Below are 56,579 nucleotides of genomic sequence, written 5' to 3'. Positions count from 1 at the left end.
CGCATCCCATCGCCTCCAGCTCCTCGGCCAGGTGGTGCCAGTGGAAACAAATATCATGATCGATATTCTCGATCCCCACCTCCAGTAGCAAGGAAAGGCTGGCATGCAACGCATGGATACCCAGCATGTTGTGGCTACCGGGTTCGAAGCGACGTGCCGAGGGGGCGGGGGTCAACTCCGGATTCGAGAAATCACCGGCATGCGCCAGCATGTTCCACCCGTACTCCAGTAGCCGGAGCTGATCGCGAATCTCGGGATTGACGTAGAAGATCCCGATTCCCTCCGGTGCCAACATCCACTTGTGGCCATCCGCCATCACAAAATCCGCATGACAACCCGGGGCGTCGAAGGGCAACGCCCCCAGGTGCTGGATCGCGTCGACGCAAAACAGGATGCCCCGGGCACGCAGCTCTGCCCCGAGCGCCTGGATATCCACGCGAATGCCCGAGTCATAACGCACCGCGCTGGTCGCGACCATCCGCGTCTGGCGGTCGCAGGCGGCCAGCAGGTCGCGTTCGGGCTCATCGCTCACCTCGACCTCGCGCACCTCAATACCGAACCGCTCACCCGCCGCGTGCCAGACGACGCGATTGGAGGGGAATTCTCCGGCCGGGAATACCACGTTGTCACCCGCCGACCAGGGGAGTCCGAACGCCACCATGGAAAGGGCTTCCGAGGTGTTCTTGACGAAGGCGATATCCGCGGCGTCGCGGGCCCCGATCACGGCGCGTGCCAGCTCGCGCGTCGCATCCACACGCTCGAGCCACCGTCCATAGTCCTTCGAGCCCTGGCGCACGTTCTCGCGAGCGAACTGGCAAACCGCCTCCTCGGTACGCCTCGGCCAGGCGCCAACCGCCGCGTGGTTGAGATGGATGATGTCCTGATGCGGGAATTCGGGGTGCATGCGATCCTCCTGGCCGGTAGCAAAGAGTACCTCAGAAGGGCGGGCAGGCTGAATCCCGAGGCGCTCGCGGGATGCCTTGTCCGGTCAGGGGCCCCCTGCTACTTTCCGCGCATTGCAAACTTCGCCCCTCTGGCGCCTTTCAAGCGCAAAGGGGCCACAGCGCCCGAGAGTCCACCACATGGATAACGAACAACTCAAACGCCGGGACCTGCGTGCCCTCTGGCACCCCTGTACCCAGATGAAGGATTACGGAGAGGAGGGGACCCTGCCGTTGCTCCCGATCCAGCGCGGGGAAGGCGTCTGGTTGTACGACTTCGACGGCAATCGATACCTCGATGCCATCAGCTCCTGGTGGGTCAACCTGTTCGGCCATGCCAACCCGCGAATCAACGCCGCCGTTCGCGACCAGCTGGACCAGCTCGAGCACGTGATCCTGGCGGGCTGTACGCATGAACCTGTCGTGGAGCTGTGCGAACGGCTGATCGACCTTACCCCCGAAGGGCTCGACCGGGTCTTCCTGGCGGACAATGGCAGTGCCGGGGTGGAGGTGGCGCTCAAGATGAGCTTCCACTACTGGCTCAACACCGGCCGGGGCGAGAAGACTCGATTCATCCGCCTGTCCAACAGCTACCACGGCGAGACCCTGGGGGCACTCTCGGTCAGCGATGTGCCACTCTACAGCGCCACCTACAAGCCCCTGATGCTGGATGTGATCACTGTCCCCGCACCGGACTGCTACGAGCGCGAAGCAGGGGAGAGCTGTGCCGACGTGGCACGGCGACAGTTCGCCCACATGGAGGCCGCACTCGCCGAACACGCGGATGAGGTCTGTGCCGTAATCGTGGAGCCCCTGGTCCAGTGTGCGGGCCACATGCGCATGTATGACCCTGAATACCTGCGCTTGCTTCGGGACGCCTGTGACCGCCATGGCGTGCACCTGATCGCCGACGAGATCGCGGTGGGATTCGGACGCACCGGGACCATGTTCGCCTGTGAGCAGGGACCGATCGTCCCGGATTTTATGTGCCTTTCAAAGGGCCTGACCGGCGGCTATCTGCCGATGGCCGCCGTTGTGACATCAGAAGAGATCTACAACGCCTTTTACGACGATTATGAGAAACTCAATATGTTTCTCCACTCACATTCCTACACAGGTAATCCTTTGGCCTGTCGTGCGGCACTGGCCACGCTTGATATTTTTTCATCCGACCCCGTACTGGAACGGAACAAGGCGCTGTCCGAACATATGGCCAGGCGACTCGCCCCACTGGCCGACCACCCCCACGTCGCCGACGTCCGCCAGCACGGCATGATCGCCGCCATCGAGCTGATTCAGGACAAACAAACCCGAAAACCCTACCCATGGCAGGAACGCCGGGGTCTGACAATTTACCGACATGGCCTTAGCCGAGGTGCGCTTTTACGGCCACTGGGCAATGTCTCCTATCTGATGCCCCCTTATGTGATTACGCCGGAGCAGATCGATTTTCTCGTTGACGTCATGGGCGAGGGGATCGATCGAGCAACGGACGGCATCTAACTCAAATATGTGCGCCCGCGCACGCATTTCGGATTCTTCGTACCTGTCGCATTACTTTCATCCATCCGTGCTTGACTGGCCGCTAGTCAGGGCCTATATACTTTCCATTAATCATGCACACCAGATCAGTATTACGCCCATCGTAAGGGCATCTGGGGTAAGTCTGGAAAATCTAGTCCGTTGACTCAGGCGTGCCTCGTCTTTCCAATAGTAACTGCGAAAACACGGAGAGCAGGTGACGTTATGAGTGATCTAAACGATGATTTGGGAGAAGTACTGATCGTGACGCCAGCGTCACCGCAGTCGGCGTTGTTCATCGAATATGTGTCCGAAAAAACCGGGTGCGCCGTAACAGGGCTAGAGCCCGGATCTCCAAGGGTCTCGCAAACACTCAGGGACTACAGCCTCGCTCTTTTTGATGCCAGTTCACTGGACGAACGTGATATTGGTCACGTCCAGCAAGCCGTTGCCGATGGTGCCAAAACCGTCTTCGCAGGGTTCAACATTCCCAGTGAAGACGAAGCACTGCGCCTGCTCGACGTGTTGTATCTGCAGGGGATTTTCTACAAGACCGATCAGCTTGACCTCTTGTGCAAGGGCGTTGTCTGCCTCCTGAACGGAGACTTCTGGATGTCCCGCCACCTGATGACCCGACTGGTGAGGTTGTACCGCCAACAGCGCACGAACACCTACCGCCCGGCCTGTGGGCTGACTCAACGCGAACTGGAAATCCTGGCGATGCTGGGCTCGGGCGAGACCAACATGAATATCGCGAAGCAGCTGTTCATCAGTGAGCATACGGTCAAGTCTCACCTGTACAACATCTTCAGGAAGATCGAGGTCAAGAATCGCACCCAGGCGATCAATTGGGCCAAGGACCACCTGGGAGCACCCCCTCCGCAGGTTATGTGGCGACGACGCCGGGCGGAGGCTCGCGCCGTCTAGACGCTCGGCCTGGTGTAGGGGTCGGCCGTTCCCTGAAGCTACCTTGTGGTATGCGCGCCCCGTGTTTGGCATGGGTGCGCGCTTCGGCCGTGTGTAACGCCGTAACGAAGCAGGATCAGTGCTATACCACCAAGCGCCTGCGACGGAGACACGTACAACGTATTGCCGAGTGCCGTCATACACCATCGCTACACAATCAGTCGGCTAATACTTGTCACGTGATAACGACCGACAAACCTCTCCCGAAAAACCACCCGTTATTCTGATGTCCACCCAGGGTTCCGCCGCCATACTGCACTCTGGATCCAGCCGCTACGCATCATCGCGCGTCGGACTCTCAGGACTATCGAGCCTGGCAGGCGAGGCCGGTCGGTACTCTTTCGCGGATGCACCGGTTCAAGGATCCCCGTGACTCCCTGTGGCTCCCCATAGCGAGACACGTTCATGGCGATCCTGGTCGGATTGCCCTTGGCCTGAGGTACTCATGCGATGTCGACATCATCGCCCAAGGAATCGCGTATTACTCTGCAAGCCTCCGGGCCCGAGGGCACCGCATACTCGATTACGTGCACAGTCACCAGGACGCACGAGGTCGAGGAAGTGGAGTTCGAGGGAGTCGTGCCACTGGAAGTGGAGTTCGAAGGTATCGGGGTGGACTGCCGGGTCGTACAGCTTAGCGGTCCCGGGTATCTGGACCTGGTCCTGACCAAGAACGGGCATGCCACGCGTTCACGTAGCCACGGCCTGAACAGCGCGATGAATCTCAGGATCCGATAGCGATCGGACTTCTAGGCCCACCCATACATGACGCATAATACATATTATGTTAAGTCATGGAACAAGGGGTTGCGTGCTCGGCCAGGCGCCCGGCCTCTCCCCCGTAATAATGGTCAAGAGAGCGTCTCGATCACGTGTATGAGCACGTCCTTCACCCGTGCCATGCCCTCATCCAGATTGCGCCCGATCTCGTCCATGGTGATCTCGCCTTCGGTACGTCCCGCCGCCCAATTCGCGATGACGGCACAGCAGGCGTAGTTGAGGTCCAGCTCGCGGGCAAGCGCCGTCTCGGGCATCCCCGTCATGCCGACCAGATCGCAGCCATCCCTTGCCATACGATCGATTTCGGCCGCCGTCTCCAGGCGCGGGCCCTGGGTCGCGCCATACGTTCCCCGGTCCGCGGCCTCGATGCGGAGATCGTCAATCGCATTCAGCAGTGTCTCCCGGACACCCTGGTTGTAAGGCCAGGTCATGTCGATATGGGTGACGGCATCGAGATCGCCCCCCTCGAAAAAGGTATTGGCGCGCGACCAGGTGTAGTCAATGATCTGATCGGGGATGGCAATCATGCCCGGCTTCATGCCTTCCGTGATCCCGCCTACCGCGGCCACGGCGATTACGTTGTCGACCCCGGCATTCTTCAGCGCCCAGATGTTAGCCCGGTAATTCACCTGATGCGGCGGAATCGTGTGGCGGGCCCCGTGACGTGGCAAAAAGACAATTTCCGTATCATTCAGACGGCCGAACACCAATGGCCCAGAAGGCTCTCCATAGGGAGTGTGCATCACCTGCCTGCGGGTGATTTCCAGGGATTTCAGCTGGGTCAGGCCGGTGCCGCCGATCACGGCAAGACGGGGTGTCGACATAAATCTTTGTGTCCCTAGTGGTTTGCGACGGCAAATATGCCGGGTGCGTTTCGAAGGTAGTCCTGGTAATCCATCCCGTAGCCGAACACATAGCGATTCGGCACCTCCAGGGCGGCAAAATCGACCGTGATCGCGGGATCGCGTTCGGGGTTGGCCTTGTCCACAAGGACCACCGAATACACCTTCTCGGCGCCCTGCTCTTCGCAGAACGCCTGGATCCCCTCAAGGGTGATACCGCCGTCCAGGATGTCATCCACGATTACGACGGTACGCCCACGAATCGGTGTCTGCGGCCGCGCCAGCCAGTGCAACTGCTCCCCTCCCCGGGTGCCACCGCGATAACGCGTGGCATGCAGATAGTCCACCTGCATGGGAAACGACCAGCGAGTTAGAAGCCCCCCCATCAGCACCACACCACCGTTCATCACGCCCAGGACCAGGGGGTTGCGGTCCTTCAGCACCTGCGCGGTTCGTTCGGCCAAGCGATCGATCGCGGTTTCAACCGCGTCACGGCTATAGAGGCAATCGGCATCTCGGAGCGTCGCGCGGGCCTGTTCCGGGCTCATCAAAGGTCCTGATGTGGTCTTGAGAGGAAGGATGTTGGCCGAGTGGCTGGCCGACGGCAAGGCCTGACTCCGGGGTGTATGGAGGACTCAGGCCGTGCAAACGCAACCGGCCGGCGCAAGGGCCGGCCGGTTGGCAAAGCAACGGATGTGTGAACCCTTAGTAGGTAAAGGTCACGGTGTCGTCATCCATGGCTTCGGAAATCACGTAGGCGCCGCCCACGGTTTCCTCGATTTCCGGAATCAGGTCATTGCCCCACAGATCCAGGGTCGGCGTGCAGACCTTCATCACGACGCCGGCTTCGTGGGCATCCTTGATGAAGTCGTACACGCTCTTGCTGGAGCCTTCCTGGACATACAGGTTTTCGGCAACGCCCTTCTTGGCCAGTTCGCCGGCACGGCCGGTCATGACGACCTCGACGTCATATTCCATCGCGGCGGCCACAGTGGCCTGGAAAAACGGGGCGCCCAGCTCGGAGGGGCTGCTCGGATCGGTGTTAACCATGACGATCAGGAGCTTGTCGGCCATTTTTGATCTCCAACTTCAGTGGTGAGTGTGAATATTAACAGCTGCTCAAGCGCAAACCGGTGGCGCATTATAGGCGTGCCAGCGCCTGGGCGCCAATGCACCGCCCACCATCATTCTCGTCCCGGAGGAACACGGTCCTCAGGCAGTCGCTGCCTGTTGCGCTTCGAGCCATTGATGCAGTTGAGCCCGAAGCGCCTGTATCCGCCTCGGTGGCTGTTCCACCGTCCGGGCGCGCAAGGCCTCGATACGCCGCAACGCCTGGGCATCGAGGGGTTTCTCTTGCTGGGCTTCAAGGATCGAATCGGCCTGAGCCGGCTCATTGCAGATCAACACCATGTCGCAACCCGCCGCGCGGGCGGCCTTCGCACGCTCGGCGGGACTGCCGATGGCTTCTGCGCCCGCCATAGCCAGGTCATCGCTCAGAATGGCCCCACGAAAACGGAGCTCCCGGCGCAGGATGTCCTGTAGCCAGATGCGCGAAAAACCGGCGGGCTGGTCGTCCACCTGGGGGTACAGCACGTGCGCGGGCATCACGGCATCCAGATCACCCAGGACGGGGCGAAAAGCGGCGATGTCGTCCGCTTCGATCTCGGCCAGAGGACGATCATCGACCGGCAGAGCAACATGGGAGTCCGCCTTTACGGCCCCGTGCCCCGGAAAATGCTTCCCTACGCTGGCCATTCCGCCTGCCGCAAGGCCGCGAATGAGCTCGTCGGCCAGGCGTGCGATGACGTCCGGGTCATGATGAAAAGCCCGATCCCCAATGACCTCGCTCACGCCAATGTCGCGGTCCAGGACGGGGGCAAAACTGAAATCGATCCCAGCTTCGCGCAACTCCAGTGCCAGCAGTTCCCCAGTGGCATGGGCCAGCTCGCAGGCCTTGTTGCGGTCGTAGTCATCGACCTGCCCCAGATCCCGCATGGGCGGAAGCCTGGTGAAGCCATCCCGCAGACGCTGGACACGCCCGCCCTCCTGATCCACGGCAATGAGAATGCCGGGTCGCTCGGCGCGTATCGCATCGGTGAGCGCCCTCACCTGCTCCGGCGTGCCGGCATTGCGGGCGAACAGGATGACGCCGCCCGTGGCCGGATGCCGCAGGCGTTCACGATCTTCCGGGGTCAGTTCCAGACCGGTCACATCGAGCATGACAGGCCCCAGGGGCAGGGATACGGGAGAAGCCATTGAATCGGTACTCAACTGGCGCTCGTGACCCGAGCAATCCTTTTAGGATAGCGAGGCTTCGGGACGGAATGCGAGTGTTTTGAGCTTCTCGATGCGATCGCGGATCCGTGCGGCCTCTTCGAACTCCAGGTCGCGGGCCTTCTGGAACATCTCCTGCTCGAGCTTCTCGATCTCCCTGGCGGCGTTCTCCGGGGCGTCGATGTAGTCCGGTGCGTCCTCTGCGACCTTCTTCTGGCCGCGACGGCGCCCGGAACCCGGCGTGGCGTTGCGCGCCTCGAGGATGTCCGCAACGTTCTTCCGAATCCCCTGCGGAGTGATGCCATGCGCCTCGTTGTGGGCGATCTGCCGGTCCCGGCGGCGCTCGGTCTCGTCCATGGCCCGCTGCATCGATCCGGTGACCTTGTCCGCGTACAGGATCGCCTTGCCGTTCACGTTGCGCGCCGCGCGCCCGATGGTCTGGATCAGGGAGCGGTCGGAGCGCAGGAAGCCCTCCTTGTCGGCGTCGAAGATCGCCACCAACGAGACCTCGGGCATATCCAGCCCCTCGCGCAGGAGGTTGATTCCCACGAGGACATCGAACTCGCCCAGTCGCAGGTCGCGGATGATCTCCATGCGCTCGACGGTATCGATATCCGAATGCAGATAGCGCACCCGCACACCGTGCTCCGAGAGATAGTCGGTCAGGTCCTCGGCCATGCGCTTGGTCAGAGTGGTGATCAGTACGCGCTCGTCACGCTCCACCCGCTCGCGCACCTCGGACAGGCAGTCATCGACCTGGCTGCCGGCCGGGCGTACCTCGAGAATCGGATCCAGAAGCCCGGTGGGCCGGACGACCTGATCGATAATCGCCCCGGCATGTTCGCGCTCGTACGGCCCCGGCGTGGCGGAGACGTAGATGGTCTGCGGCTGCAGGGCCTCGAATTCCTCGAAGCGCAGCGGGCGGTTGTCCAGCGCCGATGGCAGGCGAAAGCCGTATTCCACCAGCGTCTCCTTGCGCGAGCGGTCGCCCTTGTACATCCCCCCCACCTGCGGCACCGACACATGCGACTCGTCGATCACCAGCAGCGCGTCCTTGGGCAAGTAGTCGAAAAACGTGGGGGGAGGCTCGCCGGGTGCCCGGCCGGAGAGATAGCGCGAGTAGTTCTCGATACCGTTGCAGTAGCCGATCTCGAGGATCATCTCCAGGTCGAACAGCGTGCGCTGCTCCAGTCGCTGTGCCTCGACCAGCCGATCCTCCTTGCGCAGGAAGTCGAGGCGTTCCTTGAGCTCGTCGCGGATCTGGTCCACCGCACCCAGAAGCGTCTCGCGCGGGGTCACGTAGTGTGTCTTCGGGTAGATGGTCAGGCGCGGAACCGTGCGCAGCTGCTCGCCAGTCAGCGGATCAAAGTACGACAGGCGCTCGATCTCGTCGTCGAACAACTCGATGCGTACGGCCTCGATCTCGGATTCGGCGGGGTGGATGTCGATGACCTCCCCGCGTACCCGGTAGGTGGCGCGACGCAGTTCGGTATCGTTGCGGGTGTACTGCAGCTCGGCCAGACGGCGCAGCAGGTCACGCTGGTCGATACGGTCCCCGCGCTGCAGATGTAGCACCATCGACAGATACTTTCGCGGGTCGCCCAGGCCGTATATGGCGGACACCGAGGCCACGATGATCGCGTCGCGGCGCTCCAGCAGGGCACGCGTCGCGGACAGGCGCATCTGCTCGATGTGGTCATTGATCGAGGCGTCCTTTTCGATATAGGTATCCGAAGACGGGACGTAAGCCTCCGGCTGGTAGTAATCGTAGTACGAGACGAAGTACTCCACCGCGTTGTTCGGGAAGAACTCCTTGAACTCGCCATACAGCTGTGCGGCCAGGGTCTTGTTCGGCGCCAGTACGATGGTCGGGCGCTGCAGGTTCTGGATCACATTGGCGATGGTGAACGTCTTGCCGGACCCGGTTACGCCCAGCAGCACCTGGTGGGCCAGCCCTGCCGCGATGCCATCGGTCAGCTCGCGGATTGCCGTCGGCTGATCACCGGCGGGCTGATACTGCGATACCACCTTGAATTGTTCGGCCTCTTCTGGCTGCACGCCTTATCCTCCGCGCCTGATTTCAGTATTATTTCGCCACTCTGCGGCCGGTTATGCATTCGCGTCTGGCCGTCCACCCAGCCCAACCCGCATGAGGCCCGCCTTGGATATCGAGCTCTCCGATCGCGTTCAGCGCATCCAGCCCTCCCCTACCCTGGCCGTCAGCGCGCTGGCCGCACAACTGCGGGCCGAGGGTCGCGATATCGTCGGGCTGGGGGCCGGCGAGCCGGATTTCGATACCCCGGAGCATATCAAGCAGGCGGCGATCGACGCCCTTGCCCGCGGGGAGACCAAGTACACTCCGGTGGACGGTACCGCGGGGCTGAAAGACGCCATTATCCGCAAGTTTGATCGCGACAACGGGCTTTCGTTCGAGCGCGACCAGATCCTGGTCTCCTCCGGCGGCAAACAGAGTATCTTCAACCTCTGTCAGGCCCTGCTGAACCCGGGCGACGAGGTGGTGATCCCGGCGCCCTACTGGGTCTCCTACCCCGACATCGCACTTCTGGCCGGCGCGCGGCCCGTCGTGGTCAGCGCCACCCAGGAGGCGGGATTCCGGATCACGGGCGAGCAACTCGCGGCGGCGATCACGCCAAATACCCGTCTGGTGTTTATCAACAGCCCGTCCAATCCCACCGGTGCTGCTTACACGGCCGATGAACTGAAGGCACTGGCCGAGGTATTGCGCGAGCACCCCCGGGTGGTCATTGCGACCGACGACATGTACGAACACATCCTCTTCGGCTCCACGCCATTTGTGAACATCGTGAATGTTGCTCCCGACCTGCTCGAGCGCACTGTCGTGCTCAATGGCGTGTCCAAGGCCTACGCAATGACCGGCTGGCGGATCGGCTACGCGGGGGGCCCAAAGAATCTGATTGCGGCGATGAAAAAGATTCAGTCGCAGAGCACCTCCAATCCCACCTCGATTGCCCAGGCTGGCGCACAGGCCGCGCTGGACGGCGACCAGGGCTGCGTGATCGCGATGTGCTCCGCATTCGCCGAACGTGCCCGGCACGTGGTGGACGGGCTGAACGCGATCGACGGCATCGACTGCCTGATGCCCGACGGTACGTTCTACTGCTTCCCGCAGGTAACGGGGCTGATGCAGGCTGCCGATATCGATACCGACGTGGCACTGAGCAAGCAATTGCTGGACGAGGTTGGCGTCGCGCTGGTGCCCGGAAGCGCATTCGGGGCACCCGGTCATGTGCGCGTCTCGTTCGCCACCAGTGTCGAAACGCTGAACAAGGCGCTGGAGCGGCTGCGGAAGTTTGCCGCAACCCACCGCTGAGCGGCATTGAAGCTTGACGGGGTCGACGCCCCCCATTACGATCTGCGGCCTATTCCCCGGTAGCTCAGTCGGTAGAGCGGGTGACTGTTAATCACTAGGTCGGCGGTTCGAGCCCGTCCCGGGGAGCCAGACAAAGATCAAGGGCCAGGTCTGCAATGCAGCCTGGCCCTTTTTCATGCGTGTCATTCGCGCTCAGTCCGGTTCGTGTTCGATGGGCTCCAGAGACTGCAGATAGGCCGCGATTGCTCGCCGATCGTCACTGGTCAGATAGGACGTTCCGTGTTCGATTACGTCGGCCATGCTGCTACCGGCGAAGTCCCCGTCACGGGTAATCCCCATTTCCAGGTAGCGAGCAATATGGCGTGCCCCCCAGCGGCCGATACCGGTCTCACGATCCGGCGTGATATTGGGTGCCACGTCTCCATCCGGCATTCGTGCCCCGGCACCCAGGCGCTCAAGATCAAGCCCGCCCGTCCGCGTCCTCGGGGTGTGACACTCCATGCAATGGCCCAAGGCCTGAATCAGATAGGCGCCGCGGTTCCATTCCTCGGATTCGTCGGGATTGGCCTCGAACTCTCCTGGCTCGAAATGCAACCATTTCCACACGCTGAGCGACGGCCGAAAGCGTACAAACCAGTCCAGATCGTGAGGGGTGTTTTCCCTGGCCACAGGCTCGACTTCGGACTGCAGATAGGCCCATAGCGCCTCCACATCCTTGTCCTTCATCCTGGTGTATGCAGTGTACGGAAACGCAGGGTAGTAGTGAGTCCCATTCGGGCTTCGCCCTTCTCTCAGCGCCTTTTTGAAGTCGTCCTCCGACCAGCCACCGATGCCGTACTCCTCGTCCGGAGTGATATTGGGGCCGTAAAACACCCCGAACGGACTTTCGATGGGGCGCCCACCGGCGAGGAAATCGCCCTCCTCTGCGGTGTGACAGGTCACGCAGCCGCCGGCACGCAAGACATACTCACCGTAGGCGATGCGATCCTCCTCGCCCGCCTGCGGATCGGCTTCGCCGATTTCCACATCTGCCTGTACGGCAGGTCCCAATGCGACGACAGCAATGGCCAGGGCCGGCAGCCAGACCGCCGGCCCTGTACGCCTTGTAGTCACCACCACCGCTCAGTCGCGGCGGAAATCGTCGTGGCAGGCCTGACAGGACTGGCCAAGGTTGCGAAAACGAATGGGAAGCTCGTCGTCGTCACCGGCCTCCACGGCTGCGTGCAATTCCTCGGCCGCTTCCTTGGTGTCCTGGGCGAGTTCCTGGAAACGATCCCAGTCGTCCCAGATTTCCTCCCTGGCATCAGTATCCGGGAAGTCACTGCCCTCGGGGAACAACGCGGGAATATCGCCCGTGAGGTCCACCAGATGCTTGGTATGCATCTCCAGGTTTTCACCAAAGTCAGCGCCGTCGACAATCACCGCGGCGATGGAACCCACATTGCCACCGATCGCCCGCATCACGCCCTGACGGTAATCAATGGTTGCCTCGTGTTCGTCAAACGCGTGCACGGAATGTACGGCCCCCAGCCCCAGCGCCAGCGTACCGACAACTGAAGCCACGGTCAGGAATCGAAGCGGTTTTTTCATTGGGTATCCTCCCTGTTCCAGGAACATCGAAAGAGCCGCACACCCGCCGCGGCCCGCCAGGTACAGCCTTCAATATAGATGTCCAGGCGGCGTTCACGCCATCGGCGCCTTCACGCCCCGATCACGCCGACCTCTCGACATTGACCCCATAAAATTGCGGGTGTTCCCCGAGCGATCCTTCGAGCCTGTCGCGATACAATCCGGCTTTCACCCATCCGCCAGGATCCCAATGCCTGCCACCGATGAACTGGCCCTGCGCCAGGCGATTGTCGACACCGCGCTCGAGACCAACCGGCGGGGACTGAATCAGGGCACTTCGGGCAACGTCAGCGCGCGCCTGGGCGATGGCATGCTGATTACCCCGTCCGGCATGCCCTACGAATCCCTGGGCCCCGAGGACCTAGTCGCCGTCGATGCCAGCGGCCACTGGCCCGACCACCAGAAGCCTTCCAGCGAGTGGCATTTTCATCGGGCCATCCTGCAGGCGCGCCCGGAATTGAACGCCGTGGTGCATGTTCACTCGACCTATGCCAGTGTTGTCGCAATTCAGGGGCGTGATATCCCCGCCCTGCACTACATGGTAGCGGCCGCCGGGGGCAACTCGATCCGCTGTGCCCCCTATGCCACGTTCGGAACGGAGCAGTTGTCACGTTACGCAGTGGACGCGTTGCAGGATCGCCTCGCGTGCCTGCTGGCCAATCACGGCATGATCGCGACCGGCCCGGATCTTGCTCGCGCCCTTTGGCTCACCGAGGAAGTCGAGCTGCTTGCGCAGCAGTATGTGCTGAGTTTGCAGATTGGCGGCCCGCAGCTCCTCGGCGACGAGGAGATGGCGCGCGTACTGGAGAAATTCCGGGACTACGGACCGCCCCGGGCCGCGCAAAACAGCTGATCTACAATCCGCCCAGCGGGCTCGCAGACTCCGGGGCGCTCATCGGCGCAAATTCATTCAGGTGGCGCGTTTGCTGGTAGTGCCGCAGGGCCCAGGATACCGACGGAAATGCCAGCTCTTCGGGCAGGTCATTGAAGTCGAACAACGCGACCTCCTCGGACTCGGGTCCCGGCGAGACATCCTCACTGAGCAGTTCGGCGCGATAGATCATCTGCACCTGTCCAATATGCGGCAGGCTGTAGACGGCTAGAAGGCGATCGATACGCAATTTGGCGCGCGCTTCTTCCCAGGCCTCGCGCTCGGCGCCCTGCTCTGTCGACTCGCCAAGCTCCATGTATCCTGCAGGTAGCGTCCAGTGCCCCTTGCGGGGATCAATCGCCCGGCGGCAAAGCAGGACCCGCTCCGCCCATGTGGCGACGACGCCCACCACGATCCGCGGGTTTTCGTAATCCACGAAGCCACAGTGAGAACAGATTTTGCGTTCGCGATCATCATTCTCGGGCACGGCCCGGTGGAATTCGGGGTGAGGGATGCTGGCGTCACGGGACATGGTATACGGTCGCTTTGCGGGTTCATGACCACGCGCCGGAACGTGAGACCCGGGCGATGGTCTTTTCTGACAGACAGTGATTCACGTAACAACCGCCGCCAGGGGGCAGCGATGACACAGGGAACACAGTTCACCGTGGGCGAGCTCGTCCACCATAGCAAGTTCGGCTACCGCGGTGTGATCGTCGAGGTTGATCCGGTCTTTTCCGGCTCGGACGAATGGTATGAAACAGTGGCCAGAAGCCGGCCACCCAAGGATCAGCCCTGGTACCACGTGCTGGTGGACGGCTATTCCCACAGTACGTATGTCGCCGAACGGCACCTGGAGGCGGACACCTCCGGTCAGCAGATCGACCATCCGGCCCTCGGCCGGTATTTCGATCATTTCCTCAACGGGCGCTATTGCCGGGGGAGCAATTCGCGCACCCACTGAGTCCACCCTTCTCCGGCCGAACCACAGGACCAGGACAAACGATGACCCAGGACAACCGCCGCAGCCGCGTCGTCACGGAAGGCCCACGCCGCACCCCCAACCGCGCCATGCTGCGTGCGGTAGGCTTCCGCGACGAAGACTTTCGCCGCCCGATCATCGGCATCGCAAACGCCCACAGCACCATCACGCCCTGCAATATCGGGATCGGGGCCCTCGCCGAGCGTGCGGAAAACGCCGTTCGCAAGGCTGGTGGCATGCCGCAGACCTTCGGCACCATCACCATCTCCGACGGCATTTCGATGGGCACGCCCGGCATGAAGTACTCACTGGTGTCGCGCGAGGTGATTGCCGATGCCATCGAGACGGTCGTCAACGGGCAGAGCCTGGACGGGCTATTGGCCACCGGCGGCTGCGACAAGAACATGCCCGGTGCCATGATGGCCATCGCCCGGCTCAATGTGCCCGCGATCTTCGTCTACGGGGGCACGATCAAGCCAGGCCACTACAAGGGGCAGGACCTTACGATCGTCAGTGCATTCGAGGCGGTGGGCCAACATGGCGCCGGGAAGCTGTCCGATGAGGATCTGGCCGGCGTGGAACGCAATGCCTGTCCGGGCGCAGGCTCCTGTGGCGGCATGTTCACCGCCAACACCATGTCCAGCGCCTTCGAAGCGATGGGCATGAGCCTGCCCGGCTCATCGACGCAGGCCGCGGAGGATCCGGAAAAAGCCGAGTCCGCCGCCCGTTCGGCCGAAGTCCTGCTGGAGGCGATCCACGCCGACCGCAAGCCCCGGCACATCCTGACCCGCGAGGCTTTCGAAAATGCCCTGGCCGTGGTCATGGCCGTGGGCGGTTCGACCAATGCCGTGCTTCATCTGCTGGCCATTGCGCACTGTGCCAACGTGTCGTTGAGCCTGGACGATGTGGAGCGCATTCGCCGCCAAACGCCCGTCCTGTGCGACCTGAAACCGTCCGGCCGCCATGTGACAACCGAATTTCATGCCGTCGGCGGGACCCCCCAGGTCATGAAAATCCTCCTGAACGGCGGTTTGCTGCACGGCGACTGTCTGACCATTACCGGCCAGACCCTGCGCGAGGTTCTGGCGGATACACCCGATGCGCCCCTTCCGGACCAGAGCATTATCCGCACGCTGGATGCGCCCCTTTACCCGCAAGGACACTTGGCGATCCTGAAGGGCAACCTGGCCCCGGAAGGCAGCGTGGCCAAGATCACCGGGCTCAAGTCCACCTCGATCCGGGGACCGGCACGGGTATTCGAATCCGAAGAGGAATGCCTCGACGCAATCCTGTCAGGCAGGATTCAGTCGGGCGACGTGATCGTAGTGCGCCATGAAGGCCCACGCGGGGGCCCCGGAATGCGCGAGATGCTCGCGCCAACGGCGGCAATCATCGGTGCGGGCCTTGGCGACTCGGTTGCGCTGATCACCGACGGTCGCTTCTCCGGAGGAACGTACGGCCTCGTCGTCGGGCATGTAGCGCCCGAGGCGGCGCAAGGTGGGCCCATTGCCCTGGTGCGCGAGGGCGACACCATCGAGGTCGATGCCGGCTGCAATCGCCTGGCGCTCGAAATACCGGAAGACGAACTGGCCCGGCGACGCAGCGCCTGGCAGGCACCCCCACCGCGATTCGATCGAGGTGTCCTCGGGAAATACAGCCGGCAAGTCGGGTCCGCCAGTCGCGGCGCGGTCACCGACGACTTCCGCTAACCCCGGCCCCGATGACGCACCCGGACCCTCGCCACCCCGACTTCAGCATGATGCCGCCGGTGATTGGCTTTTTGCTGATCACCAACGTCGCGCTTTTCCTCGCCTTGCCCTGGCTGGGTGAATGGCTGATGACCCATTTCGCCCTGTGGCCCATCGGCACGCCGTCGATGATCCACCAGGACGGCCAGTGGCTGCGTGTCCCGGATTTCCAGCTCTGGCAGCTCTTGACCTACGGCTTTCTGCACGGTGGCCTGGTCCACCTGTCGGTGAACATGTTCGCCGTCTGGATGCTGGGGGTGCAGATCGAGAACGCCTGGGGATCTCGCACCTTCGCGTTGTACTTCCTGATCTGCGTAATCGGTGCGGGGCTCGTACAGCTCGTGGTCACCGCCTACGGCGATAATGGCATGGTCTACCCCACCGTTGGGGCCTCCGGGGGGGTGTTCGGGGTCTTGCTGGCGTTCGGAATGATGTTTCCCAACCAGCGGCTCTATCTGTTCTTCCTGCCCATCCCGATCAAGGCGAAGTACTTCGTCATTGCCTATGGCGCGCTGGAGCTCTACCTGGGGATATCCGGCACCCTCGCGGGGATCGCACACTTCGCACATCTGGGCGGTATGGCGTTCGGATTTCTCGCCATTCAGTACTGGCGCGGCAGACTCCCGATCCGTCCACGCCAGCGAAGGTTCTGGTGGTGAGCCTTCAGGAGGCGCTGGCGCGGGATTTCAGATAGGCGGCAAAGTCATCCTTGAGCTCCGGATGCATCAGCGCGAACTCCACTGTGGCCTCCAGATAGCCCAGCTTGCTCCCACAGTCGAATCGACGACCGGCGAAATTCAAGGCTGTTACGCGTTCTTCCTGAAGCAATTTCGCGATTGCGTCGGTCAACTGGATCTCGCCACCCGCCCCGGGCTCCTGCTCGGCCAGCAGTTCGAAGATACGCGGCGTCAAGATATAGCGGCCCACGACCGCGACACTGGAAGGCGCGTCGGCCGGCTCGGGCTTCTCCACGATCCCCCGCACATCCCAGGTACGAGGACCCGTTTCCACCGGATCGATGATGCCGTATTGATGGGTACGGTCCGCGGGAACCTCTTCCACGCCCAGCACACTGCAGCCATGCTCGGCAAAGGCATCAACCATCTGTTTGGTGGCGCCACCCTGCTCTTCCTCGATCAGGTCGTCCGCCAGGATCACCGCGAAGGGCTCGTTGCGCACCACCGGGCGTGCACACGCCACCGCATGGCCCAGCCCAAGCGCTTCCGCCTGACGCACGTACACGCAGGTGACATTGGGCGGCACGATGTCGCGCACTTGCTGCAGCATCTCGGTCTTGCCGCGTTCCTCAAGCTCCGTTTCAAGCTCGTAGGCCTTGTCGAAATGGTCGGGAATGGAACGCTTGTTACGCCCGGTCACGAACACCAGCGTCTCGATACCAGCCCGCACGGCCTCCTCCGCTGCATACTGGATCAGCGGCTTGTCCACGATCGGGAGCATCTCTTTGGGGTTGGCCTTGGTGGCCGGCAGAAAGCGGGTGCCCATGCCCGCTACAGGAAAGACGGCGGTACGGATCGGCGGAATATTCGGGTTCATCCTGGCTCCAGGCGGAAAAGGCGACGGGCGTGCTGCCCGCCGCCCGCGATCGGGCTACTCGATCTCGATGCGTTCGAGATTCATCTCCACCGTGCGCTCGCCGATGCCGGACACCTCCGTGAGCGCCTGAACCGAGGCAAACGGACCATGAGCTTCACGATGTTCGACAATCGCCTCGGCCTTGACCTGGCCAATGTTGTCCAGCGTCGCGAGTTCCTCCGCCGTCGCCGAGTTCACATCCACCGGCGCCTGCCCCCCCGAAGCGGTGACCAGCGCCAGCGGCAGCACGCACAGGGCGGCAAAGAACCAGCATTTCACACAGTAGATCGCATTCTTCATAGTAACTGCTCCATGTTGAGTAATGACCGGCGCAACCCTTGCGCCAAGGCCATCCTAACGGGATCAGTGGCTCTCGAAAACCCTCTCCAGGCGATGTGCGAATTCGGTCGCAGCCACGGCCGGATCTGCTGCGCGGGTGATGGGTCGCCCCACTACAATGGCACTGGCCCCGGCCTTGAGGGCACTTTCGGGCGTCATCACCCTGCGCTGGTCGTCCCCTGTGGCATCCGGGAGTCGAATGCCGGGGGTCACCAGCATCGGCCCCGAGCCCAGTTCCTCGCGCAACATACTCGCCTCCTGGGCCGAGCATACGAGCCCCTCGAGCCCGGCCTGGGCGATGGCCAGATTGCCCAGCAGGCGGACCTGCGCCTCCGGGTTTCGCTGTAACCCGGTCTCGCGCAGTGTCTGCGCATCGCTGGAGGTCAGGACGGTAACGGCCAGAACGGCGGTGTGATCATTGACCTCGCGGACTGCCTCGTGGGCGGCCTGCATCATTTGCAAGCCACCGCTGGCGTGCACATTCACCAGCCACACGCCGGTACGGGCCGCCGCGCGGCAAGCCGCGGCAACCGTATTGGGGATGTCGTGAAACTTGAGGTCCAGGAAAACGCGGAAGCCGAGGTCGTGAAGCCTGCCCAGCAGATCGGGGCCGGCCACGACGAACAGCTCGAATCCGACTTTCAGTGCGCACAGCGACGGATCGAGGCGCTGCGCGAGTGCGACGGCGCTGTCGGCATCGGCAAAGTCGAGTGCAACAATCAGGCGAGGCGCTGGCGAGTGATCGACTGTTGGCATGAATGTTCCTGCTTGTGTGGGTATCAGCGTGTCCCTTCCCGGACCAGCGCATCTTCGGCTTCCTCGGTGCTGGCGTCGAGTTCAAAATCCAGCCCCCGCAGGGTATCCCAGCGGCGACAGCTGGGACATTGCCAGACGTGGGCGCGACCCTGATAGCCGCAGTTCGTGCACTGATACAGGTGCTGACTGCCCAGCTGATCGGATAGCGCCTTTTCGAACGCGGCGAACTCTACGTTGTAGTCCTGCACCGCAGGGAGAATCTTCATCCACCGTACGGCCTCGAGCAAGCCCGAAGTCGGCACCGGGCGCTGGGACAGGATCATTCCGAGCTCTGAGAGCGCGGCGTCCAGTCGCCCCGTACGTCGGTACAGGCGCATCAGCGCGATGCGGGCGACCGTGATGCCACGGCTGTTCGCCAGATCCTCCAGTGTCTGCTCCAACTGACCCAGACGGTTTTCGCCCGGCAGAGCCTGGTGCAGCCGTTCGAGCCGCGGCACCACTAGTGGAGCAAGCTGTGGGGTACGTGCGACAGCCTCACGCCCGTAGGCGATCGCATCAGGAATGCGCTCTTCCCGCTCAGCGATCTCGGACTGAATCAGCAGGGCCCGCGACAGACCGCGAACGAGCTCCTCCGCCTGTGCGGCACGCTCGGCCGCAACCGTTCGATCGCCACGTTCCAGCGCAATGGTGGCCAACTCGCAATGATAGTGCGCGATCAGCAGGTGTTCGTTTGGCACATCAAGCGATTTCAGCCGCGTCCCCACCTCGATCGCACGCTCCCATTCCCGCTGGGTCTCATACACGTGTTGCAGGCCCTTCAAAGCCCTTACCGCCTGATGCGGTGAGTCCGCGAGTTCGCGGAAAACGGCTTCGGCCCGATCCAGCACACCGGCAAGCAGGAAATCCTGCCCCAGTTCACACAGCGCCTGCGCACGTTGCTCGTCCTTCAACGAGGGGCGTGCCACCAGATTCTGATGAATCCGTATGGCTCGATCCACTTCACCCCGGCGTCGAAACAATCGGCCGAGAATCACATGCGTTTCAAAGGTTTCGTGATCGACCTCCACCATTTCGATGAACGCCTGCAGCGCATCATCCGTCCGGTCGTCGAGTAGATACCGGACACCTTCCAGGTAGCGATGAAGGGAGGGTTCCTGGTCCTCCTGGTCTTCAGGGTGGATACGGCGCGCCACCCACCAGCCGCTCGCAGCGGCCACGGGCAACAGCAACCAGAACCAATCATTGATCACGGGGTACTCCCAGAGATGCCGACCAACGCAGATGCAGCCTTCCGGCTAGTGCACCAGAAGGCAATGGGGTCGACGAAGCAGGCACGCGCTGAGGGCTATACGATTCGGCCCGACCACCGCAAGGTACCGGGCTCATGTAGCAGGTCCGAAAGACACCCTCCGTGCCTTTTCCGCGCACAGGATGCTCTCCATCGCGGGCCTGCACCTTGCTCAGGGCCCCTTAGTAGAAGTCCCGCATCGGGGCCGTACGCATCTGCTCGACCTCGGTCTTCAGTGCGCGATTCTCTGCACGCAGATCCGCGATCTTCTGGTTCAGTCGACGAATGCGGAGTAGCAGGATCGACGCGGCAACCACCACGCCTACGAGCGCGGATATACCCAGCAGGACTACCAAAGGTGCCTGTACGTCCATCCACGGCAGGCTGAGGGTCACCTGCCCCTCATTGAACACTACAAGAATACCGATCGCCGACGAGATCATGATCAGCAAGGCAAACGCGACTGCGTTCCGGACCTGCTGGCGCCTTCGATCGGACATCCCGACTACTCGTCGACGAGCGCGGGAGTGTTGACCCGTTCTCGCAATTCCTTGCCGGGCTTGAAGTGCGGGACGTGCTTGCCCGGCAATGCGACCCCTTCTCCGGTCTTGGGGTTTCTTCCCAACCGCGGGGGACGGAAATGCAGGGAAAAACTGCCGAAACCACGAATCTCGACTCGCTGGCCGTGCGCCAGGGCCTGACTCATGCGCTCCAGCAACGCCTTCACGCACATCTCTACATCCCGAGCGGGCAGGTGAGGCGATTTCTGGGCGAGGCTTTCGATCAATTCCGATTTGGTCATCTCACGCTCGTCACAGACAGGTAAGGAGGAGCCCGCTACAGGCGGAAAAAAAAACAGTCCACGGCATCCACAGGGATACCGTGGACTTTATTGTGACCGAATTAGTCGTTTTTGCCCATCTGTTCCTTAAGCAGATCACCCAGGGAGGTCGTCGCGCCGCCGCTGTTGGAGTAGTCGGAGACCATCTCCGCCTCTTCGGCGCGGTCCTTCGCCTTGATCGACAGGCTGATCGCACGGGTCTTCTTGTCCACACCCATGAACTTGGCCTCGACCTCTTCGCCAACGTTCAGCACGGTACGCGCATCTTCCACACGGTCCTGGGAGATGTCGGCCGCACGCAGGATGCCGTCGATTCCGTCGGCCAGCTCGATCACGGCGGCCTTGGCGTCCACTTCCTTGACCGTGCCCTTCACGATGCTGCCCTTGGTGTGCTCGGCCACGAAGTTGGAGAACGGATCGCGGTCCAGCTGCTTCAGACCCAGGGAGATACGCTCGCGCTCCGGATCCACCGACAGCACCACGGCCTCGACCTCGTCGCCCTTTTTGAAGTTGCGGATCGCTTCTTCACCGGCCTCGTGCCAGGACAGGTCGGACAGATGGATCAGGCCGTCGATGCCACCGTCCAGGCCGACAAACACACCGAAATCGGTGATCGACTTGATCTGGCCGCGGACCTTCTCGCCACGGTTGTGGTTGGCGGCGAAGTCGTCCCACGGGTTCGACTGGCATTGCTTCATGCCCAGCGAGATGCGGCGGCGCTCTTCGTCCAGGTCCAGGATCATCACCTCGACCTCGTCGCCGATGGCCACGACCTTGCCCGGATTGACGTTCTTGTTGGTCCAGTCCATCTCGGACACGTGCACCAGGCCTTCCACACCGTCTTCGATTTCGACGAAGCAGCCGTAGTCGGTGATGTTGGTGACCTTGCCAAAGATGCGGGTGCCGGTCGGATAACGGCGGGTGATGTTCTCCCACGGGTCCTCGCCCAGCTGCTTGAGGCCCAGCGACACACGCATGCGCTCGCGGTCGAACTTCAGCACCTTGACTTCGACTTCCTGGCCGATCTCGACCACGTCGGACGGATGCTTCACGCGCTTCCAGGCCATGTCGGTGATGTGCAGCAGGCCGTCGATGCCACCCAGATCCAGGAACGCACCGTAGTCGGTCAGGTTCTTCACGATACCCTTCACGACCGCGCCTTCCTGCAGATTCTTCAGCAGCTCTTCGCGCTCGGCGCTGTACTCCTGCTCGACCACGGCGCGACGCGACACAACCACGTTATTGCGACGGCGATCCAGCTTGATGAGCTTGAATTCCAGCTCCTTGCCTTCCAGGTACGCGGTATCGCGCACCGGACGTACATCCACGAGTGAACCGGGCAGGAACGCACGGATGTCTCCCAGCTCGACGGTGTACCCGCCCTTGACCTTGCCGGAGATCTTGCCGGTGACGTACTGCTCTTCTTCCATCGCACCTTCAAGACGATCCCAGGCCTTGGCCCGCTTGGCCTTCTCGCGCGACATGCGCGTCTCGCCGAAACCGTCTTCGGGGGTCTCGAGGGCCACTTCGACGACATCGCCGACCTTGACCTCGAGCTCGCCCTCGTCGTTCATGAACTGCTCGGTGGGGATGACCCCCTCGGACTTCAGGCCGGCATTGACCACGACCACATCCGGGGTGACCTCAATGACGGTGGCACTGAGGATGGCACCCGGCTGCATCTGGGTGTAGGCCATGCTCTCTTCGAGCAGTTGCGCGAAACTTTCACTCATGGATTTAAAAACCTGTGATTAAACAAACTCTTGAAGAAACTTCCTACAAGAGGGTTTGAACGTTAATGTACCCGCTTCGAGGCTATCCCTCGATTCGGGGGCTTTGTTCCGGGAGTACGTCCCGGAGGCGCTCCAGGATCATTTCCACCACGCTGACGATGTCGAGTTCCGTAGTATCCAGCACCCAGGCATCTTCGGCGGGCTTGAGGGGGGCGACGCTACGCTCGCGGTCGCGGCGGTCACGCGCCTCCATCTCATCCTGAAGGGCGGAAAGATTAGCACTAAGTCCTTGTTCCTTCAACTGCATGTAACGCCTGCGCGCCCGCTCCTCCGACGAGGCCGTGAGGAAGATCTTGAGGTCCGCATCCGGGAACACCACGGTGCCCATGTCGCGCCCGTCCGCGACCAGCCCCGGGACCTGCGCAAAACCCCGTTGGCGGTCCAGCAGGGCTTCACGTACCGCGGGCAGCGCGGCGACCTGCGAGGCGTCGGAGCCGGCCTGTTCGGTGCGCAGCAGCACGTCCACCGGCTGGCCTTCCAGCAGGGTTGTCACCCGAGTGGCATCGCGGTCGATGTCGAAGCTGACATCCAGGGACGCGGCCAGGCGTTCCAGGCCGGCAATATCGGTCAGCTCGACCCCGTGCTGGCGCGCCGCGAGACCGAGTAGCCGATACAGCGCGCCGCTATCGAGCAGATGCCATCCCATTGCCGCCGCGACACGCATGCACACGGTCCCCTTGCCGGCGCCTCCGGGACCGTCAATGGCGAGTACCGGAACTGCCGCCGTCATGCGGCCTCCAGCGACAAGCCGGCGGCACGGGCGAGATCCACGAACCCGGGGAACGACGTGGCGACGTTTGCACAGTCGCGGATGCGTATTGGTGCGCGGGCCCGCAGGCCGGCCATTGCGAAGGACATTGCAATGCGATGGTCGCCATGGCTGTCCACCTCCCCGCCCGAGAAGCCGTCGCCGCCATGGATACGAATCCCGTCCGGCTGCACCGTGCATTGCACGCCCAGCGCCTGAAGACCATCGGCCATTACCTGGATCCGGTCGCTCTCCTTGACCCGCAGCTCTTCCGCGCCGGTCAGGACCGTCTCGCCCTCGGCACAGGCGGCCGCCACAAAGATGGCCGGAAACTCGTCGATCGCCAGCGGCACCAGCTCGGTCGGGATGTCGATCCCCTTGAGGCGCGTGGCGTACACCTCGATATCAGCCACCGGCTCGCCGCCGGCTTCACGCTCGTTCTCCACGCGGATATCCGCACCCATCAAGCGCAGGATGTCGATCACGCCCGTTCGGGTCGGATTGATACCCACATGTTCCAGGCGCATCTGCGAGCCCTCCGCGATGCTGGCCCCGACCAGAAAGAACGCGGCCGAGGAGATGTCCGCCGGGACATCGACCAAACCGGCTTGCAAACGCCCACCCCCGGTAACGCACGCCTTTGGGCCATCCCGGGTCACGACGCACCCGAAACCATTCAGCATGCGCTCGGTGTGGTCCCGGGTGGGAGCGGGCTCGGTCACACAGGTTTTCCCTTCTGCCCATAGCCCCGCGAGCAGGATCGCGGACTTGACCTGTGCACTGGCCACCTGCAGCACGTGATCGGTGCCCCGCAGCTGCGCCCCGCCATGAATGCGAAGAGGCGGGGTACCCGCCTCGCTGGTCTCGATCTGCGCACCCATGCGGGCCAGGGGCTCGGTGACCCGGCGCATCGGGCGACGCGTCAGGGATGCATCGCCCGTCAGTTCGCTATCAAACGACTGTCCCGCAAGCACCCCGCAGAGCAGCCGCATAGCGGTCCCGGAGTTGCCCATGTCCAGCGGGCGATCCGGCGCCTTAAGACCCTGCAGTCCCTGCCCCTGGATCACGACCTCGCCGGGACCCTTGCGCTCGATCGACACACCCATCGCGCGAAAGGCCTCCAGTGTCGCCAGGCAGTCGGCCCCTTCGAGAAAACCGCTGACGCGGGTTTCGCCCTCGGCCAGCGCGCCCAGCATGATCGAGCGGTGCGAAATCGACTTGTCGCCCGGCACACGGACAACACCGGAGAGCGAGCCCCCCGGCTGTACGGTAAAGGTCTTCATGTTTCAGGTATCCAGTTGTGCATCCGCCGGGTCGCAAAAGCGATCCCGGGTTTCCTTTGCATGCCGAAAGCGCGCCTCGATCGCGGACCCGTCGGCGGACTCGATCATCCCCCGCAGTTGTTCCAGGTCACCCTGATAGCGCTCGATGACCTCGAGGATCGCCGCGCGGTTGGCCAGACAGATATCGCGCCAGACGACCGGGTCCGACGAGGCAATCCGCGTGAAATCGCGAAACCCGCCGGCCGCATAATGGAAGATCTCGTCACGTTCGCTCATATCCGAGAGCGACGCCACCAGCGTGTAGGCCAGCACATGTGGCAGGTGGCTCGTAGCCGCGAGGACCCGGTCGTGGTGGGCGGGTGTCATGAATTCCACCCGCGCACCGGCCGCCTGCCACATCTGTGCAACGCGATCGCTGGCCATCGGATTGGTCGCATCCGCCGGAGTCAGGATCACCAGCCGCTCCCGAAAGAGACTGGGGAACGCCGCCGCCACCCCGCTCTTCTCGGTCCCGGCGATCGGGTGGCCGGGCACGAACTGGCGTGGCGTGGTGCCAAAGCCCTCGGTCACGGCGTCGATCACGGCCTGCTTGCTCGAACCGACGTCCGTCAATGGGCTGTCGTCCGGCCAGCAGTCGGCCAGGTCGCGTGCCAGCGGGCCCATTGCCCCCAGTGGCACAGCCAGTACCCCGATATCTGCCCCTTCCGCGGCCTCCGCCACCGAGGTAGTCCAGCGATCAATTACGCCCAGGCGCTTGGCCTCGCGCAGGTTGTCCGCATTGCGCGAACAGCCCACGATCTCGCGTACCGCACCCGCCTCGCGCAAGGCGAGTGCGAGCGATCCACCGATCAGGCCAACTCCGAAGATGACCAGGCGCTCGATCATGCCAGGGCCCGATCCAGTGCCTGCAGGAAGCGTTCGTTGTCGTCGGCCGTGGAGACCGTCACCCGCAAATGCCCGGGCAGCCCATAGTTCTCCACGGGACGAGTGATCACACCTTCGCGTTGCAGCGCCTCGTACACCGGCCCCGCATCACGTCCGGTGTCGAAGGTGATGAAGTTGCCCACCGACGGGATCGCGCGCAGCCCCCGCTCACGCAGGCCCTCGTCCAGCTGCGCCAGGCCCTCGCGATTCACCCGCACCGAACGCTCGATATGGGCCGAGTCCCCCAGCGCGGCGAGGCCCGCGGCCTGGGCGACGGCATTCACATTGAACGGCTGGCGCACGCGATTGAGCAGCTCCGCGACCGCGGCCGAACTGATGGAATACCCCAGGCGCAGGCCGGCAAGGCCCTGAATCTTGGAGAACGTGCGGGTCACGATGAGATTCGGGTAGCGCGCGACCCACTGGGTGGTGTCGGGATAGTCTTCCTGCTCGACATACTCCGCATACGCCTCGTCGATTACCACGAGTGTGGTGGCCGGCATCGCTGCCACAAAGGCCTCGAGCGCCGCACGCCCGACCCAGGTCCCGGTCGGGTTGTTCGGATTGGCCACGAACACCACCCGCACGGTGTCATCCACGGCTTTCTGCATCGCCGCTAGATCGTGCCCATAGGGCTGTTCGAGGTCGGTCGCAGGCAGTGCCTCAACCACCCGTGCCTCGGCCCCCACTGCCTGGGTAACCAGCGGGTAGACCGCAAAGGCATGAGCCGAAAAAACCGAGGTCCGACCGGGCGCCAGCCACGCCCGCGCAATCAGTTCCAGAATCTCGTTGGACCCATTGCCAAGGGTTATGGCGTCCGGTTCGACACCATGCCGGGCTGCCAGCGCGGCCTTCAGTTCAAAACCTGCCCCGTCGGGATAGATATGCGCCTCGCACATCGCCGCGCGTCCCGCCTCCACCGCCTGGGGCGAGGGCCCCAGCGGATTTTCGTTGGAGGCCATCTTGATCGCCTGTTGGATGCCCAGCTCCCGCTCGAGCGTCGCGATTGGCTTGCCCGGCTGGTAGGGCGTCAGGCCCCGAACGCCATCCACGGCAAGCGCGGCGGCATCAAAGCCACCCGGGTTCTGGTCGGACACGGGGTTGCGTGAAGCCATGGAATGTCTCGGTTAGGGGAACACTGATTCATGCACGCGCTCGCGCTCGAGTCGCTTTTGCGTGCGAACAAGGCGCGGTGACTGCCGTGCAGTCATTCTGCACAAAGGAACCGCAACGCCGTTCCCGCGCCCGTCTTTGATAACAACGGGCGGCCGAGCCCCTTGGGGTTGGTACCCCAGGTTCCCCGATCCTGCGTTGCGCCGCTTGCCGGTAGAACCACTACCGGCTGCGCACCGCGCCTTGTCTCGGAAAACCTGGGGTATCAACGCGAGCGTGTGCATGAGTCAGTGTTCCCCTCAGGTAGCGGCCTGAGGATAGCTCCCCAGCACCTTGACGGTATCGGCGGTCTGTCGCAGCTGTTCCAGACAATCGTGGATTGCCGGATCCTTCTGATGCCCCACCAGATCCAGGAAAAACACATAGGTCCACTGAGTGCAGCGTGAGGGCCGCGACTCGATCCGGCTCAGACTGATGCCCGCTTCGGCAATCGGCTTGAGCAGTGAATACAACGAACCGGGCCGGTTCGCCGTACTGAGCATGATCGAGGTCCGGTCCGCGCCGCTCGGCTCGGTCGCCGCAGTCCCGATGATCAGAAAGCGGGTGGTGTTGTCGGCACGATCTTCGACATGCTGAACCCGCAGGGGCACGCCATAGTGCTCGGCGGCCACGCGGCTGGCGATCGCTGCACTGTCAGGATCGTTCGCCGCGACCTCGGCGGCCCGCGCGTTGGACGAAACCGCCTCGCGCTCCGCATGCGGCAGGTGGGTATCCAGCCATTGTCGGCACTGCGCCAGTGCCTGGGCATGCGCGCGGACGCGGCGAATCTGGCCAAGGTCCTCGGCCTGTGCCAGCAGATGATGATGGATCGGCGTCACGACCTCACCACAAATCTGCAGCGGGGAATCCAGGAAACAGTCGACGGTGTGCGTGACCACGCCCTCGGAGCTGTTCTCGATCGGCACCACGCCGAACTGCGCCCGCCCTGCCTCGACCGCCCCAAATACCTGATCGATCGAGGTCAGCGGGCTCGTCTCTACCGCGTGCCCGAAATGCTTGCGCGTCGCCAGGTGGGTAAATGTCCCTTCCGGACCCAGATAGGCAACCGTCAGTGGATGCTCAAGCGCCAGGCACTCCGACATGATCTCGCGAAACAGCCGCGCGACCGCCTCGCCGGACAATGGCCCGGGGTTTTCATCGCGCACGCGACGCAGGATCTCGGCCTCGCGCTCCGGGCGGTAGAACACCGGGTGCCGTTCGACCTCGCGCTTGACCTGCGCCACGGCCTCAGCGCAGCGGGCTCGTTCGCTGAGCAGTTGAAGCAGCTGGCTGTCCAGTGCATCGATACGGCCGCGCAGAGAACCGAGGTCTTCCGCCCCGGGTACGGCTTTCGGCGATGACCCCTTGTCCGTCACGATCTACAACACCCGCGCGCGAAGCACGCCATCAATCTGCAACAACGCATCCAGCGTAGAAGGATCCGGCGTCCCGTCCACATCCAGCAGGGTATACGCCAGATCCCCACGAGAATCGTTCATCAGGTGCAGGATGTTCAGATTGGATTCACCCAGTACATGGGAAATCCGGGCCACCCGATCTGGAAGATTCCGATTCACGACCGCGATCCGGGTGTCGCCCTTGCGGTCGAGTACCAGGGTCGGCAGGTTCACCGAATTCACCACGTTGCCGTTCTCGAGATAGTCCCGCAGCTCGTCGGCAATCATCATCGCGCAGTTTTCCTCCGACTCGGTCGTCGAGGCACCGAGGTGAGGCAGCGTAATCACCCGCGGGTGATTCAGCATGTTCGGCACCGGAAAGTCCGTGATGTAGGCATGCAAGCGCTCGGAATCCAGCCCCTCGCGCACGGCCTCGTCATCGACGATGCCTTCGCGCGCCAGGTTGAGGACCATTGCACCCGGGTTCATACCGGCCAGCCCCTTGGCATTGACGATATGGCGGGTGTTCTCGGTCAGCGGAACATGCACCGTCACCGCGTCCGCGCCTTCCAGTGCCGCCTCCACGGAGCGCGCGCGTTCGATATCCGAATCGAGGCGCCAGGCGTTCTCGACGGTCACCTTGGGGTCGAAGCCCACCACTTCCATCCCCAGGGCCTTGGCGGCATTGGCTACCCCCACACCGATGGCGCCCAGCCCAAGCACGGCGAGCTTGCGCCCGGGAAGCTCGAACCCGGTGAAGCGCTTCTTGCCGTGCTCGACTGCGGCCATGAAGTCGTCCTTGCTTGGATCCAGCTCCTGCACATACCCCGCCGCCGGCAACAGGTTGCGAGCGCCCAGCAGCAACCCGGCGATTACCAGCTCCTTCACGGCATTGGCATTGGCCCCGGGGGCATTGAACACGGCGACGCCACGATCGGACAGAGCCGCCACCGGGATGTTGTTCACCCCGCTGCCCGCGCGCCCGACGGCCAGTACGGAATCCGGGATTTCCACGTCGTGCAGGTTGAACGAGCGCAGCATCAACGCGTCGGGCTGGTTAATGTCCGAGGCGACCTCGTAACGGTCCCGTGGGAAGCGGTCCAGCCCGCGTACGGCGATATTGTTGTAGGTCTGTATGCGATACATCCGGGCCCTCCGTGATCGATTATCCAGCGCGAGGTTCAGGCGTGGCGGTTCTCGAAGTCCGCCATGAACTCGATCAGCGTGTCCACGGCGCTTTCCGGTACCGCGTTGTAGATGCTTGCACGCATACCGCCCACCGAACGATGCCCCTTGAGCGACGACAGGCCGGCGGCATCGGCCTCGTTCAGGAATGTCCCGTCCAGGGAGTCATCCGCGAGGATGAAGGGCACGTTCATCCACGAACGCGCATCCGGCTCGACCGGGTTGCGATAAAAAGCCGAGTTATCCACGAAATGATAGAGCTTCTCGGCCTTGCGCTGGTTGATCTCGGCCATCTTTTCCAGTCCGCCCTGCTCCAGCAGCCACTCGAACACCAGCCCCGCCAGGTACCAGCCGAACGTGGGCGGGGTGTTGTACATGGAGTCGTTCTTTGCCTGAAGGGCCCAGTCGACCACTGCCGGAAGGTTCGCATTCGATTCCTGCTCCAGCAGGTCGTTGCGAACGATCACCACAGTCAGCCCGGCGGGCCCGATGTTCTTTTGCGCGCCGGCATAAATCACGCCGAACTTCGACACATCGATCGGACGCGAGAGGATGGTGGAGGACATATCTGCCACCAGCGGTACGCCGCCGACATCCGGGACCTCGTGGAACTCGACGCCACCGATGGTTTCGTTCGGCGTGTAATGCACATAGGCCGCATTCGGGTCGAGATTCCAGCTCTCGCGCGATGGGATCGAGGCATATCCAGTGGCCTGCGAGCTGGCGACGATATTCACAGGACCAAACTTCTGGGCCTCCTTGATCGCCTTGCCCGACCAGGCTCCGGTGTCGATGTAGTCCATCGGCTTGCCGCCCGGCTGCAGGTTCATCGGGATCGCCGCGAACTGGCCGGTCGCTCCGCCCTGCAGAAACAGCACGCTGTAATTATCCGGAATGTTCATCAGCTTGCGCAGGTCCTGCTCGGCCTTCTCGGCGACCTCCATGAACGGCTTGCCGCGATGGCTCATCTCCATCACGGACATGCCCGCGCCATGGAAATCGATCAGTTCGTCGCGCGCCCGTTCCAGGACGGCCTGCGGCAGGGCTGCCGGCCCCGCACTGAAGTTATGCACTCGGCTCATTCCGGATCTCCGTTGTCCGTCGTGTTCTGAGTAGGTTCCGGGGCATTCTCCGCCCCCGCGTCATCCAGATCTTCGTCCTCGCCCTGTAGCTGCTCCACCCGGGCCAGTTCCACCAGGCGCTCGCCCTCGTCCAGACGGATCAGCCGCACGCCCTGAGTGTTGCGCCCGATCAACGGGATCTGGTCCACCGGCGTACGCACCAGGGTCCCGCCCGTGGTGATCAGCATCGCCTCGTCGTCTTCCAGTACCCGCGCGGCCCCGACCAGCGGTCCGTTGCGTCCCTCGGTCTGGATCCCGATTACGCCCTGGCCACCCCGACGGTGGACCGGGAATTCGTCGAAGCGGGTCCGTTTACCGTAGCCGTTCTCGGTCGCCAGCAGGGCCGCACCCTCGGCGACATTCAGCAGCGCAATGACGCGATGCTCCGGTTCCATGCGCACGCCGCGCACGCCACAGGCGGTACGCCCCATCGGCCGCACGTCGTTCTCCGAGAAGCGCACCGCCTTGCCCGCCGTAGTGACCAGCATCACGTCCATCTGGCCATCGGTGAGCGAGACGTCCACCAGGTAGTCGTCGTCGCGCAGATCCACCGCGATAATCCCGGTGGAGCGCCGGCGCGAGAAGTCCGTCAGCGGTGTCTTCTTGACCGTGCCGCGCGCCGTGACCATGAACACGTAATGATCCGGGTCGTACTCGCGCACCGGCAGGATCGCATTGATTCGTTCGTCGGATTCCAGCGGCAACAGATTGACGATCGGCTTGCCTCGCGAGGCCCGCGAGCCCTGCGGCAACTCGTAGACCTTCAGCCAATAGACGCGCCCGCGGCTGGAGAAGCACAGCACCGTGTCATGTGTGTTCGCCACCAGCAACCGGTCGACAAAGTCCTCTTCCTTGAAGCTGGCGGCCGCCTTGCCGCGACCGCCTCGGCGCTGCGCGCGGTAGTCGGCCACTGGCTGGTACTTCACATAGCCGGCGTGGGAAAGCGTCACCACGACGTCTTCCTCGCCGATCAGGTCTTCCAGGGTCAGGTTGGCCTGGCGCTCGCGGATCTCGCTGCGGCGTTCGTCACCGAACTGTTCGGCCACGCCCAACAGTTCGTTGCGGATCTCCTGCTGCAGCCGGTTGCCCGAGCCCAGGATGTCGAGCAGGTCGTCGATCAGGTCCAACAGCTCGCGGTATTCGTCGAGGATCTTGTCCTGCTCCAGCCCGGTCAGGCGGTGCAGGCGCAGGTCCAGGATCGCCTGGGCCTGGGCTTCGGACAGGCGGTAGCCGTCGTCGCCCACGCCGTATTCCGGCGCCAGGTCTTCCGGCCGCGAGGCGCTGGCACCGGCCCGGTCCAGCATGTCGCTGACCACTCCCAGCGGCCAGCTGCGTGCCAACAGGCCGGCCTTGGCCTCGGCCGGATTGGGGGCCGCACGGATCAGTTCGATGACCGAGTCGATGTTCGCCAGCGCGATCGCGAGGCCTTCCAGGATATGGGCGCGCTCGCGCGCCTTGCGCAAATCGAAGATGGTGCGGCGGGTGACCACCTCACGGCGATGCCGCAGGAAGGCCTCCAGCACCTGACGCAGATCCAGCACCTTGGGCTGGCCGTCGACCAGCGCGACGATGTTGATGCCGAAGACATTCTGCATCTGCGTATGCATGTACAGGTGGTTCAGTACCACCTCGGCCATCTCGCCGCGCTTGAGCTCGATGACCAGGCGCATGCCGTCCTTGTCCGACTCGTCGCGCAGCTCCGAGATGCCATCGATGCGCTTTTCCTTGACCAGCTCGGCGATCTTCTCGGTCAGCCGGGCCTTGTTCACCTGGTACGGGAGTTCGGTGACAACAATCGCCTCGCGCTGGCCGCCTTCCAGCGGCTCGACATGCGACCGCGCCCGGATCAACACTCGACCGCGGCCGGTGCGATAGGCCTCGCGCACGCCTTCCACGCCGTTGATGATCCCCGCCGTCGGGAAGTCCGGGCCTGGTACGTGCTCCATCAGGCCATCGATGGAGATGTCCGGGTCATCGATCAGCGCCACGCAGGCGTTAATCACCTCGCCCAGGTTGTGCGGCGGGATGTTGGTCGCCATCCCGACCGCGATCCCGGCCGAGCCGTTGACCAGCAGGTTGGGAAACTTGCTCGGGAGGACCGCCGGCTCCTGTTCGGAGCCGTCGTAGTTATCGATGAAGTCGACCGTTTCCTTGTCGATGTCGGCCAGCAGCTCGGCCGCGATGCGCGCCATGCGCACCTCGGTGTAACGCATGGCCGCCGGGGAATCACCGTCAATGGAGCCGAAGTTGCCCTGCCCGTCGGCCAGCATGTAGCGCATCGAGAACGGCTGTGCCATGCGCACGATGGCGTCGTAGACGGCGGAGTCACCATGCGGGTGATACTTACCGATCACGTCACCGACCACGCGCGCCGACTTCTTGTACGGCTTGTTGTAGTCGTTGCCCAGCTCGCGCATCGCGTAGAGCACGCGGCGATGGACCGGCTTGAGACCGTCACGGACATCGGGGAGGGCCCGGCCCACGATTACGCTCATGGCGTAATCGAGGTAGGACTGCTGCATCTCGTCTTCGAGATTGACCGGGAAGATTTCCTTGGCAAATTCAGCCATCGAGAGTTACGCCGTCCGTCTGAACAAGCTCGCGATCATACCACAGGGGTAACCACTGGGACCTAGCAAATGGGCCTGAAATCGCCCCTCTGTGGCTCTCAGCAGAGGTGCGCCCGTGTGAAACGGGGTGATTCTGGCTCGTCAGCCCGTCAGAACGGCGTCCTGCATCGCCACACCCTGGCGCAGGGCCTCCAGCTTGTCCCGGTCCGGGCACTCGACCACGCCATGCTCGGTCACGATCGCGTCGACCAGATGCGCCGGCGTAACGTCGAACGCCGGGTTGTAAGCACGTGCGCCAGCGGCGGCGACGCGCACCCCCGCAAGTGCCAGGACCTCATCCTCGGCACGCTGTTCGATCGGAATGCCCTCCCCGTCGGGCATGTCGAAATCGATCGTCGACAACGGAGCGGCCACCATAAAACGAACGCCATGCGCACGTGCCAGCAGGGCCAGCCCATAGGTACCGATCTTGTTGGCCACGTCGCCATTGGCGGCGATACGGTCGGAACCGACAACCACCCAGCCCACGCGCCCGGAGCGCAGCAGACTGGCCGCCGCCCCTTCGCACAACAGCTGCACAGGGACGCCGTCGCGCACGAGCTCCCAGGCCGTCAGGCGGCTGCCCTGCAGCCACGGGCGCGTCTCGTCGGCAAATACCTCGGTGATCCGTCCGTCGTCCCAGGCCGCGCGGATCACCCCCAGGGCCGTGCCATAACCCCCGGTGGCCAGCGAGCCCGTATTGCAGTGCGTGAGCACCGCCCGCCCCGGCTCGATCAAGGCGGCGCCATGACGCCCCATGCGGCGATTCCCCGCGATGTCTTCGTCCAGCATCTGTCGGGCCGCGGCGGTGGTCGCGTCGATGGCCATCTCGACATCCGTCGCGGCATCGACCTCCCGGGCCATGCGGTCCAGCGCCCAGAACAGATTCACCGCCGTGGGCCGCGAGGCACGCAGGCGCTCCATGTCGGCAGCCACGCGTTCGCGCCAGTCATCCCGCCCGCGAGCCTTCTGGCAGGCGAGCACCACCCCGAAAGCCGCCGTGATACCGATGGCGGGCGCACCGCGCACGACCATTTCGCGTATCGCGGTGGCCACTTCGCCCGCATCCGTATAGCACTGGCGCACGGTCTCGCGCGGCAGCAGACGCTGGTCCAGCAGATAGAGGTTGCCGTCTTCGAACCGAATCGGGCGGATCGTGTCCGAGTTGTAGTCTGTCATTCCTCTATTCTATCAGTGCCGCCGTGATTCACCGATGTCCTGCTCGGGCTTGGAGGATATTGGATGCCAGAATCGCGTACGTGCCTGCCCCATGGCGGGTACCTGATCGAGTTTCGTGCTTGTCGCCGACAGCGCCCCGCTCCGCCCCGTCTCGAACAACTGGATGCCCCGCTGCTCCAAGCGCCCCCGTACCTCGGCCGGCAATCCGGCCCCGCTCTCGGTGGTCGCGGCCCAGACCTGACCGGGCGGGAACTGCTCCAGCCAGTCTCCCTGTAGCGCGCGCGGGTTCGATGTCCTCGGGGCCACCAGCAGATCGACCGCAAACCCCGGGTTCTCCCGACGCATCACGGCCTCGCCCAGGCCATCCAGCCCACCCATGACCAATAAGGTGGCACCCTCGCCCTCCACCCGGAGCACGCAGGACGCGGAAGAGTCGTCATTCCACCCCGATGGTGGATGGAGCACCTCGAAGCGCACGCCGTCCCAGGTCCACTGTTCCCCCTTTACGCATGGATCATCGGCGCTGTTTTTCGCAGGACTGCGCCGCAGCGTGCGCTCCACGGGCATTTGCTCGCGCACGGCTACTACGCCCCCCGCATGCCCCGCGTTCTCGTGCGTCACCAACAGGGCGTCCAGCGAACGGATGCCATTCGCGCGCAGGGCGGGCACCACAACACGGTCGCCAGCACTGAAACCGCCCTCTCGCCCCGGTCCCGCGTCGATCAGCAACGCGCGCCCTCGGGTCTGCACGATGGTGGCCTGCCCGGCCCCCACGTCCAGCACCTGAACACGCCACTGCCCGGCTGCGAGATCCGGGCGCAAGGGTGCCACCAGCGCGACTGCTGCCACAGCGACCCACGGCATCAATCGCCGCGCTAGCGGTTGCAGGGCCAGCAGCACCGCCACAGCACCCAGCAGGGCCGCGGCCACCGGCACATGACGCTGATCGACCAGCAAGGGGATCCCGGCCAGCGCCTCGAGCGTCACTACAAGCAGCGCCAGCAGGCCGTCTCCCACACCCAGGAACAGCCCCCCGCCGGCCGGCCACCACCCGGCGAGCAAGGCCCCGATCAACAGCAAGGGGAGAATCAGCAGCGTCACCATGGGCACCGCCACCAGGTTCGCCACGGGTGCGATCCAGGATCCCAGCTGAAACCAGGCCAGACTAAGCGGCAGCATCGCCACCGCCAGAACGACCTGGATACGCAATCCTTCACGCCATCCGGTCGCCCCGATCCGCCCCTGCAACAACAGCAGAATCACGGCGACCGCGCCGAACGAGAACCAGAAGCCCGGGGCCAGCACGCTTGGCGGATGCACGATCAGAACCATGGCGGCAGCCAGTGCCAGCGCTCGCCATGCGACACCCTCGCGGCGGGAAAGCAGCGCCAGGGTGAGCGCGACCAGCATCAACAGGGCCCTCTGGGTCGGGATGCTGAACCCCGCCAGCATGGCATAGCCGGCGGCGGCCAGGAGACCGGCGACGCTCATGAACAGCCACCGCCGCACCCGTCGCAGCGGTGCCAACCCGGACCACAACCACCCGGCCACACCCCCTGCGAACCCTGCGACCAGGGCCACGTGCAGACCCGAGATGGCCATCAGGTGATTGGTTCCGGTGTGGAGAAATGCCTGCCACTCGTTCTCGGTCATGGCCTGGCGATGGCCGATAACCAGGGCCTGCACCAGTCCCGGATGCCGTAAATCGGGCGCCGCCCGCTCGAGTCGATCCCGCATTTCAGCCCGCAGGCGGTGCATGATTACGCGGCCACTCGTCTCTTCCTGCACGCCTGCCAATGGTGTCACCGAGCGGGCAACAGCGCTCCCGTGCACCCCCTCGCGATAGAACCAGCCCGCCACATCGAAACCCCCGGGGTTACGCGGCCCTTCCACACCACGCAGTCGCAGACCCAGTTGCAGTCGGTCACCCGCCTCTATCGCCGGTCGGGCCGGAAAGGTACTAACCCGAAGTTCGCGTCCATCCAGTGCCAGCCCGGAGGCTGTCTGATCGGTTTCCGACACGCGAACACGGAAGCGACTGCGCCGCTCCCCGTGCTCCGGCAAATTGACCACTTGTGCCCGAACCGACACATCTTTTCCCGACCACTCGGGACCGACAACCTTGTCCGACCAGTCCGCCGCGTATGGGGGCGCCAGCCACGCACCCGCAAGCAAGCCCAGCAGGGCAGCCGGCAACCATGTGAATGGAGAACCTCGTCGGGCAGCCCAGAGCCAGGCAAGCGTAGCCAGCACCCCGGCCAGGGGCAGAACCACCGTGAACGGGCCCACGAGAGCGGCAGGCACCAAAGGGGGTTGGTGAAAAAACCATATCCCCGCGATCAGAGCCAGTACTGCGGCCATCATGGCACGCGATACCATCCGGGGAGCACAGGAATCCTCTCCCCAGCCGTCAGTCCCAGCAGGTAGGATGCACGCTCAGGATTGGGCTGGCGAGAGTCCCACAGGCACCCAGAGACATGGCAAAGCACATCATCAGAAGGCTGTTTCCCGGCATGGAGGGCGTGCGCGGCCATCGCGCACTTTCCCCGCTCGGGCCGCGCCTGCGGTCTCCGGATCTGTGGCATCTGAACCGCCGCTCCGTGGCTGGTGCGTTTGCCGTTGGGCTGTTCGTGACCTTCCTGCCAATTCCCATGCAGATGCTGGTCGCCGCAATCGTCGCGCTGATTGTGCGCGTCAACCTGCCCATCTCGGTGATCCTGGTCTGGATCTCCAACCCGATCACCATGCCCCCCATGTTGTATATGGCCTATACGGTCGGTCGCAAGCTGCTGCGAGAACCGCCTCGCGACGTCCATCTCGACTGGAGCTGGGAATGGTTCAGTACCGAACTGCTGACCATCTGGCAGCCGCTACTGCTCGGCAGCCTGCTGTTCGCGACCCTGGCCAGTCTGTCTGGCTATCTGCTGGTGCGCGTGCTGTGGCGGGTCAACGTCGTGCAACGCCTGCGCACCCGGCGCGCACTGCGGCGGTTGCGTCAGGAGCGGGAAAGGGAAAAGTCAGAAGAAGACGATCCGAACCGATAGACAACCCTGGGTAACGACCGATCGCAAGCCAGCAAGCGGTTACTCAGCGTTCCAGGACCGGGCGGATCCGTTGTCTACCAGCTGGCCGTGGAAGTGCTCGCGCTCAAGGTGTCCCTTCACCAGCTGGACCGACCGGTCCAGCTCGCGCGCCAGCGTAATATCATGCGTGACCAGCGCCAGCGCGGTACCGGTGGACCGGTTCATTTCCCGCAACAGCGCGAACACATGCTGGGCTCGCTCCTGATCCAGGTTCCCTGTGGGTTCGTCCGCCAGGATCGCGGACGGGCGCGTCACCAGTGCCCGCGCGATCGCGACACGCTGCCGCTCGCCGCCCGACAATTCCGCCGGTTTGTGCGGGCCACGGTGACCAAGATCCACCTGTGTCAGCCAGTGCTCCGCCTCCTGCCGGGCGCGGCGGCTGGATATCCCCCGGATTAACAGAGGCAGAGCCACGTTCTCGACGGCCGTCAACTCGGGCAACAGGTGGTGGAACTGGTAGACGAACCCCAGATGCTGGTTGCGCATGCGGCCGCGCCTCGCCTCGCCCATGCGGGACCACTCCTGCCCCAGTAGCCGAACCTCGCCCGCAGTAGGACGATCGAGCCCACCGAGCAGGTGCAGCAGCGTACTCTTGCCAGAGCCGGAGGCGCCGATGATCGCGGCCTGGTCGCCCGGCTCCAGCCGGAAATCGACCCCCTGCAGCACCGCCACATCCAGCTTGCCGTCGCGAAAGCGCCGCTCCAGGCCCACCGCCTCCAGCACCGGAACGTTCGCGTCAGTCATGGCGCAGAGCCTCCGCTGGCTGGGTGCGTGCCGCGCGCCAGGCCGGAAACAGCGTCGCCACGACGGTCAGCAAGAACGCAATTCCGCCTACACGAAAGACATCGGATGCTTTCAGTTCAGATGGCAAGTCACTGATATAGTAGACATCTGCGGCCAGAAACTCGATCCCCATCGCGCGCTCTATAAAGGGCACCACGACGTCGATATTCAGCGCCAGGGCCACCCCGGCCACGGATCCCAGCAGAATGCCAATGGCACCGATCACCACCCCCTGCACCACAAACACAAGCATGACTCCCGAGGGGGACAACCCAAGTGTTCGCAGGATTGCGATGTCCCCCTGTTTGTCGGTGACCAGCATGATCAGGGTGGAAACGATATTGAACGCCGCCACCGCGACAATGAGGGACAGGATGATGAACATCACCATTTTCTCGATCTGGATCGCGCGGAACAGGTTTGCGTGCTGTCGTGTCCAGTCGGAGACCCGGAACAGCCCGTCCAGCTGGCTGGCCACCTCTCTCGAAATCACACCCGCCCGCATCATGTCCGTCAGGCGCAGTCGCAGCCCGGTCACGTTCTCGCCGGTCTGGAATACCGCCTGGGCATCCTCCAGGTGAATGAATGCCGTCCCGCGGTCGTACTCGTACATCCCGACCTCGAAGATCCCCGCCACCTCGAATCGGCGCATACGCGGCATCACACCCGCCGGAGACACCGAGGCCTGCGGGGCCATGAGGATCAGCGAATCGCCCACCCGCACGCGCAGCTCCGTTGCCAGCTCGCGGCCCAGCACGATGCGGTAGGCGCCCGGTTCAAGCTGACCGAGCCGGCCCTGTGTCATATGCTCGCCAATCCGCGCCACGCGCTCCTCGGCCTCCGGCTCGACGCCGCGAATCATCGCGCCCGAGATGTTGCCGGTCGCGCTCAGCATCGCCTCGCCCTGCACGTACGGCGCGGCCGCCAGCACCCGCTCGTCGAGGGTCTCGACCTGTTCCTTCAGTGATTCCCAGTTGCGCAAGCCACCATTCACATCCTGGATGGTCGCGTGCGACGCCATGCCCAGAATACGATCACGCAGCTCCCGCTCGAAGCCATTCATCACCGAGAGCACGGTGATCAGCGCCATCACGCCCAGCACCAGGCCGAGGATCGAGACGACCGAAATGAAGGAGATGAAGTGATTACGCCGCTTGGCGCGCGTATAGCGCAGACCGATGGCGAGCGGGAGCGGGCGGAACATCGAGAAATCATGCCAGAGTTGCGCGGACAAACCTATCCCCGCGAGACGGACTTTCGGCACGGGAGGCACTCACGAGTGGATGACGCTACCATGTCACGTATCGCCCGCGAGCCATCGGAGATTCGCCACATGCAAGGGAATCATGCAAAGCACATGCTCACTCGTCCCCGCAGCCTGATCGCCGTTTCCGCCACGGTGGGTCTGCTCACGGCCACGGGATTCGCAACCTTTGCCTCGGGCGAGGCGCATGCCGAGATCCTGCGAGGCACGGGTGGAGACTTCCAGGTCCAGACCCGCGAGGGCCTGCCATCACGCGGCCAGAACCAGTCCGGTGTACGCAACCAGCATGGCGAACCCAACCAGCGTCACCCGACGGTCGGCGATCCGCCGATCACGCGCTGGGACTATGAGGACTTTTCCGTGGTGTTCGAGGGCGAATACGTTCTGCACAGCATCGTGCACGGCGAACAGACCCCGCGCCGACCGTGACGAAGGGGCCGCTCTCCATCAAACGTCGTCTGCCCGCGGAATGGGAACCCCAGGCGGGGATTCAACTGACCTGGCCACATGAAGGCACGGACTGGGCACCAATACTGGATCAGGTCCATCCTGTCTTTGCCACGCTCGCGGCCTCGATTAGCCGCTTCGAGCCAGTGGTAATCGTTGCCCGCGACCCGGAGCACATCGAAGAAATCTCCGGCTTTCTGGTGGAGGCGGCGATCCGCAACGACCGCCTGTGGTTCGCGCTGGCAGATTCCGATGACACCTGGACCCGCGATCATGGTCCCATCACCGTTGTGGAAGGCCCCCGGCCCCGGATACTCGACTTTACGTTCAACGGCTGGGGGGGCAAGTTCCCGGCTGCTCGCGACAACGCGATCACCGCCAACCTCGCCCAACAGGGCGTCTACGGGCTCAACAGCCCGGAGACCGTTCCAATGGTGCTGGAGGGTGGCAGCATCGAATCCGATGGCGCCGGCACCATCCTGACAACAACGCGTTGCCTGCTGCAGCCCACGCGCAACCCGGATCTGGACAAGGCAGCCATCGAACGTCGCCTGCAAGACTATCTCGGGGCGCAAAGGATCCTGTGGCTGGAACACGGGCATCTCGATGGCGACGACACCGACAGCCACATCGATACGCTTGCCCGTTTCTGCAGCCCGGGCACCATCGCCTACGTCCAGTGCGACGACGGCGACGATCCGCATTACACCGAACTGGCCGCCATGGAAGAGGAACTGCGCTCACTGCGCCAGGCCTCCGGCGAGCCCTACCGCCTGATCCCCCTGCCCTGGCCACGCCCGCAGTTCGGTGGCGATGGCCAGCGCTTGCCCGCCACCTACGCGAACTTCCTGATCCTCAATGATGCGGTGCTGATGCCAGCCTACGATGATCCCGCCGACGCCACAGCCCTGGATCGTCTGACCGAGGCCTTTCCGGGACGCGAGATCGTGGAAATCGACTGTCGAAATATCATTTGGCAGGGTGGAAGTCTGCACTGCCTGACCATGCAGTATCCCAAAGGTGCTCTAGGCATCCCCGAAGACTGATCTGCGATGACGACCGATACCCTTCCCGTGGCACTGATCCAGCACCGCGATGCCGGGAGCGTCGAGGCCAACCTGGACGCGACCGCGCAGGCCGTGGCCGATGCTGCGAAGGGGGGCGCCCGGCTGATCGTGCTGGCCGAGCTGCATACCGGCCCCTACTTCTGCCAGACCGAAGACCCCGCCGTCTTCGACCGGGCCGAACCCATTCCCGGCCGGTCCACCAAACGCCTGAGGGAGATCGCCAGGGACAACGGCGTGGTGCTCGTGACCTCGCTATTCGAGCGCCGTGCGGCCGGCGTCTACCACAACACCGCAATCGTCTTCGAAGCGGATGGCCGCCCGGCCGGTCTCTATCGCAAGATGCACATCCCGGACGACCCCGGCTACTACGAAAAGTACTACTTCACCCCCGGCGACACCGGATTCGTCCCGATCGACACCTCGGTCGGGCGCCTGGGCGTGCTGGTCTGCTGGGATCAGTGGTACCCGGAGGCAGCGCGCATCATGGCCCTGTCCGGGGCTCAATGCCTGATCTACCCGACCGCCATTGGCTGGGATCCGCGGGACGAAGCCGACGAGCAGGCGCGCCAGCGCGAGGCCTGGATCACCGTCCAGCGTGGCCATGCGGTCGCAAACAATCTGCCGGTCCTTGCCTGCAACCGCACCGGGCACGAAGCAGACCCGTCTGAAAGCAGCCCCGGGACCCGGTTCTGGGGGAACAGCTTCGTCGCGGGCCCCCAGGGCGAGATCCTGGCCCAGGCGCGCGAGGATCAGCCCGAGATCCTCCGTGCCGACCTGGACCTGGGACGCACCGAGACGGTCCGCCGCATGTGGCCCTTCCTGCGCGACCGTCGCATCGATGCCTACGGCCCGATCCTCAAGCGCTACATCGACCGCGTGGACTGAAATTCAGCGTCACCCCAGCGGGGTTCCCGCCGCGAAAGGGGCCGAATCCGTATAATGCCGGCCCGTTTTCCCGGATCACCCAACCCGCATGTCCGAACAGCCGCGCAACCCGCTAAACCCTGGCCGCTTTCCCGGCGATGGCTTCGAGCTCTGGTCGGGGCTCAATACCACTGCCACTCCACTGGCACTCGCACGCGCCGCCGCATCGGCCGAATGGCCGCTGCTGGTCGTCGTCGAATCGAACGAGGCCGCGGATCGCTGGCAGGAGGAGTGGGATTTCTTCGCTGACGGGCTCGACCTGCCCGTGATGCGCCTCCCCGACTGGGAAACCCTGCCATTCGATGTCTTCTCGCCGCACGAAGACATCATCTCGGAACGACTGCGTACGCTGTATCACCTGCCCTCCCTGGAACGCGGGATCATCCTGATCCCGGTCTCCACGCTGATGCAACGCCTGCCACCGCGCGACTGGCTGACCACCCAGGGCGTTTCCCTGCATAACGGCCAGCGGCTGGATCGCATGCAGCTTCGGGAACGTCTGATCGAGGCGGGCTACGGCGCCGTCAACCAGGTCATCGGCCACGGCGAATTTGCCGCGCGCGGGGAGATCCTCGATCTGTTCCCGATGGGCGCCGAACAGCCGGTGCGCATCGAGTTTCTGGACGACGAGATCGATTCGTTGCGCCATTTCGACCCGGAGTCCCAGCGTTCCACCGAAAAGGTCGAGCACGTCGAGATCCTGCCCAGTCACGAGTTCCCGCTGAACGAGGACTCCATTCGCGCGTTCCGCACGCGCTATCGCGAGCAGTTCAGCGGCGACCCCAGCCGCCACCCGATCTACCGAGACATCAGCGAAGGGCTGGTGCCCCCGGGCATCGAGGCCTACCTGCCCCTGTTCTTTGAGGGCATGGACAGCGTGTTCGACTACGCCCCCCAGGCCCGGGTGGTACAGGTCGGCAATATCGCCGGCGCCGCGCAGGAGTATTCCCGCGAGATCGCCGATCGATTCGAGCAGCTGGGCCACCAGGTGGAACGCCCCCTGTTGCCACCGGAGCGCCTCTATCTCGACGAATCAGCCCTGAACGAGGCCCTGCGTGCCCGCGCCGGCATTGCCCTGGGTGGCGATCCGCCGCAGCCGCTGCCGGCAGATCGCGGGAGGACCGTGCCCTTCGCCTGCGATCCCCTGCCCGAGCTGGGCATGGAACACGGCAAGGATGCCCCTGCCGAACGCCTGAAGCACTTTGTGCAGGAACACGAGCGGATCCTGCTCACCGCCGAGTCCGCTGGCCGGCGCGAAGCACTGCTCACACTGCTGCGCGAGCAGGATGTGCCGCATCACGCGGTCGAAGACTGGGAGACCTTCTTGACCGGCGACCCCGGCCTGAGCGTGACCGTCGGCGCACTGAGCGAGGGATTCCGACTGCCCGACGGGATCGTCCTCGTCCCGGAGTCGGCGATCCTCGGCGAACGCGCACGGCAATCACGCCGGCGCAACCGCACCACCCGCGATGCCGACGCCGTCGTCCAGAACCTCAGCGATCTCACGATCGGGGCCCCAGTCGTCCACGAGGAACAAGGCGTGGGCCGCTATCAGGGCCTGCAGACGCTGGACTTCAACGGCCAGCCATCGGAGTTCCTGACGCTCGAGTACGCCGATGGCGCGAAGCTCTATGTCCCGGTCTCCTCGCTGCACCTGATCAGCCGCTATACCGGTGCCGATGCGGAGCACGCCCCGCTCCACCGTCTGGGCAGCGAGCAATGGAACCGTGCCCGCCGCAAGGCCGCCGAGAAAGCGCGCGATGTCGCCGCCGAGTTGCTGGAGGTCCATGCGCGGCGCGCCGCCAAGCAGGGTACGGCGTTCGCGACCGAGACCCCCGAGTATCACGCCTTTGCCGCGGCCTTCCCGTTCGAGGAAACCGCCGACCAGCTCCAGGCGATTGACGCCGTACTGACCGACATGGCCGACACCCGGCCCATGGACCGCGTGATCTGCGGCGATGTCGGCTTTGGCAAGACCGAGGTCGCGATGCGCGCCGCATTCGTCGCCGTGCAGAACAATCGCCAGGTGGCCGTGCTGGTCCCGACCACCCTGCTTGCCCAGCAGCATCACCAGAACTTCAGCGATCGCTTCGCCGACTGGCCGGTGTGCATCGAGTCCCTGTCGCGGTTTCGCAGCGCCAAGCAGCAGGCCGCCGTGCTGGAAGGGTTGAAGGAAGGCAAGGTCGATATCGTCATCGGTACGCACAAGCTGCTGCAGTCGAACCTGGACTTCTCCAACCTCGGGCTCGTGATCGTGGATGAGGAACAGCGCTTTGGCGTGCGCCACAAGGAGGCGTTGAAGAGACTGCGCGCCGAGGTCGACATGCTGACCATGACCGCGACCCCGATCCCGCGCACGCTGAACATGGCCCTGTCCGGGCTGCGCGACCTCTCCGTGATCACGACCCCGCCGCGCGAACGCCTGGCGATCAAGACCTTCGTCAACGAGTGGAACGACGCGATCATCCAGGAGGCCTGCCTGCGTGAGATCCGCCGCGGCGGCCAGGTATACTTCGTGCACAACGAGGTCAACACCATCGAGCGCATGGCGGAGCAGATTCGTGCGCTGCTGCCGGGTGCGCGGATCGGCATCGCCCACGGGCAGATGCGCGAGCGCGAACTCGAACAGGTGATGCTCGACTTCTACCATCGGCGCTACAACATCCTGGTCTGCTCCACCATCATCGAGACTGGCATCGACGTACCCACGGCGAATACCATCGTGATGAATCGCGCGGACAAGCTGGGCCTCGCCCAGATGCACCAGCTTCGCGGCCGCGTCGGACGCTCCCATCACCGGGCCTACGCCTACCTGGTCACGCCGCCGGAAAAAGCCATGTCGGCCGACGCGCGCAAGCGCCTGGAGGCAATCGCCTCGCTGGAGGACCTGGGCGTTGGCTTTACCCTCGCCAGCCACGACCTCGAGATCCGGGGCGCCGGCGAACTGCTGGGCGACGAACAAAGCGGCCAGATCCAGGAAGTCGGCTTCTCGATGTACAACGACCTGCTCAACCGCGCGGTCAAGGCCCTGCGCTCCGGCAAGATGCCTGAACTGGAGACCCCGGAGACACCCGGAACGGAGGTCGAGCTGGGCCTGCCCGCCCTGCTGCCAGATGCCTACGTGCCGGATGTGCACACGCGCCTGATCCTCTACAAGCGCGTCAGCAGCGCCGAGAACAGCGATGCACTGCGCGAGCTGGAGGTGGAACTGGTGGATCGTTTCGGGCTGCTGCCCGATCCGGCCAAGGCCCTGTTCGAGGCCGCACGCCTGCGGCTCAAGCTGACGCCCCTGGGGATCCGGAAACTGGAACTGGGCCCGGCCGGCGGGCGCTTCGTTTTCGGACCGAATCCCGAAATCGATATCGCCGCGCTGATTGAACTGGTGCAATCCGATCCGAATGCCTACAAACTGGACGGCCAGAAGGCTTTCCGCTTTTATGCCGAAATGGAGACCCTGGAGGCCCGCTCGCAGGCCGTCCAGCGTCTGATCCACACCATCAGCCCGAAACAGCAGGCCGCCTGAATGCACGCCAAAACCAATCGCCCCGACCCGAACCGCCGCAGGCTCGTCAGCGGCCTCGCCCTCCTGCCGCTTCTCGGGCTGGGGACGACGGCCACGGCCCAGGTCGGCCGCCGCTACCGCATCGAGCTGGTCATCTTCGAACACACGACCGCGGAAAGCCGGCGCCTGCAGGAGGAGATCGCCTCCGCGCGCGAACCGAACCTGGCGGGATCGGAGCTGGGGGGACGCATCTACCAGGATTCCCGGCGCGGATTCGAACTGCAGCGGGCCGCGAGCCGGGTCGAGGACTCCGGTGCCGGACGGGTCATTGCGCGGCTGGCCTGGGATCAGCTGGGCCGCGACCATAGCGCGACGCCCTGGCTGAAGGTGCAACAGGGCCGCCGCCTTGGGGCACGTCAAGCCGTGTTCGGCGACACGGCCGCCGCGGCCCAGCCGATTGTCGCGGACGAGGACCGCTACGAACTGGAGGGCCGGCTACGGGTATGGGTCGGGCGGTTCCTCCATCTGGAGACCGACCTCGTCTACCACATCGACCGCGACGGGTCCGAACCGCTCGGCGTGACCGTGCGCGGCCACCAGCGGATGAATTCCGGCAGCCAGTTGTTCTATCTCGACCACCCGGTCGTCGGGATCATCGCCCGCGTGACGCGGCTGGACAGCTAGCGCGGACGGGAACGGGCAGTACCCCGCCGGCTTTCCCGTTCAGCGCCAGTTGGGCTTGGTTTCCATCGCCAGCCAGCTCTGCAGGGCCGACATACCCAGGTCCTCGAACAGCAGCTGCAGGGCGCTGCGACGTGGCTTGAAGGTCACCATCTTCTCGATCCCGATCACGTCGCGCGCAACCGACTGATCCGTCCCCAGACCATCGATCAGACCCAGATCCACCGCGCGTTGCCCGGTCCAGATCAGGCCGTCGAACAGCTCCTCGTTTTCAGCCAGACGATCCCCCCGCCCCTGGCGGACCACATCGACGAACTGCTGGTGCAGCCCGTCCATCAGGTCATGGATATGGCGCACGTGCCCCTCGTCGAGCGGCAGAAACGGATCCAGCAGAGCCTTGTTATCCCCGGACGTGAACAGCCGCCGTTCGACACCGATGTTGTCCAGCAGATCCACCACGCCAAAGCTGTCCAGACGCACCCCGATCGAGCCGACCATGCTAGCCTGGCTGGCGTAGATCTCGTCCGCCGCCACGGCGATGTAGTAGGCCGCCGAGGCCCCGATATCCGTGACGACCGCATAGACCGGGATATCCTCGTGTTCGTCCTTCAGCCGCAGGATCTCGTCATGGATCGCGGCGGCCTGGACCGGACTCCCGCCCCCGCTGTTGATCCGTAGCATTACGGCCCGGGTTCCATCCGCCTCGAACGCCTTTTCCAGGACTTTGTTCAGTTCCTCGGCGTTCGCCCGGGCACCGGATGCGATCAGCCCGTCGATCTCGACCACCGCCACGTGCTCCTCGGGCTCACGGTCGTCCTCGAACCATGCGGACAAGCCCATATCGCCGCCCCGCACCAGGACCAACAGGGCGAACAGATAGATGAACAGCAGCAGCTTGAAGAAGATGCCCCAGCGACGGGCACGCCGCTGCTCCACCACCTGCGCCTGGACCAGGCGCTCCAGCGTCTCGCGCTCCCACCCCGGCTTGTTTTCGTTCGACCAACCCATCCGTTTGTCCTCAATCCTCGGGAAGCGGCTCCGATTGCCGCAAGAGTTCCAGCAGTTCTTTCAGGTCACGGGCCACGGCCAATGGGTTCTCGTCAGCCAGGCGCCGGTCATCGTGGACCCCATGCGCCACGGCCAGTGACGGGACACCGGCGGCGCGGGCCATCCGCAGATCATAAACGCTATCACCGACCATCCGCGTCCGGGAGCGTTCCACTCCACAGCGGTGCATTACATGCTCCAGCATCACCGGACTCGGTTTGGACGGGTGCTCGTCGCCGCAGGCTGTCGCGACAAAACGCCCCTGCAGGCCGGTAGCCTCCAGCGCCTGGTCCAGCCCCGCCCGCGACTTGCTGGTTGCCACGCCCAGCAGCACGCCCCGTTCGTCCAGCCAGTCAAGCAAGGGCGCGACATGCGCGAACATCGGCGTCTCCGGCGCATCGGTGGCGGTCAGGTAGCACCGGCGATAGGTGGCGGCGAACGCAGCCACGAACGCAGGGTCCGCCCCCGGAAACAGCTTCTGCACGGCCGCTTCCACGCCCAGCCCAATGATATCCCGCAAGGCGCTTTCCGGGGGTGTCGCCTGCCCCAGCGCCACACAGGTACGCTGCAGACAATGAACAATCCGGCGTGGCGAATCCATCAACGTCCCGTCCCAGTCGAATACGACCAGGCGCAGGGCATCACCCTCCGGCGGCAGCAGCGTGTTCATTCGAATGTTTCGGGGCTCGCGAGCGTATCGAGGACCGCCTGAAGCTCGTCCGGGAGCGGTGCGGAATACACATGCGACTCACCGGTGGAATCCTCGTACTGTAGCGCCTGGGCATGCAGAAACAGGCGCTTCAGGCCGGCACGGCGCAGTACACGATTCGCATCGGGCAGTCCGTAGTCGTGATCACCGCCCACGGGGTGGCCGATGGCCTGCCCATGGACCCGGATCTGATGGGTCCGTCCGGTACCGATCCGGACTTCGGCCAGCTGGAACGGCCCATAACGCTCCAGCGGCACAAACTCGCTAATGGCCGCACGCGCACTCTCGGGGTCGGCGCCTTCCCCGGAACGCATGCGGCGCTTGCCGTCCTGCCCCCGGCTCGAGGCAATCGGCTCGTCACACACATGGGGCTGATCGCCAGGAAATGCCCCCACCAGCAGCGCCATATAGCGCTTCTCCACCCGACCCTCGCGCAGGGCCGTGTGGAAGTCCTGCAATCCCGCGCGGTTCTTGGCCAGCAGCAGGCAGCCGCTGGTCTCTCGGTCCAACCGGTGCCCCAGTTCCAGCTCGGAGCCGGGACGAAGTTGGCGCATCGCCTCGATGATCCCGAATGCGAGGCCACTGCCGCCATGCACCGCAAGGCCCGAGGGCTTGTCGAGGACCAGAACCTGGTCGTCTTCATACAGGATCGAACGTCGCAGACGGTCCAGGACCCCCGGGGGGATATCGCGCTCGACGGCCTCGGGCCGGTCCAGGCCCGGTACGCGCACCTCCGAGCCGACACTCAGCCGCTGGGTCACCTTGGCGCGGCGCCCGTCGACCCGGATCGCTCCCTTGCGCACCAGGCGGTAGATCAGACCCTTGGGCACGCCTTTAAGCTCACGCAGGAGGAAGTTGTCCAGGCGCTGGCCATCCCCGCGCTCGGTGACCGAGAGCGTACGAGGCCCAGAGGGAGGCTGCGGCTGACTGGGGCGTGCTTTCATCGGGCGCGATCCTACCTCAGGCGCACCTTCCGAACCATGTACCCTGGCTTTGAGACGACGAAAAAACTTGCCCAAACGGGGGCTTATGCCCTACATTGGCGCACGGTACCCGCTGGCATGAATTGCGCCCGGGCACCTCAGAATTACCCGCCGATCTGGTCCTGCACTGTGCGACTACAGACGACCAGACGGCCATCGCCGAAAAGCGAACCTGTGACACTATTTCTTCTAACCCAGTCCTGTCTCCCCGGCCCCGCATCCCGCGGGCGGCTGGTCCCGTGGCTATTGGTGAACACCTGGCTGGCGCGTTGGCTTCCGCTTCGCGCCGCCATGGCGGGCATGCGTCTTGAAACGTCGACGTGCCGCCTTCGCACCACACCGCGAGGCCCCGGTCTTGTGACCGACGCACAGGACGACCGACCGAGTCCATTGCATGAAACGCATCCTGATCAATGCCACGCAGCCGGAAGAGCTGCGCGTGGCCATGGTCGACGGCCAGCGGCTGTACGACCTCGATATCGAACTGCCTTCGCGCGAGCGCAAGAAGGCCAACATCTACAAGGCCAAGATCACCCGCGTCGAGCCAAGCCTCGAAGCCGCGTTCGTCAACTTTGGTGCTGAACGCCACGGCTTTCTGCCGTTCAAGGAAATCGCCCCCTCCGCTGTCGGCGCACCGGCCGACAGTGACAAGCCCATCCGCGAGCTGCTGAAGGAAGGGACCCAGCTACTTGTCCAGGTGGAGAAAGAAGAGCGTGGCAACAAGGGTGCGGCGCTGACCACCTATATCAGCCTGGCCGGTCGCTACCTGGTCCTGATGCCGAACAATCCCAAGGCCGGTGGCGTTTCGCGGCGTATCGAGGGCGACGACCGCGCGGAGCTGCGCGAGGCCCTGTCCGGCCTGAACATGCCCGAGGGCATGGGCGTGATTGCCCGCACCGCCGGCGTGGGCCGCAGCACTGAAGAACTGCAGTGGGACCTCGATTACATGACGGCCCTGTGGTCGGCGGTCACCGAGGCGGCGGAAAAGGCCAATGCCCCGGCGCTTATCCACCAGGAAAGCAACGTGATCATCCGCGCCCTGCGCGATCACATGCGCAACGACGTGGGCGAGGTCATCATCGACGACGACACCGTCTACCAGCAGGCGGAAGACTTCGTCCGGCTGGTGATGCCGAACAGCCAGCGTAAGCTGAAGAAGTACGACGACCCCGTCCCGCTGTTTAATCGCTATCAGATCGAGAGCCAGATCGAGAGTGCCTTTGATCGCGAAGTGCAACTCCCCTCTGGTGGCGCCCTGGTCATCGACCATACCGAGGCCCTGATCTCCATCGACGTCAATTCCGCACGCTCCACCAAGGGTGGCGACATCGAGGAAACCGCCTTCCACACCAATCTGGAGGCAGCCGAAGAAGTGGCGCGCCAGTTGCGCGTGCGGGACCTCGGTGGTCTGATCGTGATCGATTTCATCGACATGAACGCCAACAAGCACCAGCGCGAGGTTGAAAACCGCCTGCGCGAAGCGCTGGAACTCGACCGTGCGCGCGTGCAGGTTGGCCGCATCAGCCGCTTCGGACTGCTCGAGATGTCGCGGCAGCGCCTGCGTTCCTCGCTCGGCGAATCCAGCCAGATCACCTGCCCCCGCTGTCAGGGGCATGGCCAGGTCCGCAGCGTCGAATCCCTGGCGCTGTCGATCCTGCGCCTGATCGAGGAAGAGGCCATGAAGGACCGGACCGGCCTCGTGCTGGCCCAGGTCCCGGTCGACGTCGGCACCTTCCTGCTGAACGAGAAACGCGCTTCGATCAACGAGATCGAGGCGCGCCACCGGGTCGACATCAGCATCGTCCCAAACCCGCAGTACCTGACACCCAGATTCGAAGTCCAGCGCGTGCGTGGGGACGAGCGTGAAGAAGTGGTCAGTGGCCGCGGCTCGCACGAACTGGTGGAGACCGTCGAAGAAGACACCGACCCGCACGGCGAACGCCGGGGCAAGGTGGAGAAACCCCTGGTTCAGGGCGTAAAGGTCAATGCCCCCGCCCCTATGGCCGACTCCCCTGCCTCGCAAGCTCCGAGCGAACCGGTTCAGCAACCCGGATTTTTTACCCGAATCTGGTCATCGTTGTTCCCCAACGCCGGGCGCCAACAGGAGGTCGAAGCCGAGCAGCAGGACGAGGGGCGAAAGCGAGGCAAAGGCGGGCAGCGTTCCAGCCGCGGGGGTAGCAACAACCGCGGCGGCGCAACCAATCGTCGTCGGGGTTCACGAAACGAAAGCAGTGACAACCGCGAAGCAACCAAGGGTACCGGCAACGGCAAAAGCGAGACCCGTCAGGATTCCAGTAGCGGTAGCGGCGGCAAGGGTCGTTCGCGACGGCGTGGCAGTGGCGGCGGCGACGCGTCCGCCAAGACCCGCGAAGCCGAACCCAAAACCGAAAAACCGAAGGCGGAATCTGAAGAGAGCTCCAAGAAGGACAAGGAACAGCCAACGCCATCCGGGGATGGTATGTCCACGGGCGATGACGACAGTGCCAAGGGCCGCAGCCGCTCGCGCCGTTCGCGCCGGGGTGGCCGTCGCCGGGGTGGCCGCGGGCGTTCCGGCAGCAGCGACGACAGCACGGGTCATGACAACTCCGGGAGTCATCAGGAAGGCGCCAGCCAGAAGGAGACCGCCAAGTCTGCCTCCTCGCCCCCGGGGAGCGCGGCCCCTGAGCAGTCGGCCGTGAAGGGTTCCGACAAGGGCGATAGCAGCCAGTCAGGTGACAGCGAGACCAAGCCTGCCGCCAAGCCGAGATCCTCTGACAAGGACGCCGGCCAGGAAGCCGGCGGCAGTGACGCAAAAGCGCCTGAAGAAAAAGGCACCGGAAGCAACAAGTCCAAGATCCAGGAAGAAAAATCCCGCGAGCCTGGAACAGGCGAAAAAGCGACGGGAGACACACCAAAGGGTTCATCCGGTACACGTCGGGCGAAGGGAAGTGCTCAGTCGTCGAAAGCGGGTGGTGCCAAGGGCAAGGGGGATTCCGAGTCGGGCACCGAGAAACGCCCCTCCGAGTCCGCCACGCCTGATGATGGTTCCGCGTCGAAGTCCCCTCGCGACAAGAAGAGCGATGCCGGGGTGGTACCCGAGAAACCGTCGCCCGCCGAAGCCAGCGGCGCTCCCCGTTCCGAGCCAGACTCGGCACCTCAGGCCGACAAGCCGCCCCGCAAACCGGAACCGGCGGCCGAGTCTACGGGCAACCCGGACGACAAGACGCGCGATTAAGAAAGAAACCGGCCGATAACGGCGATCCCGTTATCGGCCGGCAGGAAACGCCCGAGCCATCTGACCGGGTTCCTCAGGATACGCGCTCCAGCGCGTGTTCCCGGCATATATGGTCCAGCAAGCCATCGCTGGCGGCCTCGACCAGATCCATCACATGCACGAAGCCATCCGGCCCGCCATAGTACGGGTCCGGTACCTCGCGTTCCGGCTGGTCCTGGGCGAACTCCAGGAAACGGTGCAGCCGCGCACGGGCGCCATCCGGCTGGATCTGCTGGGCATTGCGATAGTTGGCCTCGTCCATGGTCAGGATGTAATCGAACGTCCCGAAGTCCTCTGCCTCCAGCTGCCGCGCACGCAACGGGTCTAGATCGTAGCCTCGACGGCGGGCCTCCTCGCGTGCACGCGGGTCCGGTCGCGCCCCAACGTGATACCCGGCGGTACCAGCCGAATCCACCTCGATGGCCGACTCCAGACCATGCGCGCGGACACGTGCCTGGAAGACACCGTGAGCCATGGGCGACCGACAGATATTGCCCAGACAAACCATCAGCACTCGAATCTTTTGCATGCCTTCTTCATGTTCGCGAAGTGAACGCACAGCATAGCAAAGCCACGCCTCTGGCCACGCGTATAGGCGCGACCGGCGCGGTATGCGATGCTGAAACCATGCCACTATGACCGCAGGTACGTGCCGAAACCGCACCCGGAGACCCGATGCCCGACTTTACCGGCCCCCGCCCGACCGGATTGCCCACGACAGGCGTCGAGCGCGCAGGCTCGCGTCAGGGCGGGATGCCGGCGCTGGAAACCGGCACCCGCCTTCAGGTCCAGATCGTCGGCCAACTCGCCGAACGCAGTGTACAACTGCGTCCGATAGCGCCTTCCGGTGAGGCCCGTGCGCCCGCATTCAACGCGCAACTGGCAACACCGCTGCCCAGCGCCTTGCTCCCGGGCAGCCAGGCCGGGCCGCACGTGGCTCTGGCCGAGGTGGTTCGAACGGAACCACGCCTTGAGGTACGCCTGATGCCCCTGCCCGCATCGGCCCTTCCGAGCGGGACCTCGGCGACGGCTCCTGCCACACGCCAGGGGGCCGGCCAGGCGACTGCGGGTCAACCGGCAACTGGCCCACAGGACCCAACACAGTGGCTTTTGCGCGAGCTGCGCCACCAGATTCCCGGGGCACGCGGGCTCGCCACTGGCATGCAGACGCTCCAGGCCACACTGGCCGCCGCCCCGTCCTCTGGTGTGCAGCCCGCAGCGAGCGAAGGCCAGATCCTGCCGGCCATGAACCGCCTGCTCGAACTGACACCGCCTGCCGTGCGCCTTATTACCCCGGAAGGGGTCAACCGGCACATTCAGCAGTCCGGGCTGTGGCTGGAAGCCATGCTGGCGCAGGGGGCACGCTCTAACACCTCCGGTACACCCTCCCAGGATCTCAAGGCCCAGTTACTGCGAGTGGCCGAACATCTGCGCCAGGCAGGCGAAACGCGCATCCCCTCTCCGGCGCAGACCAGCACCCCGCCCCCTCCCCCGCCAGGCACGGCAGCACTACTACCTCTCGGGCCATTAACAGGGCTGATCGAAGGAATGCTGAAGCGCATCACGACGCTGCAAATACACTCCCTGCAACCCAGCGTGCAGGGTGACGATGAAGGCCACCCTCGGTGGTTTTTCGAACTCCCCTTTCGCAGCCCGCAGGGGATACATGCGCTGGCCGGTCAATTACAGCGTGAAGAAGGACGTCCCCCGGAACGTCCGGAAGGATGGACACTCGTGCTGGACCTCGACCTGCAGGCCCTGGGGCCGACCCGCGTCGCCATTGCGCTGAGGGATGGTCGCGTTTCCGTGCATTTCACGGCCGAACGGCCGGAAACCGCCGAACGCCTGCATTCCGGGACTCCGGAACTGCGGCAGCGCCTGATCGGGCGCGAACTGCACATCGGATCCGTGTCGGTGCGCGAAGCTCGGGTGGAGCCGCGAGACCCCGCGAGCGTTACGCTCCGGGAAGGCCTTCTGGACGAACGGGCCTGAGTGAACACATGAGCAAGCGCCGAGGCCCCTACCACCACGAGGAACCAACCGTCGAGCCGCGAGATCCGCGCCCGCCGCGCGCGGTTGCGCTGGAATGGGACAGGCAACGGGCACCACGGATCACGGCCAGCGGCAGCGGGGTAACGGCCGAACAGATCCTGCGTATTGCCGAGGAGCACGGGATCCCGCTGCATCAGGACCCCGGACTGAGCGAGGCACTTGCGCAGGTACCCCTTGGTGATGAAATCCCGGAAAGCCTCTATATCGCGGTAGCCGAAGTTCTGGCATTCGTGTTCATTCTGGCCGGCATCACGCCCGAGGATCGCGACCGTGGGTACCGTCACGATGACTCCAGCCCGGATGAATAAGGGCTGGCAACCGGAAATCAGCGACGGTTGGCGGAACCCGGGGCGTGCAAGCTGTACAGGAGGTCCAGCTCGGTGGTGGTCAGACCGCACATCCGGCGCACCTCTTCCCGCTCGCGCCCCTGCCGGATGAGTTCGATCGCCTGTTGGTAGGCACCGTCATCGGCATCCCGCGCGCGCAACTCGCTTTGCTGGTCATTGAGTCGTTCCAGTGCGCGCTGTACGGCGGACTGCGCCTGACTGTGGTTGACCACCCCTTGGGAGATAACCTTCATTGCACCTTGCAGCGCCATCACCGAGGTGGCCTGACGCTGATAGTCCTGACGCAAGGCTGCAAGCTGGCGGCGCAGGGTCAGCACCAGGGAGACGGCCAGCACCGCAACGACGCTCGCCACCAGGGCGATTGCCGCGACGATCCACACCAGTATGCCTTCCCCCATCGGCGTGCACTCCAAACGAAACAGTGGCGATTGTCGCGTGAAACGGCCTCGCACACCAGCCGGGCAGCTCGGCCCCTGTTGGCGGGCCACCGGTCAGGCGTAATCGTCAATCAGCCCCTTGCGGGGGCGCTTGCCGGAGTCACGCGGGGAACGCTGTTGCGCGGGCTTGACAGCCGGGCGCAGCAACGGGTCACGATCATGGTCGTCGCTGAGGGTCCGGCCCGGCACGGTCGTATGAACCGGACGCACAGTGGGATTGGTCGTGGTCGAGGGTTTGATCGGCCGAACCGAGCGGTCCGGCTGCAGCTCATCCACCATGATCCCACCTCCCGCCAGTGACGCGTTTTCGGGAACCTGCTTGTTTGGTCCTCCCGAATGGGTGGGGGTTCCCGTTCGCCGATTCGTCTGTGTGTCCTACAGCTCCCGCAACTGCGCCCATTCCTCGTCGGACAGCAGCTTGTTCAGATCGACCAGAATGGTGAGCCCCTGCTCTGTGCTGGTCACCCCCTGTATGAAGCGGGAACTGTCGTCGTTGCCTACCTCCGGTGCGGGCTCGACCGAATCCAGTGAGATCCGTACGACCTCCGAGACGGAATCCACCAGAATGCCGACATTCTGATTGTCCACATCTATAATCACGATGCGCGAAGCCTCGTCCGGCTCGCGATCCTCGAGCCCCATGCGCCGGCGCGCATCAATCACCGTCACGACATTGCCACGCAGATTGATGATGCCGAGGATATAGTCCGGAACACCGGGAACCGGCGCGATCTCCGTAACCTTCAGTACCTCCTGCACCTGCAGGACATCAATCGCGTAGGTTTCCTCCGCGAGACTGAACGTCACATACGGGGCGGTATCGGCCTTGGCCATGGCTTCTACGTCTTGTGCGCTGCTCATGTCTTCCTCGTCGCTCGCGAGCCCTTGCTGCGGGCCCGGTGTTCGGTTCCTGAATACGTTATCGGCCGCGCTCGCCCTGGCTTGAGCCCATCTCCCAATTGCCCTGGTCCAGGGTACGATCCAGGGCCTCCAAATCCAGCAGTGTCGCCATCTGCTCGCGCTCCACCCCGGCCAGCCAGGGTAGCCGTTTGCGGTGACTCCGCCAGCGCAGATTTTGCGGAGCAATGACGCGCGTTCCCTGAATCGAGCGGCAAGCCAGCGCAAAGCGCGAACCCGCCAGGAACACGACGTGTCGGGCCGTATCTGGCTCATATTCCCGATCTTCGGGCGTCACCACCGCGGCCAGATCGATCAGCTGTACCCGGCCCTGCTTGGTATCGGCCAGACCCAGATACCAGACCGAATGGTTGGGTGTAGGCCGAACGTCCAGCTCTGCCAGCGGGGCTACACCTCCCAGCGAGGCCAGCGGCGCCAACAGGGTCAGATTCCCGGCCTCCAGCACCAAGGCCGAGAATCGATCGGACGGGCGGGGATACTCGTCGCTCTCGATTACCGTACGCGGCGGAGCGGGCGGTGCCACCGGTTGCGCAGTCGTGGGCGCATCGACTTCCAGTGCGGGTTCGGGCTCTGTGGGAGCCGGTCGAGGCTCCAGAATATCCGCTCGCAGAAGATGGGCCGGGGCCGTCGGCGCGGGCTCGTCCAGCAAGCTGCCGAAATAGTCGTTCAGCGCCTCGGGCTCCGCCTTCAGTGCCAGATTGTCTTCCCGGGAACGGTTCATCCCTTTTGCCTCCTGGCATGCGGCTCCGACAGCCGCCCGCCAATCGCCTCCAGCAAGTCCGAATAGGCCAGCACGCCCCGGGCATCCGGGATCATGAAGCAAAGCGGCTGCCCCGCACTCGATGCATCGCGGAATTTGGTATCGACCGGAATCACGCCGGGCCACACCTCATCTCCGTAGAGGCGCCGCAACTCCGCGAGCGCCTCGTGGGCGGCACGTGTGCGCCGGTCAAACAGGGTGGGAATGA

General features: G+C 64.1%; 54 protein-coding genes and 1 tRNA gene (2 of these 55 running past the window's edge). 18 read left to right on the top strand and 37 right to left on the bottom strand.

The genetic code is table 11. From position 1 onward, the window contains the following. A protein-coding gene (locus tag F623_RS0106530) for an aminotransferase class V-fold PLP-dependent enzyme (protein WP_018861391.1) crosses the window boundary here: on the bottom strand, positions 1-904 show its 5' portion. 215 nt of this gene lie to the left of the window's left edge; the window shows 904 of its 1,119 coding nt (coding positions 1-904); its start codon is at positions 902-904; the stop codon falls past the left edge of the window. Positions 905-1,082: 178 nt separating this feature from the next. On the opposite strand from F623_RS0106530, the gene F623_RS0106525 reads away from it, so the two are divergent. From F623_RS0106525 to F623_RS0106515, 3 genes are all read left to right on the top strand, one after another. Beyond that, a complete protein-coding gene (locus F623_RS0106525; protein ID WP_018861390.1) occupies positions 1,083-2,444 on the top strand; it encodes an adenosylmethionine--8-amino-7-oxononanoate transaminase in 1,362 nt (453 codons plus the stop codon). 243 nt (positions 2,445-2,687) lie between these two features. Then, on the top strand, positions 2,688-3,389 hold the full coding sequence (locus F623_RS13545) for a LuxR C-terminal-related transcriptional regulator (protein ID WP_018861389.1): 702 nt from the start codon (positions 2,688-2,690) through the stop codon (positions 3,387-3,389). Positions 3,390-3,878: 489 nt separating this feature from the next. Further along, entirely contained in the window at positions 3,879-4,166 is a 288-nt protein-coding gene (locus F623_RS0106515) for a hypothetical protein (RefSeq protein ID WP_026278646.1), read from the top strand. Between the two features lie 113 nt (positions 4,167-4,279). Here F623_RS0106515 and F623_RS0106510 read toward each other — a convergent pair whose 3' ends face one another. The 5 genes from F623_RS0106510 to uvrB form a co-directional block, all read right to left on the bottom strand. Continuing rightward, complete coding sequence (locus tag F623_RS0106510) at positions 4,280-5,032, bottom strand: S-methyl-5'-thioinosine phosphorylase (protein WP_018861387.1); 753 nt, start codon at positions 5,030-5,032, stop codon at positions 4,280-4,282. 14 nt (positions 5,033-5,046) lie between these two features. Beyond that, positions 5,047-5,598 (bottom strand): hypoxanthine-guanine phosphoribosyltransferase, encoded by a 552-nt coding sequence (locus F623_RS0106505; protein ID WP_018861386.1) that lies wholly within the window; start codon positions 5,596-5,598, stop codon positions 5,047-5,049. Positions 5,599-5,755: 157 nt separating this feature from the next. After that, complete coding sequence (locus tag F623_RS0106500; RefSeq protein ID WP_018861385.1) at positions 5,756-6,124, bottom strand: DsrE family protein; 369 nt, start codon at positions 6,122-6,124, stop codon at positions 5,756-5,758. A gap of 138 nt (positions 6,125-6,262) precedes the next feature. Then, positions 6,263-7,270: a beta-N-acetylhexosaminidase gene (gene nagZ / locus F623_RS0106495; RefSeq protein WP_018868218.1), complete on the bottom strand. Its 1,008-nt coding sequence runs from the start codon at positions 7,268-7,270 to the stop codon at positions 6,263-6,265. A 78-nt stretch (positions 7,271-7,348) separates the two neighbouring features. Further along, entirely contained in the window at positions 7,349-9,382 is a 2,034-nt protein-coding gene (gene uvrB / locus F623_RS0106490; RefSeq protein WP_018861383.1) for an excinuclease ABC subunit UvrB, read from the bottom strand. Between the two features lie 103 nt (positions 9,383-9,485). Here uvrB and F623_RS0106485 point away from each other — a divergent pair, with 103 nt between their 5' ends. Beyond that, positions 9,486-10,676, top strand: a complete 1,191-nt coding sequence (locus tag F623_RS0106485) for a pyridoxal phosphate-dependent aminotransferase (RefSeq protein ID WP_018861382.1) — start codon at positions 9,486-9,488, stop codon at positions 10,674-10,676. 53 nt (positions 10,677-10,729) lie between these two features. Then, positions 10,730-10,805: transfer RNA gene (locus F623_RS0106480), tRNA-Asn, on the top strand. 63 nt (positions 10,806-10,868) lie between these two features. Here the strand turns inward: F623_RS0106480 and F623_RS0106475 are convergent. Together F623_RS0106475 and F623_RS0106470 are read right to left on the bottom strand one after the other, a co-directional pair. Beyond that, entirely contained in the window at positions 10,869-11,795 is a 927-nt protein-coding gene (locus F623_RS0106475; RefSeq protein ID WP_026278645.1) for a c-type cytochrome, read from the bottom strand. 3 nt (positions 11,796-11,798) lie between these two features. Beyond that, a complete protein-coding gene (locus F623_RS0106470) occupies positions 11,799-12,266 on the bottom strand; it encodes a cytochrome c (protein ID WP_018861380.1) in 468 nt (155 codons plus the stop codon). Positions 12,267-12,495: 229 nt separating this feature from the next. On the opposite strand from F623_RS0106470, the gene F623_RS0106465 reads away from it, so the two are divergent. After that, positions 12,496-13,158 (top strand): L-fuculose-phosphate aldolase, encoded by a 663-nt coding sequence (locus F623_RS0106465; RefSeq protein ID WP_018861379.1) that lies wholly within the window; start codon positions 12,496-12,498, stop codon positions 13,156-13,158. A gap of 1 nt (position 13,159) precedes the next feature. Here F623_RS0106465 and F623_RS0106460 read toward each other — a convergent pair whose 3' ends face one another. Beyond that, complete coding sequence (locus F623_RS0106460; RefSeq protein WP_018861378.1) at positions 13,160-13,708, bottom strand: NUDIX domain-containing protein; 549 nt, start codon at positions 13,706-13,708, stop codon at positions 13,160-13,162. A gap of 111 nt (positions 13,709-13,819) precedes the next feature. Here F623_RS0106460 and hspQ point away from each other — a divergent pair, with 111 nt between their 5' ends. The 3 genes from hspQ to F623_RS0106445 are packed head-to-tail and all read left to right on the top strand — an operon-like array spanning position 13,820 to position 16,565. Then, positions 13,820-14,140 (top strand): heat shock protein HspQ, encoded by a 321-nt coding sequence (gene hspQ / locus F623_RS0106455; RefSeq protein WP_018861377.1) that lies wholly within the window; start codon positions 13,820-13,822, stop codon positions 14,138-14,140. Positions 14,141-14,181: 41 nt separating this feature from the next. Next, positions 14,182-15,867: a dihydroxy-acid dehydratase gene (gene ilvD / locus F623_RS0106450; protein WP_018868219.1), complete on the top strand. Its 1,686-nt coding sequence runs from the start codon at positions 14,182-14,184 to the stop codon at positions 15,865-15,867. A gap of 11 nt (positions 15,868-15,878) precedes the next feature. Continuing rightward, on the top strand, positions 15,879-16,565 hold the full coding sequence (locus F623_RS0106445) for a rhomboid family intramembrane serine protease (protein WP_018868220.1): 687 nt from the start codon (positions 15,879-15,881) through the stop codon (positions 16,563-16,565). 4 nt (positions 16,566-16,569) lie between these two features. Here the strand turns inward: F623_RS0106445 and galU are convergent, their stop codons facing one another. The 17 genes from galU to F623_RS0106360 all read right to left on the bottom strand — a co-directional run bounded on the left by galU (position 16,570) and on the right by F623_RS0106360 (position 36,478). Continuing rightward, positions 16,570-17,460 carry a UTP--glucose-1-phosphate uridylyltransferase GalU gene (gene galU / locus F623_RS0106440; RefSeq protein ID WP_018861374.1) on the bottom strand — a complete coding sequence of 297 codons (891 nt, stop codon included), beginning with the start codon at positions 17,458-17,460 and terminating at the stop codon, positions 16,570-16,572. Between the two features lie 54 nt (positions 17,461-17,514). Further along, positions 17,515-17,799, bottom strand: a complete 285-nt coding sequence (locus F623_RS0106435) for a ComEA family DNA-binding protein (RefSeq protein ID WP_018861373.1) — start codon at positions 17,797-17,799, stop codon at positions 17,515-17,517. Positions 17,800-17,862: 63 nt separating this feature from the next. After that, positions 17,863-18,594, bottom strand: a complete 732-nt coding sequence (pyrF, locus tag F623_RS0106430; RefSeq protein WP_018868221.1) for an orotidine-5'-phosphate decarboxylase — start codon at positions 18,592-18,594, stop codon at positions 17,863-17,865. A gap of 23 nt (positions 18,595-18,617) precedes the next feature. Further along, complete coding sequence (locus F623_RS0106425) at positions 18,618-19,844, bottom strand: tetratricopeptide repeat protein (RefSeq protein WP_018861371.1); 1,227 nt, start codon at positions 19,842-19,844, stop codon at positions 18,618-18,620. A 220-nt stretch (positions 19,845-20,064) separates the two neighbouring features. Next, positions 20,065-20,382: a lipopolysaccharide assembly protein LapA domain-containing protein gene (locus tag F623_RS0106420; protein ID WP_018861370.1), complete on the bottom strand. Its 318-nt coding sequence runs from the start codon at positions 20,380-20,382 to the stop codon at positions 20,065-20,067. Between the two features lie 5 nt (positions 20,383-20,387). Then, positions 20,388-20,684 carry an integration host factor subunit beta gene (locus F623_RS0106415; protein ID WP_018861369.1) on the bottom strand — a complete coding sequence of 99 codons (297 nt, stop codon included), beginning with the start codon at positions 20,682-20,684 and terminating at the stop codon, positions 20,388-20,390. Between the two features lie 101 nt (positions 20,685-20,785). Then, positions 20,786-22,456, bottom strand: a complete 1,671-nt coding sequence (gene rpsA, locus F623_RS0106410) for a 30S ribosomal protein S1 (protein ID WP_018868222.1) — start codon at positions 22,454-22,456, stop codon at positions 20,786-20,788. An 82-nt stretch (positions 22,457-22,538) separates the two neighbouring features. After that, on the bottom strand, positions 22,539-23,246 hold the full coding sequence (gene cmk, locus F623_RS0106405) for a (d)CMP kinase (protein ID WP_018868223.1): 708 nt from the start codon (positions 23,244-23,246) through the stop codon (positions 22,539-22,541). Further along, positions 23,243-24,547 carry a 3-phosphoshikimate 1-carboxyvinyltransferase gene (gene aroA / locus F623_RS0106400; RefSeq protein ID WP_018861366.1) on the bottom strand — a complete coding sequence of 435 codons (1,305 nt, stop codon included), beginning with the start codon at positions 24,545-24,547 and terminating at the stop codon, positions 23,243-23,245. The genes cmk and aroA overlap by 4 nt, the downstream gene beginning before the upstream one ends. Before the next feature lie 3 nt (positions 24,548-24,550). Further along, complete coding sequence (locus tag F623_RS0106395; protein WP_018861365.1) at positions 24,551-25,432, bottom strand: prephenate dehydrogenase/arogenate dehydrogenase family protein; 882 nt, start codon at positions 25,430-25,432, stop codon at positions 24,551-24,553. Continuing rightward, positions 25,429-26,586 (bottom strand): histidinol-phosphate transaminase, encoded by a 1,158-nt coding sequence (gene hisC / locus F623_RS0106390; protein WP_018861364.1) that lies wholly within the window; start codon positions 26,584-26,586, stop codon positions 25,429-25,431. The genes F623_RS0106395 and hisC overlap by 4 nt, the downstream gene beginning before the upstream one ends. Positions 26,587-26,883: 297 nt before the next feature. Continuing rightward, entirely contained in the window at positions 26,884-27,942 is a 1,059-nt protein-coding gene (gene pheA, locus F623_RS0106385) for a prephenate dehydratase (protein ID WP_026279351.1), read from the bottom strand. A gap of 60 nt (positions 27,943-28,002) precedes the next feature. Continuing rightward, on the bottom strand, positions 28,003-29,166 hold the full coding sequence (locus F623_RS0106380; protein WP_018861361.1) for a 3-phosphoglycerate dehydrogenase family protein: 1,164 nt from the start codon (positions 29,164-29,166) through the stop codon (positions 28,003-28,005). 35 nt (positions 29,167-29,201) lie between these two features. Then, a complete protein-coding gene (serC, locus tag F623_RS0106375) occupies positions 29,202-30,287 on the bottom strand; it encodes a 3-phosphoserine/phosphohydroxythreonine transaminase (RefSeq protein ID WP_018861360.1) in 1,086 nt (361 codons plus the stop codon). After that, positions 30,284-32,896, bottom strand: a complete 2,613-nt coding sequence (gyrA, locus tag F623_RS0106370; protein WP_018861359.1) for a DNA gyrase subunit A — start codon at positions 32,894-32,896, stop codon at positions 30,284-30,286. The genes serC and gyrA overlap by 4 nt, the downstream gene beginning before the upstream one ends. 141 nt (positions 32,897-33,037) lie before the next feature. After that, positions 33,038-34,114 (bottom strand): S-methyl-5-thioribose-1-phosphate isomerase, encoded by a 1,077-nt coding sequence (gene mtnA / locus F623_RS0106365; RefSeq protein WP_018861358.1) that lies wholly within the window; start codon positions 34,112-34,114, stop codon positions 33,038-33,040. A 12-nt stretch (positions 34,115-34,126) separates the two neighbouring features. Then, positions 34,127-36,478 (bottom strand): DNA internalization-related competence protein ComEC/Rec2, encoded by a 2,352-nt coding sequence (locus tag F623_RS0106360; RefSeq protein WP_081616581.1) that lies wholly within the window; start codon positions 36,476-36,478, stop codon positions 34,127-34,129. A 113-nt stretch (positions 36,479-36,591) separates the two neighbouring features. Between F623_RS0106360 and F623_RS0106355 the strand changes: the two genes are divergently transcribed. Then, the gene (locus tag F623_RS0106355) at positions 36,592-37,158 is read left to right on the top strand and encodes a DUF2062 domain-containing protein (protein WP_018861356.1); all 567 of its coding nucleotides are present in this window, start codon (positions 36,592-36,594) and stop codon (positions 37,156-37,158) included. A 39-nt stretch (positions 37,159-37,197) separates the two neighbouring features. On the opposite strand, the gene F623_RS0106350 is transcribed toward F623_RS0106355, so the two are convergent. Both F623_RS0106350 and F623_RS0106345 read right to left on the bottom strand, forming a co-directional pair. Beyond that, on the bottom strand, positions 37,198-37,941 hold the full coding sequence (locus F623_RS0106350; protein WP_018861355.1) for an ABC transporter ATP-binding protein: 744 nt from the start codon (positions 37,939-37,941) through the stop codon (positions 37,198-37,200). Further along, complete coding sequence (locus F623_RS0106345; protein WP_018861354.1) at positions 37,934-39,184, bottom strand: lipoprotein-releasing ABC transporter permease subunit; 1,251 nt, start codon at positions 39,182-39,184, stop codon at positions 37,934-37,936. The genes F623_RS0106350 and F623_RS0106345 overlap by 8 nt, the downstream gene beginning before the upstream one ends. A 129-nt stretch (positions 39,185-39,313) precedes the next feature. Between F623_RS0106345 and F623_RS0106340 the strand changes: the two genes are divergently transcribed. The 5 genes from F623_RS0106340 to F623_RS0106320 all read left to right on the top strand — a co-directional run bounded on the left by F623_RS0106340 (position 39,314) and on the right by F623_RS0106320 (position 45,868). Further along, the gene (locus F623_RS0106340) at positions 39,314-39,673 is read left to right on the top strand and encodes a hypothetical protein (RefSeq protein WP_369771390.1); all 360 of its coding nucleotides are present in this window, start codon (positions 39,314-39,316) and stop codon (positions 39,671-39,673) included. After that, on the top strand, positions 39,670-40,737 hold the full coding sequence (locus F623_RS0106335) for an agmatine/peptidylarginine deiminase (protein ID WP_018868226.1): 1,068 nt from the start codon (positions 39,670-39,672) through the stop codon (positions 40,735-40,737). The genes F623_RS0106340 and F623_RS0106335 overlap by 4 nt, the downstream gene beginning before the upstream one ends. Before the next feature lie 6 nt (positions 40,738-40,743). After that, positions 40,744-41,643: a carbon-nitrogen hydrolase gene (locus F623_RS0106330; RefSeq protein ID WP_018861351.1), complete on the top strand. Its 900-nt coding sequence runs from the start codon at positions 40,744-40,746 to the stop codon at positions 41,641-41,643. 88 nt (positions 41,644-41,731) lie between these two features. Beyond that, on the top strand, positions 41,732-45,205 hold the full coding sequence (gene mfd / locus F623_RS0106325; protein ID WP_018868227.1) for a transcription-repair coupling factor: 3,474 nt from the start codon (positions 41,732-41,734) through the stop codon (positions 45,203-45,205). After that, positions 45,206-45,868: a CsiV family protein gene (locus F623_RS0106320; protein ID WP_018861349.1), complete on the top strand. Its 663-nt coding sequence runs from the start codon at positions 45,206-45,208 to the stop codon at positions 45,866-45,868. 39 nt (positions 45,869-45,907) lie between these two features. Here F623_RS0106320 and F623_RS0106315 read toward each other — a convergent pair whose 3' ends face one another. Genes F623_RS0106315 through F623_RS0106305 form a run of 3 tightly spaced genes read right to left on the bottom strand, consistent with a single transcriptional unit; the run spans position 45,908 to position 48,565 of the window. Continuing rightward, positions 45,908-46,873, bottom strand: coding sequence for a S49 family peptidase (locus tag F623_RS0106315; RefSeq protein ID WP_018868228.1), 966 nt, complete (start codon positions 46,871-46,873; stop codon positions 45,908-45,910). A 10-nt stretch (positions 46,874-46,883) separates the two neighbouring features. After that, entirely contained in the window at positions 46,884-47,582 is a 699-nt protein-coding gene (locus F623_RS0106310) for an HAD family hydrolase (protein ID WP_018868229.1), read from the bottom strand. Beyond that, the gene (locus tag F623_RS0106305; RefSeq protein WP_018868230.1) at positions 47,579-48,565 is read right to left on the bottom strand and encodes an RluA family pseudouridine synthase; all 987 of its coding nucleotides are present in this window, start codon (positions 48,563-48,565) and stop codon (positions 47,579-47,581) included. The genes F623_RS0106310 and F623_RS0106305 overlap by 4 nt, the downstream gene beginning before the upstream one ends. A 433-nt stretch (positions 48,566-48,998) precedes the next feature. On the opposite strand from F623_RS0106305, the gene F623_RS0106300 reads away from it, so the two are divergent. Beyond that, positions 48,999-51,818, top strand: coding sequence for an Rne/Rng family ribonuclease (locus F623_RS0106300; protein ID WP_018868231.1), 2,820 nt, complete (start codon positions 48,999-49,001; stop codon positions 51,816-51,818). A gap of 73 nt (positions 51,819-51,891) precedes the next feature. Here the strand turns inward: F623_RS0106300 and F623_RS0106295 are convergent, their stop codons facing one another. Next, the gene (locus F623_RS0106295) at positions 51,892-52,386 is read right to left on the bottom strand and encodes a low molecular weight protein-tyrosine-phosphatase (RefSeq protein ID WP_018861344.1); all 495 of its coding nucleotides are present in this window, start codon (positions 52,384-52,386) and stop codon (positions 51,892-51,894) included. A gap of 224 nt (positions 52,387-52,610) precedes the next feature. Between F623_RS0106295 and F623_RS0106290 the strand changes: the two genes are divergently transcribed. Together F623_RS0106290 and F623_RS0106285 are read left to right on the top strand one after the other, a co-directional pair. Further along, positions 52,611-53,849 (top strand): flagellar hook-length control protein FliK, encoded by a 1,239-nt coding sequence (locus F623_RS0106290; RefSeq protein WP_026279352.1) that lies wholly within the window; start codon positions 52,611-52,613, stop codon positions 53,847-53,849. 8 nt (positions 53,850-53,857) lie between these two features. Beyond that, positions 53,858-54,217, top strand: coding sequence for an EscU/YscU/HrcU family type III secretion system export apparatus switch protein (locus F623_RS0106285; protein WP_018861342.1), 360 nt, complete (start codon positions 53,858-53,860; stop codon positions 54,215-54,217). Between the two features lie 17 nt (positions 54,218-54,234). On the opposite strand, the gene F623_RS0106280 is transcribed toward F623_RS0106285, so the two are convergent. The 5 genes from F623_RS0106280 to F623_RS0106260 form a co-directional block, all read right to left on the bottom strand. Then, a complete protein-coding gene (locus F623_RS0106280; protein ID WP_018861341.1) occupies positions 54,235-54,654 on the bottom strand; it encodes a DUF2802 domain-containing protein in 420 nt (139 codons plus the stop codon). Between the two features lie 93 nt (positions 54,655-54,747). Continuing rightward, positions 54,748-54,972, bottom strand: coding sequence for a hypothetical protein (locus F623_RS0106275; RefSeq protein ID WP_018861340.1), 225 nt, complete (start codon positions 54,970-54,972; stop codon positions 54,748-54,750). 96 nt (positions 54,973-55,068) lie between these two features. After that, a complete protein-coding gene (locus F623_RS0106270) occupies positions 55,069-55,527 on the bottom strand; it encodes a chemotaxis protein CheW (RefSeq protein ID WP_018139245.1) in 459 nt (152 codons plus the stop codon). Between the two features lie 85 nt (positions 55,528-55,612). Then, a complete protein-coding gene (locus tag F623_RS0106265) occupies positions 55,613-56,332 on the bottom strand; it encodes a chemotaxis protein CheW (RefSeq protein ID WP_018868233.1) in 720 nt (239 codons plus the stop codon). Further along, on the bottom strand, positions 56,329-56,579 hold the 3' portion of the coding sequence (locus F623_RS0106260) for a ParA family protein (RefSeq protein ID WP_018861338.1). The gene runs 550 nt beyond the window's last position; the window shows 251 of its 801 coding nt (coding positions 551-801); its start codon lies beyond the right edge, outside the window; the stop codon is at positions 56,329-56,331. Before F623_RS0106260 ends, F623_RS0106265 begins: the two co-directional genes overlap by 4 nt.

The sequence above is a fragment of the Thioalkalivibrio sp. ALD1 genome, assembly GCF_000381245.1.
Lineage (GTDB): Bacteria > Pseudomonadota > Gammaproteobacteria > Ectothiorhodospirales > Ectothiorhodospiraceae > Thioalkalivibrio.
This window is presented reverse-complemented; position numbering and strand designations above follow the sequence as displayed.

Coding starts and splice junctions, on each gene's coding strand:
- F623_RS0106525 (WP_018861390.1), top strand. CDS start 1,083: ATGGATAACGAACAACTCAAACGCCGGGACCTGCGTGCCCTCTGGCAC.
- F623_RS13545 (WP_018861389.1), top strand. CDS start 2,688: ATGAGTGATCTAAACGATGATTTGGGAGAAGTACTGATCGTGACGCCA.
- F623_RS0106515 (WP_026278646.1), top strand. CDS start 3,879: ATGTCGACATCATCGCCCAAGGAATCGCGTATTACTCTGCAAGCCTCC.
- F623_RS0106510 (WP_018861387.1), bottom strand. CDS start 5,032: ATGTCGACACCCCGTCTTGCCGTGATCGGCGGCACCGGCCTGACCCAG.
- F623_RS0106505 (WP_018861386.1), bottom strand. CDS start 5,598: ATGAGCCCGGAACAGGCCCGCGCGACGCTCCGAGATGCCGATTGCCTC.
- F623_RS0106500 (WP_018861385.1), bottom strand. CDS start 6,124: ATGGCCGACAAGCTCCTGATCGTCATGGTTAACACCGATCCGAGCAGC.
- nagZ (WP_018868218.1), bottom strand. CDS start 7,270: ATGCTCGATGTGACCGGTCTGGAACTGACCCCGGAAGATCGTGAACGC.
- F623_RS0106470 (WP_018861380.1), bottom strand. CDS start 12,266: ATGAAAAAACCGCTTCGATTCCTGACCGTGGCTTCAGTTGTCGGTACG.
- F623_RS0106465 (WP_018861379.1), top strand. CDS start 12,496: ATGCCTGCCACCGATGAACTGGCCCTGCGCCAGGCGATTGTCGACACC.
- F623_RS0106460 (WP_018861378.1), bottom strand. CDS start 13,708: ATGTCCCGTGACGCCAGCATCCCTCACCCCGAATTCCACCGGGCCGTG.
- hspQ (WP_018861377.1), top strand. CDS start 13,820: ATGACACAGGGAACACAGTTCACCGTGGGCGAGCTCGTCCACCATAGC.
- ilvD (WP_018868219.1), top strand. CDS start 14,182: ATGACCCAGGACAACCGCCGCAGCCGCGTCGTCACGGAAGGCCCACGC.
- F623_RS0106445 (WP_018868220.1), top strand. CDS start 15,879: ATGACGCACCCGGACCCTCGCCACCCCGACTTCAGCATGATGCCGCCG.
- galU (WP_018861374.1), bottom strand. CDS start 17,460: ATGAACCCGAATATTCCGCCGATCCGTACCGCCGTCTTTCCTGTAGCG.
- F623_RS0106435 (WP_018861373.1), bottom strand. CDS start 17,799: ATGAAGAATGCGATCTACTGTGTGAAATGCTGGTTCTTTGCCGCCCTG.
- pyrF (WP_018868221.1), bottom strand. CDS start 18,594: ATGCCAACAGTCGATCACTCGCCAGCGCCTCGCCTGATTGTTGCACTC.
- F623_RS0106420 (WP_018861370.1), bottom strand. CDS start 20,382: ATGTCCGATCGAAGGCGCCAGCAGGTCCGGAACGCAGTCGCGTTTGCC.
- F623_RS0106415 (WP_018861369.1), bottom strand. CDS start 20,684: ATGACCAAATCGGAATTGATCGAAAGCCTCGCCCAGAAATCGCCTCAC.
- rpsA (WP_018868222.1), bottom strand. CDS start 22,456: ATGAGTGAAAGTTTCGCGCAACTGCTCGAAGAGAGCATGGCCTACACC.
- cmk (WP_018868223.1), bottom strand. CDS start 23,246: ATGACGGCGGCAGTTCCGGTACTCGCCATTGACGGTCCCGGAGGCGCC.
- aroA (WP_018861366.1), bottom strand. CDS start 24,547: ATGAAGACCTTTACCGTACAGCCGGGGGGCTCGCTCTCCGGTGTTGTC.
- F623_RS0106395 (WP_018861365.1), bottom strand. CDS start 25,432: ATGATCGAGCGCCTGGTCATCTTCGGAGTTGGCCTGATCGGTGGATCG.
- hisC (WP_018861364.1), bottom strand. CDS start 26,586: ATGGCTTCACGCAACCCCGTGTCCGACCAGAACCCGGGTGGCTTTGAT.
- F623_RS0106380 (WP_018861361.1), bottom strand. CDS start 29,166: ATGTATCGCATACAGACCTACAACAATATCGCCGTACGCGGGCTGGAC.
- serC (WP_018861360.1), bottom strand. CDS start 30,287: ATGAGCCGAGTGCATAACTTCAGTGCGGGGCCGGCAGCCCTGCCGCAG.
- gyrA (WP_018861359.1), bottom strand. CDS start 32,896: ATGGCTGAATTTGCCAAGGAAATCTTCCCGGTCAATCTCGAAGACGAG.
- mtnA (WP_018861358.1), bottom strand. CDS start 34,114: ATGACAGACTACAACTCGGACACGATCCGCCCGATTCGGTTCGAAGAC.
- F623_RS0106360 (WP_081616581.1), bottom strand. CDS start 36,478: ATGATGGCCGCAGTACTGGCTCTGATCGCGGGGATATGGTTTTTTCAC.
- F623_RS0106355 (WP_018861356.1), top strand. CDS start 36,592: ATGGCAAAGCACATCATCAGAAGGCTGTTTCCCGGCATGGAGGGCGTG.
- F623_RS0106350 (WP_018861355.1), bottom strand. CDS start 37,941: ATGACTGACGCGAACGTTCCGGTGCTGGAGGCGGTGGGCCTGGAGCGG.
- F623_RS0106345 (WP_018861354.1), bottom strand. CDS start 39,184: ATGTTCCGCCCGCTCCCGCTCGCCATCGGTCTGCGCTATACGCGCGCC.
- F623_RS0106340 (WP_369771390.1), top strand. CDS start 39,314: ATGCAAGGGAATCATGCAAAGCACATGCTCACTCGTCCCCGCAGCCTG.
- F623_RS0106330 (WP_018861351.1), top strand. CDS start 40,744: ATGACGACCGATACCCTTCCCGTGGCACTGATCCAGCACCGCGATGCC.
- mfd (WP_018868227.1), top strand. CDS start 41,732: ATGTCCGAACAGCCGCGCAACCCGCTAAACCCTGGCCGCTTTCCCGGC.
- F623_RS0106320 (WP_018861349.1), top strand. CDS start 45,206: ATGCACGCCAAAACCAATCGCCCCGACCCGAACCGCCGCAGGCTCGTC.
- F623_RS0106315 (WP_018868228.1), bottom strand. CDS start 46,873: ATGGGTTGGTCGAACGAAAACAAGCCGGGGTGGGAGCGCGAGACGCTG.
- F623_RS0106310 (WP_018868229.1), bottom strand. CDS start 47,582: ATGAACACGCTGCTGCCGCCGGAGGGTGATGCCCTGCGCCTGGTCGTA.
- F623_RS0106305 (WP_018868230.1), bottom strand. CDS start 48,565: ATGAAAGCACGCCCCAGTCAGCCGCAGCCTCCCTCTGGGCCTCGTACG.
- F623_RS0106300 (WP_018868231.1), top strand. CDS start 48,999: ATGAAACGCATCCTGATCAATGCCACGCAGCCGGAAGAGCTGCGCGTG.
- F623_RS0106295 (WP_018861344.1), bottom strand. CDS start 52,386: ATGCAAAAGATTCGAGTGCTGATGGTTTGTCTGGGCAATATCTGTCGG.
- F623_RS0106290 (WP_026279352.1), top strand. CDS start 52,611: ATGCCGGCGCTGGAAACCGGCACCCGCCTTCAGGTCCAGATCGTCGGC.
- F623_RS0106285 (WP_018861342.1), top strand. CDS start 53,858: ATGAGCAAGCGCCGAGGCCCCTACCACCACGAGGAACCAACCGTCGAG.
- F623_RS0106280 (WP_018861341.1), bottom strand. CDS start 54,654: ATGGGGGAAGGCATACTGGTGTGGATCGTCGCGGCAATCGCCCTGGTG.
- F623_RS0106275 (WP_018861340.1), bottom strand. CDS start 54,972: ATGGTGGATGAGCTGCAGCCGGACCGCTCGGTTCGGCCGATCAAACCC.
- F623_RS0106270 (WP_018139245.1), bottom strand. CDS start 55,527: ATGGCCAAGGCCGATACCGCCCCGTATGTGACGTTCAGTCTCGCGGAG.
- F623_RS0106265 (WP_018868233.1), bottom strand. CDS start 56,332: ATGAACCGTTCCCGGGAAGACAATCTGGCACTGAAGGCGGAGCCCGAG.